Origin of the sequence: Mycobacterium sp. DL99, assembly GCF_004762045.1 — a bacterium.
Lineage (GTDB): Bacteria > Actinomycetota > Actinomycetes > Mycobacteriales > Mycobacteriaceae > Mycobacterium.
The window spans coordinates 3,118,023-3,175,693 of record NZ_SJOM01000007.1 but is presented as its reverse complement, the minus strand read 5'-3'; the positions used below and the strand labels follow the sequence as shown (position 1 = coordinate 3,175,693).

The 57,671-nt window shown below is 65.7% G+C and carries 49 protein-coding genes (2 of these 49 cut by a window edge); 12 read left to right on the top strand and 37 right to left on the bottom strand.

Annotated elements, in window-relative coordinates:
* On the top strand, positions 1–123 hold the end of the coding sequence (locus tag EYZ64_RS15715) for a GAP family protein (RefSeq protein ID WP_135454561.1). It extends 666 nt beyond the left edge of the window; only the last 123 of its 789 coding nucleotides appear in the window; its start codon lies beyond the left edge, outside the window; the stop codon is at positions 121–123.
* 38 nt (positions 124–161) lie between these two features.
* Here the strand turns inward: EYZ64_RS15715 and EYZ64_RS15710 are convergent, their stop codons facing one another.
* On the bottom strand, positions 162–929 hold the full coding sequence (locus EYZ64_RS15710; protein WP_135454559.1) for a class I SAM-dependent methyltransferase: 768 nt from the start codon (positions 927–929) through the stop codon (positions 162–164).
* 155 nt (positions 930–1,084) lie between these two features.
* The gene (locus EYZ64_RS15705) at positions 1,085–2,365 is read right to left on the bottom strand and encodes a glycosyltransferase (RefSeq protein WP_135460039.1); all 1,281 of its coding nucleotides are present in this window, start codon (positions 2,363–2,365) and stop codon (positions 1,085–1,087) included.
* Positions 2,366–2,807: 442 nt separating this feature from the next.
* Here EYZ64_RS15705 and EYZ64_RS15700 point away from each other — a divergent pair, with 442 nt between their 5' ends.
* Positions 2,808–3,563 (top strand): GAP family protein, encoded by a 756-nt coding sequence (locus EYZ64_RS15700; protein ID WP_286174958.1) that lies wholly within the window; start codon positions 2,808–2,810, stop codon positions 3,561–3,563.
* Between the two features lie 70 nt (positions 3,564–3,633).
* Here EYZ64_RS15700 and EYZ64_RS15695 read toward each other — a convergent pair whose 3' ends face one another.
* From EYZ64_RS15695 to EYZ64_RS15660, 8 genes are all read right to left on the bottom strand, one after another.
* The gene (locus EYZ64_RS15695) at positions 3,634–4,920 is read right to left on the bottom strand and encodes a glycosyltransferase (RefSeq protein ID WP_135454556.1); all 1,287 of its coding nucleotides are present in this window, start codon (positions 4,918–4,920) and stop codon (positions 3,634–3,636) included.
* 105 nt (positions 4,921–5,025) lie between these two features.
* Positions 5,026–6,411 (bottom strand): hypothetical protein, encoded by a 1,386-nt coding sequence (locus EYZ64_RS15690; protein ID WP_135454554.1) that lies wholly within the window; start codon positions 6,409–6,411, stop codon positions 5,026–5,028.
* Positions 6,411–7,379, bottom strand: a complete 969-nt coding sequence (locus tag EYZ64_RS15685) for a sulfotransferase family protein (RefSeq protein ID WP_135454552.1) — start codon at positions 7,377–7,379, stop codon at positions 6,411–6,413. Before EYZ64_RS15685 ends, EYZ64_RS15690 begins: the two co-directional genes overlap by 1 nt.
* Positions 7,380–7,704: 325 nt before the next feature.
* On the bottom strand, positions 7,705–8,043 hold the full coding sequence (locus tag EYZ64_RS15680; RefSeq protein ID WP_135460038.1) for a hemophore-related protein: 339 nt from the start codon (positions 8,041–8,043) through the stop codon (positions 7,705–7,707).
* A gap of 98 nt (positions 8,044–8,141) precedes the next feature.
* On the bottom strand, positions 8,142–11,009 hold the full coding sequence (locus EYZ64_RS15675) for an MMPL/RND family transporter (RefSeq protein ID WP_135454550.1): 2,868 nt from the start codon (positions 11,007–11,009) through the stop codon (positions 8,142–8,144).
* Positions 11,010–11,049: 40 nt separating this feature from the next.
* On the bottom strand, positions 11,050–13,950 hold the full coding sequence (locus tag EYZ64_RS15670) for an MMPL/RND family transporter (protein ID WP_135454548.1): 2,901 nt from the start codon (positions 13,948–13,950) through the stop codon (positions 11,050–11,052).
* Entirely contained in the window at positions 13,947–14,357 is a 411-nt protein-coding gene (locus EYZ64_RS15665; RefSeq protein WP_135460037.1) for an MmpS family transport accessory protein, read from the bottom strand. The genes EYZ64_RS15670 and EYZ64_RS15665 overlap by 4 nt, the downstream gene beginning before the upstream one ends.
* Positions 14,358–14,892: 535 nt before the next feature.
* Positions 14,893–15,879 (bottom strand): hypothetical protein, encoded by a 987-nt coding sequence (locus tag EYZ64_RS15660; RefSeq protein WP_135454546.1) that lies wholly within the window; start codon positions 15,877–15,879, stop codon positions 14,893–14,895.
* Positions 15,880–16,077: 198 nt separating this feature from the next.
* Between EYZ64_RS15660 and EYZ64_RS15655 the strand changes: the two genes are divergently transcribed.
* Entirely contained in the window at positions 16,078–17,373 is a 1,296-nt protein-coding gene (locus EYZ64_RS15655; protein WP_135460036.1) for an adenylate/guanylate cyclase domain-containing protein, read from the top strand.
* On the opposite strand, the gene EYZ64_RS15650 is transcribed toward EYZ64_RS15655, so the two are convergent.
* From EYZ64_RS15650 to EYZ64_RS15615, 8 genes are read right to left on the bottom strand one after another with little or no spacing between them, the layout of a single operon-like run.
* A complete protein-coding gene (locus tag EYZ64_RS15650; RefSeq protein ID WP_135454544.1) occupies positions 17,370–17,855 on the bottom strand; it encodes a Dps family protein in 486 nt (161 codons plus the stop codon). The genes EYZ64_RS15655 and EYZ64_RS15650 overlap by 4 nt on opposite strands.
* 59 nt (positions 17,856–17,914) lie before the next feature.
* Complete coding sequence (locus EYZ64_RS15645; RefSeq protein ID WP_135454542.1) at positions 17,915–19,690, bottom strand: DUF2339 domain-containing protein; 1,776 nt, start codon at positions 19,688–19,690, stop codon at positions 17,915–17,917.
* 43 nt (positions 19,691–19,733) lie between these two features.
* Positions 19,734–20,387 carry a response regulator gene (locus EYZ64_RS15640; protein ID WP_135454540.1) on the bottom strand — a complete coding sequence of 218 codons (654 nt, stop codon included), beginning with the start codon at positions 20,385–20,387 and terminating at the stop codon, positions 19,734–19,736.
* Positions 20,384–21,538 (bottom strand): MacS family sensor histidine kinase, encoded by a 1,155-nt coding sequence (gene macS, locus EYZ64_RS15635; protein WP_135454538.1) that lies wholly within the window; start codon positions 21,536–21,538, stop codon positions 20,384–20,386. The genes EYZ64_RS15640 and macS overlap by 4 nt, the downstream gene beginning before the upstream one ends.
* 58 nt (positions 21,539–21,596) lie before the next feature.
* Positions 21,597–22,454 carry a sulfurtransferase gene (locus EYZ64_RS15630; protein ID WP_135454536.1) on the bottom strand — a complete coding sequence of 286 codons (858 nt, stop codon included), beginning with the start codon at positions 22,452–22,454 and terminating at the stop codon, positions 21,597–21,599.
* Between the two features lie 10 nt (positions 22,455–22,464).
* Positions 22,465–23,217, bottom strand: a complete 753-nt coding sequence (locus EYZ64_RS15625; protein ID WP_135460035.1) for an amino acid ABC transporter ATP-binding protein — start codon at positions 23,215–23,217, stop codon at positions 22,465–22,467.
* A gap of 17 nt (positions 23,218–23,234) precedes the next feature.
* Positions 23,235–24,137, bottom strand: a complete 903-nt coding sequence (locus EYZ64_RS15620) for an amino acid ABC transporter permease (protein ID WP_135454534.1) — start codon at positions 24,135–24,137, stop codon at positions 23,235–23,237.
* 7 nt (positions 24,138–24,144) lie between these two features.
* Positions 24,145–25,032, bottom strand: a complete 888-nt coding sequence (locus EYZ64_RS15615) for an ABC transporter substrate-binding protein (protein ID WP_135454532.1) — start codon at positions 25,030–25,032, stop codon at positions 24,145–24,147.
* Positions 25,033–25,239: 207 nt separating this feature from the next.
* On the opposite strand from EYZ64_RS15615, the gene EYZ64_RS15610 reads away from it, so the two are divergent.
* From EYZ64_RS15610 to EYZ64_RS15585, 6 genes are all read left to right on the top strand, one after another.
* A complete protein-coding gene (locus EYZ64_RS15610) occupies positions 25,240–25,839 on the top strand; it encodes an HdeD family acid-resistance protein (protein ID WP_135454530.1) in 600 nt (199 codons plus the stop codon).
* 90 nt (positions 25,840–25,929) lie between these two features.
* Positions 25,930–27,393 carry a cytochrome ubiquinol oxidase subunit I gene (locus EYZ64_RS15605; RefSeq protein ID WP_135454528.1) on the top strand — a complete coding sequence of 488 codons (1,464 nt, stop codon included), beginning with the start codon at positions 25,930–25,932 and terminating at the stop codon, positions 27,391–27,393.
* 11 nt (positions 27,394–27,404) lie between these two features.
* Positions 27,405–28,454, top strand: coding sequence for a cytochrome d ubiquinol oxidase subunit II (gene cydB / locus EYZ64_RS15600; protein WP_135454526.1), 1,050 nt, complete (start codon positions 27,405–27,407; stop codon positions 28,452–28,454).
* The gene (gene cydD, locus EYZ64_RS15595) at positions 28,451–30,058 is read left to right on the top strand and encodes a thiol reductant ABC exporter subunit CydD (RefSeq protein ID WP_502703015.1); all 1,608 of its coding nucleotides are present in this window, start codon (positions 28,451–28,453) and stop codon (positions 30,056–30,058) included. Before cydB ends, cydD begins: the two co-directional genes overlap by 4 nt.
* Entirely contained in the window at positions 30,045–31,577 is a 1,533-nt protein-coding gene (locus EYZ64_RS15590; protein ID WP_135454524.1) for an ATP-binding cassette domain-containing protein, read from the top strand. The genes cydD and EYZ64_RS15590 overlap by 14 nt, the downstream gene beginning before the upstream one ends.
* A 10-nt stretch (positions 31,578–31,587) precedes the next feature.
* On the top strand, positions 31,588–32,148 hold the full coding sequence (locus tag EYZ64_RS15585) for a DUF4190 domain-containing protein (RefSeq protein ID WP_135454522.1): 561 nt from the start codon (positions 31,588–31,590) through the stop codon (positions 32,146–32,148).
* A gap of 6 nt (positions 32,149–32,154) precedes the next feature.
* On the opposite strand, the gene EYZ64_RS15580 is transcribed toward EYZ64_RS15585, so the two are convergent.
* From EYZ64_RS15580 to EYZ64_RS15525, 12 genes are all read right to left on the bottom strand, one after another.
* Positions 32,155–33,027 carry an acyl-CoA thioesterase II gene (locus EYZ64_RS15580; RefSeq protein ID WP_135454520.1) on the bottom strand — a complete coding sequence of 291 codons (873 nt, stop codon included), beginning with the start codon at positions 33,025–33,027 and terminating at the stop codon, positions 32,155–32,157.
* A gap of 50 nt (positions 33,028–33,077) precedes the next feature.
* A complete protein-coding gene (gene pyk / locus EYZ64_RS15575) occupies positions 33,078–34,496 on the bottom strand; it encodes a pyruvate kinase (protein ID WP_135454518.1) in 1,419 nt (472 codons plus the stop codon).
* A gap of 27 nt (positions 34,497–34,523) precedes the next feature.
* The gene (locus tag EYZ64_RS15570) at positions 34,524–36,026 is read right to left on the bottom strand and encodes a glutamate synthase subunit beta (RefSeq protein WP_135454515.1); all 1,503 of its coding nucleotides are present in this window, start codon (positions 36,024–36,026) and stop codon (positions 34,524–34,526) included.
* A complete protein-coding gene (gltB, locus tag EYZ64_RS15565; RefSeq protein WP_135454513.1) occupies positions 36,019–40,587 on the bottom strand; it encodes a glutamate synthase large subunit in 4,569 nt (1,522 codons plus the stop codon). The genes EYZ64_RS15570 and gltB overlap by 8 nt, the downstream gene beginning before the upstream one ends.
* A gap of 85 nt (positions 40,588–40,672) precedes the next feature.
* Positions 40,673–41,086, bottom strand: coding sequence for a DUF2752 domain-containing protein (locus EYZ64_RS15560; protein WP_135460033.1), 414 nt, complete (start codon positions 41,084–41,086; stop codon positions 40,673–40,675).
* The gene (locus tag EYZ64_RS15555) at positions 41,076–41,474 is read right to left on the bottom strand and encodes a TM2 domain-containing protein (protein WP_135454511.1); all 399 of its coding nucleotides are present in this window, start codon (positions 41,472–41,474) and stop codon (positions 41,076–41,078) included. The genes EYZ64_RS15560 and EYZ64_RS15555 overlap by 11 nt, the downstream gene beginning before the upstream one ends.
* 27 nt (positions 41,475–41,501) lie before the next feature.
* Positions 41,502–43,757, bottom strand: a complete 2,256-nt coding sequence (gene lgt, locus EYZ64_RS15550; RefSeq protein WP_135454509.1) for a prolipoprotein diacylglyceryl transferase — start codon at positions 43,755–43,757, stop codon at positions 41,502–41,504.
* Positions 43,754–44,542, bottom strand: a complete 789-nt coding sequence (gene trpA / locus EYZ64_RS15545; RefSeq protein WP_135454507.1) for a tryptophan synthase subunit alpha — start codon at positions 44,540–44,542, stop codon at positions 43,754–43,756. The genes lgt and trpA overlap by 4 nt, the downstream gene beginning before the upstream one ends.
* Positions 44,539–45,804 carry a tryptophan synthase subunit beta gene (gene trpB / locus EYZ64_RS15540; RefSeq protein ID WP_135454504.1) on the bottom strand — a complete coding sequence of 422 codons (1,266 nt, stop codon included), beginning with the start codon at positions 45,802–45,804 and terminating at the stop codon, positions 44,539–44,541. The genes trpA and trpB overlap by 4 nt, the downstream gene beginning before the upstream one ends.
* A gap of 37 nt (positions 45,805–45,841) precedes the next feature.
* Positions 45,842–46,660 (bottom strand): indole-3-glycerol phosphate synthase TrpC, encoded by an 819-nt coding sequence (trpC, locus tag EYZ64_RS15535; RefSeq protein ID WP_135454502.1) that lies wholly within the window; start codon positions 46,658–46,660, stop codon positions 45,842–45,844.
* 83 nt (positions 46,661–46,743) lie between these two features.
* Positions 46,744–47,352, bottom strand: coding sequence for a TIGR02234 family membrane protein (locus EYZ64_RS15530; RefSeq protein WP_135454500.1), 609 nt, complete (start codon positions 47,350–47,352; stop codon positions 46,744–46,746).
* Positions 47,349–48,908, bottom strand: coding sequence for an anthranilate synthase component I (locus EYZ64_RS15525; protein WP_135454498.1), 1,560 nt, complete (start codon positions 48,906–48,908; stop codon positions 47,349–47,351). Before EYZ64_RS15525 ends, EYZ64_RS15530 begins: the two co-directional genes overlap by 4 nt.
* A gap of 72 nt (positions 48,909–48,980) precedes the next feature.
* Here EYZ64_RS15525 and EYZ64_RS15520 point away from each other — a divergent pair, with 72 nt between their 5' ends.
* A complete protein-coding gene (locus tag EYZ64_RS15520; RefSeq protein ID WP_167858120.1) occupies positions 48,981–49,436 on the top strand; it encodes a peroxiredoxin in 456 nt (151 codons plus the stop codon).
* On the opposite strand, the gene EYZ64_RS15515 is transcribed toward EYZ64_RS15520, so the two are convergent.
* The gene (locus EYZ64_RS15515) at positions 49,423–51,171 is read right to left on the bottom strand and encodes a 2-isopropylmalate synthase (protein WP_135454494.1); all 1,749 of its coding nucleotides are present in this window, start codon (positions 51,169–51,171) and stop codon (positions 49,423–49,425) included. The two genes, EYZ64_RS15520 and EYZ64_RS15515, sit on opposite strands and share 14 nt — an antisense overlap.
* 157 nt (positions 51,172–51,328) lie before the next feature.
* Here EYZ64_RS15515 and EYZ64_RS15510 point away from each other — a divergent pair, with 157 nt between their 5' ends.
* Positions 51,329–52,000 carry a FadR/GntR family transcriptional regulator gene (locus EYZ64_RS15510; RefSeq protein ID WP_135454492.1) on the top strand — a complete coding sequence of 224 codons (672 nt, stop codon included), beginning with the start codon at positions 51,329–51,331 and terminating at the stop codon, positions 51,998–52,000.
* Positions 51,997–52,794 (top strand): ABC transporter ATP-binding protein, encoded by a 798-nt coding sequence (locus EYZ64_RS15505; RefSeq protein ID WP_135454490.1) that lies wholly within the window; start codon positions 51,997–51,999, stop codon positions 52,792–52,794. The genes EYZ64_RS15510 and EYZ64_RS15505 overlap by 4 nt, the downstream gene beginning before the upstream one ends.
* Before the next feature lie 73 nt (positions 52,795–52,867).
* On the opposite strand, the gene EYZ64_RS15500 is transcribed toward EYZ64_RS15505, so the two are convergent.
* The 6 genes from EYZ64_RS15500 to priA all read right to left on the bottom strand — a co-directional run.
* A complete protein-coding gene (locus tag EYZ64_RS15500) occupies positions 52,868–53,863 on the bottom strand; it encodes a hypothetical protein (RefSeq protein ID WP_135454488.1) in 996 nt (331 codons plus the stop codon).
* The gene (locus EYZ64_RS15495; protein ID WP_135454487.1) at positions 53,853–55,499 is read right to left on the bottom strand and encodes an HsdM family class I SAM-dependent methyltransferase; all 1,647 of its coding nucleotides are present in this window, start codon (positions 55,497–55,499) and stop codon (positions 53,853–53,855) included. The genes EYZ64_RS15500 and EYZ64_RS15495 overlap by 11 nt, the downstream gene beginning before the upstream one ends.
* A gap of 132 nt (positions 55,500–55,631) precedes the next feature.
* A complete protein-coding gene (gene hisI / locus EYZ64_RS15490; RefSeq protein WP_135454484.1) occupies positions 55,632–55,982 on the bottom strand; it encodes a phosphoribosyl-AMP cyclohydrolase in 351 nt (116 codons plus the stop codon).
* On the bottom strand, positions 55,979–56,764 hold the full coding sequence (gene hisF / locus EYZ64_RS15485) for an imidazole glycerol phosphate synthase subunit HisF (RefSeq protein ID WP_135454483.1): 786 nt from the start codon (positions 56,762–56,764) through the stop codon (positions 55,979–55,981). The genes hisI and hisF overlap by 4 nt, the downstream gene beginning before the upstream one ends.
* Complete coding sequence (locus EYZ64_RS15480) at positions 56,761–57,582, bottom strand: inositol monophosphatase family protein (protein WP_286174949.1); 822 nt, start codon at positions 57,580–57,582, stop codon at positions 56,761–56,763. Before EYZ64_RS15480 ends, hisF begins: the two co-directional genes overlap by 4 nt.
* 4 nt (positions 57,583–57,586) lie before the next feature.
* On the bottom strand, positions 57,587–57,671 hold the 3' end of the coding sequence (gene priA, locus EYZ64_RS15475; RefSeq protein WP_135454481.1) for a bifunctional 1-(5-phosphoribosyl)-5-((5-phosphoribosylamino)methylideneamino)imidazole-4-carboxamide isomerase/phosphoribosylanthranilate isomerase PriA. It continues 650 nt past the right edge of the window; the window shows 85 of its 735 coding nt (coding positions 651–735); the start codon falls outside the window, past its right edge; its stop codon occupies positions 57,587–57,589.

The window sequence follows — 57,671 nt, the reverse complement described above, 5'->3', positions numbered from 1 at the left end:
AAAACTGAAGCTATCGTGCAACGGCTGCACGATTGGGCGTGGGCTCATCATCGAAAGATCCTGGTGGCCATGTGCGTACTCGCCGGCGCGATGCTGATCGCCAAGGGTTTGAACAGCGTCTGACCTGCAGGTGATAGCCAATTCCTCCGACGACCACCCGGTCAGGAGCGACTGGCGACCGCTACCGTCGGGCCCAGCCCGCGCCGGGTTCGAAACTCGACCTTGATGGATGGGTCGGCATGCCGACCCAGCGCAGTCAGCGCCGATGGGCTGTATGCGCGGAGCGAGCTTATGAATCCGTCGTGTTGCAACGGCGAGATGCTGATCAGCGGCAGCACCACCGCCAACAACGCAATGTGCAGGGGTGCGGGCGGCCTGGGAAGGTCGACTATCAGCAGCTTCTTCGCTGCCCGGGTACCCGCCGCGAACACGCGGGCGGCGAGCTCAGGGGGCAGGTGGTGCAACGACAACGCGAACACCGCGAGGTCGTAATAGCCTTCCGGCGCGTCGATCTCGGTCGCATCCATTTCCCGCACCGTGGCGCGTGGGTGTCTACCGAGGTCACCGTCCGCCATGCCCGCGACAAACGCGGGCTCGATGTCGGTGACCGTCACCTGAGCGGTCGGATGCCTGTCCAGTAGCTTGCGCGACAACCCGCCGAGGCCGGCGCCGAGTTCGAGGATCTTCGGCGAGGGCACGTCAGCCACCTCGCGAAGCACCATCCGGGCGCACTTGTCGTGAATACCGATCCCCCGCCGTCGTCCGGCGCGGTCGAGTGAATCCATGACCTTGCGTTTCAGATCGTCGACGTCGTCGCGATCCAGGTACTCCAGCCGATTGGTCTGCAATCGCCGGTCCAGCCAGGAAGCGTCTGGTCCGCCCCGGGGCATGTTCGCAATGTCGCGGGTTCTGCTATCCACGCAGACCATCATGGATCATCGCGGTCGTGATCTGAACAGAAGTCCCAAAGTCATGGCTACAGCAGCCGAATTGGGTTGCGGCCAACGCGCTGTCACTCAGAGATCCAAGAGTTTGGGCGTGGCGAGCCGTCTCGTTGTTGACGCTGAGGTGCGCCGAGAGGCGATCAACCCACGCGCCTGAGGTGAGCGAACTTTTCCAGCAGGTCGGCGGTGGCCGCAACGCTTTCGGTCGGTCTGGTCATCTGCTTTGCGACTTCGCGGGCACGAGTCGCATATTCCGGCTCAAGAATCGTGCGCAGGTCGGCGACCAGCGACTTTTGGGTAGTGGCCGAAAGTCGGCGGGCCGTACCCACTTTCAGTTGTTTGATCCGAGCTCCCCAAAGCGTCTGGTCCAGATCGGTCGAAAGGATCAATGTGGGGACGCCGGCGCGCAACCCCGCGGCAGTGGTACCCGCGCCGCCGTGGTGCACGACCGCGCGGCAAGCGGGAAAGGCCGCTGCGTAGTTCATGGTGTCCACCACCTTGACGTGGTCGAGATGTGGAACGTTGCTGAAGTCACTCGCGCCGGCGCACACCACTGCCCGCACACCCAACTCCAGACAAGCGTCGCTGATCATCGCCAGCGTGTCAGCGCCCGAATCGACCGGCATGCTGCCGAACCCGAAGCAGATCGGCGGTGTCCCGGCGGCAATCCAGGTGGCGACTTCGTCATCGGTGGCCGTGGGCAACTCCATTGCCAGTGCACCGACAAAGGGCCTTTGGCCGTCCCATTTGGCCCATTCGGCGGCCAGTCCGGGAAAGTAGATCTCGTCGTAGGCCTGGATCTCCAGCGAGCCGCGCTCGGCCACTCTCCACGCGGAGGGGCCGGTGGCCTTTGGCAGGCCAAGTTCCTTCCGCTGCGGATCCTCGAGCCGCTTCATCATGGGCCAACTCAGCCACTCCGACACCCTCATCATCGTGCGAGCCAACCGCGGCGGTAGGGCGGGAACGAGCTGGCCGTTGGGCCGTAGGGGGAACACATGCAGCATGGCGAACGGAACGTCGCAGGCCTCCGCGACGTTGCCGGCGGCCTCCTCACCGATCACACCGGTGAACAGCAGATCCGCCCCATCCGCCAACGTCATCAGCGTCTTGCTGACCTCCTGCCAGTACTGGTCAAAGAGATGCCATTCCTCGCGCAACAACCCAGCCAGGTCCCGGACCCTCCAGAAGTTCTTCCAGAATTTCCGCAAGAAGCGTGCCCAGAAGTCGCGGTTCAGGTCTTGCCATACCCGCACATCGGGCCCGCAAGCTATGGCTGTCGGACCGGCCGTCTCGACGAACTCAACCAGATCGGGCGAGACGGCCATGCGTACGTCGTGTCCGCGGCGCAACAACTCACGGCCTACCGCGAGGCCCGGCTCGACGTCACCTCGAGTCCCGTAGAAAGCCAGCACAAATTTCATCGCGGAGACCTCGAGCCTTTCAGTTGTCGCACCCTCGGGGTGCCCAGAGACATCGGTCATTATCCCGATCCCCTGCCGGTTCCGGTACAAAACTGAGCAGGTGCTCGAGACGAACCTGCGCAAGGCCGGACGGGGACCAAATGGATCCATCAGCCGGTGGGCATCAACACCCTATGCCCAGCCAGGACGGCAGCCCGCTGCCGAACTGTCGGAGGACGCATCGGTGCCGGCTCATCGGTCTCACCGTCAGACACACCTGCACGACGATCAAACCGAAACGACGGCAAGTACTCTCGCCGCACCCCGGGAAGCGCCCCCAGAGCGTACTTCACCCCCATCTTCGCTGAGCAACGCCAGATCAAGATCGCCAGGGTTGCGAAATCCGCAAAATACAAACAGGTAGCAGGTAGTGTCCCGGGCCGTGTGGGGCTCACTTCTCGGGATGGCGATCGTGATGGCGTTCAATCCCGCCCTGCTGGCCCTCATCCTCCTCGTGATCTCCCGTCCACGCCCGGTGCAGAACCTGCTCGTCTGCTGGATCGGCGCCCTCACGACGAACATTCCGGCCCTGGTGATCCCGGTGGTGTTGCTGCACCGCGCGCCCATGTTCAGCCCCGAAGCTCCGGATGCGAGCGCCGCGACTCGGCACGTACAACTCGGCATGGGTGTGCTCGTGCTGACGATCGCCGCATTCATTGCCGTACGTATCCGGATGCGTCGCCGAGCGCAAGTGCCGATACCGAGCGGCAACGCTTCAACCCAGGTGCTGGAAGCCGAAGGTCCGAGTCCAATCTCGTCGCCATTTGCCGCGGTGGCCGATACCGCGGACAGCAAATCTGCAATTCGACGGCTGTTCGGGCGCCTTCAAAGAGCCTGGGACAGTGGCGCTTTGTGGGTCGCATTGGTGTGCGGCATGGGATTCCTGCCAGGTTTTCCGTTGGTCCTTTTTGTGGCAACCACCGTGGTCTCCTCCGGGGCCACCACAGGCGTGCAGATCATCGCCGTCATCTTGTTTGTCGTCGCGATGTTCGCGGTGTTCGAGGTAGCCGTCGTCAGCCATCTGATCGCCCCGGTGCGAACCCAAGCGGTACTGCAACCGGTGCACGACTGGGCGCTTGCCAACCGCCGTCAGGTGATGATCGGCATCTTCGTGATGATCGGGGTACTGCAGGTGGTGAAGGGCTTGGGCATCCTCTGAGCTGGAAGCTCGGATGCCCAAGCGGTGCCGTGTACCCATCCGCCTCATGGGGACGAAGGAACTGCGATGGCTACCCGACGTCAGTGAGGAAGCCTTGATTGGCGAAACGTTCCAGAAGATCTGCGGTGTTGACAACGCTTTCGTCCGGTTGAGTCATCTGAGTAGCCACCTCACGGGCCCGCGCGACATATTCCGGATCGAGAATCGTGCGCAGGTCCGCAACGAGTGAGCCGCTGGTGACAGACGAGATTCGACGACCTAGACCAACTTTCAGCTGTTTGACACGAGCCGCCCAGAGCGCCTGATCGAGCGCCGTCCAGAAAACCAGCATGGGGACTCCGGCCCGCAGCCCCGCGGACATGGTGCCCATGCCACCGTGGTGGACAAGCGCGCGACAGGCTGGAAATACGGCCGCGAAATTCATCGTGTCCACGACCTTGACTCGGCCGGAATCAGAGGTCTGGCCGAAGTCACTCGATGCGGCGCACACCAACGCCCGCTCGCCCAATTCGGCGCAAGCGGCCTCGATCATGGCGAGCGTGTCAGCGGGAGACTTGACCGGAGTGCTGCCGAAGCTGAAGAAAATTGGCGGCGTGCCTGTGGCAATCCACGTGGCGACCTCGTCATCGGCCTCCGTTGTCAACTCCATGGTGAGCGCACCGACAAAGGGCCTTTGGTTCTCCCATTTCGCCCATTCGGTGGCCAGTCCGGGAAAGCAAACCTGATCGTAGGCCTGTATCTCCAGTGATCCGCGTTCGGTGATCCGTCGTGGCGAGGAACCGCTGGCCTTCGGCAGCCCCAGTGTGCGGCGCTGGGCGTCGTCGAACTTCTTCACCCCACGCCAATTCGCCCACTCGTACACCTTCAACGCGTAGCGCCCCAACGAGGGCGGCAGGAAGGCCAGCATCCGACCGTTGGGCCGCACCGGTGAGACGTGCACGGTGGCCATCGGAATACCGTAATACTCTGCAACATTCGCGGCAGGCGGCTCGAAATTGAGAAATGTGACGAGCAGGTCGGCCCCGTCCGCCAGCGACTTCAGCGTGGTGGAGATTTCCTCCCAGAACTGGACGACGGACTCCCCGATCTCGCGCATCTCGCGCATCAGTTTGGCCAGTTCCTGGACCTTCCAGAAGTTACCGAAGAACCGGATCCAGAAGTCCCGGTGCGCATCCGACCACACCGCGGTGTCCGGCCCGTAAGGGACCGTTGGAAGGCCGGCCGCCTCAGCGAAGCCCACCAGGTCCGGCGAGACCGCCAGACGCACGTCGTGCCCGCGGCGCAGCAACTCGCAACCGACCGCGACGCAAGGCTCCACATCGCCGCGAGTTCCATAGCTTGCCAGCACCAACTTCATTGCGCTTCTTTCGACGTGAGATTCCATTCGACCTGTTGCCAGCAACGCTGTAGCACCGAATGTTCGGGGTCGAACCGCAAAGGCTACCCAGGGTTTACGCGTGCGTCAGTGAATTTCCCCGGTAAGGCCGAAATCGGTCAGCGTTTTCGCGGCCAGTTCACGCAAAGCGCACGTGGTGTTCTCCGCGCCGGGCTGGTAGGCGCCCACGCTGATGAAGATCTTGCCGCTTATGCGTCCCGAGAGGATGACGGTGCGGCCACCTGTTCGTTCGAGAAGCTGTCGCGATTCCTGTTGCCCAGTCGTTCGCGCGTTGGCGAAAGGCGCTGCGGTGCCGTCGGCCTGGCTGATCAATGAGCTCAAATCGCCGAGGTGAGAAGCAAACACCGGCTGGTCGGGATCGGCGGGCGCCCTGGCCACCATCTGTTTCAGCATTCGCTTCGGCACAAATGACGGCAGCCACAGGAGTTGCTTGGACTCGTCTGGTGTCTCTTTCAACGTCCGCAGCGTCTGCTTGATGGCAGCCCGGATTTCGCGCAGATCGGTTGTGGACTGCGTCGGGTCGACGGTGACGCGCGCGTACGAGAGTGCCATCGCGCGTGTGTCGTCCTCGTCCGTGCGGTCGCTGATCGGAATCTGAAGGGTGACGGCGCCGTCCGTCGCGCGTACGCGCCCGATACGTTCCCCGAACTTGGCGGCGAAGGCCGCGGCCAGTGTATGACTCGCTCCGCCGAGAGCCTCTGCTCGCGCGTCCCAGTCATCCAGGTCGACGAAGATCGTGAGGGCCGGCACGAGGACAACCTCATCGGCGCCGACCGCCTTGGCGGGCGCGGGCCGTGGTGCCGATGACCGGTCACCCTCAGCCGCGGTGCGAGTCTGTTTTCGAGCGGATTTCACTGCACTGACAAGCGCCCTGGCGGCATTCGGCACGTCCCGGGCCGTCTGTCGGGCATCCTGTCCCAAGGCACGCAGTCGAGGGCGCGATAGTGGCGGGGGGTACCCGAGATCGCGCGTCTTGCCCACGGCCCCTTCGACGATGACGAGCGCGAGCCCTAGGCCGTCGATCAAGTTGTGCGAAAGTACCAGGCTGACCCCGGTCGTGCCGTCGTCGAGGGGAAGGACACCGATGTGCCAGCCCGGACCCGATTCCGCATTTACCGGAAGTTGCGAACGTTCATCGACCCAGTCACTGAATTCAGCGCGCGGGCGGGTCGACTCGGCGACGTCGACGTCTGAGGGCCCGCGATCTACGACCCACCGATGCCGGGCGATCGGTAACGCCGGGCGTTCGATGCGGCGACCCAACAACCCCTGACCGAGAAAATGATGGAAACGACGTAACCCGTCGAGATCGACAGCACGGTCATATAGCCACGTGACCTGGATGACCACGTTCATGCCCGCGGCGTGATGCTCCGTCAGCAGTGCTTCGTCTGCCAATGCGAGCCGATTGTCCGGCCGTACAGACCCTTTGGATGCGCGGCGCGTTTTCATCAAGCCCAGGTTCCACGGCGCCGGTGAGCCAGAGCAACGACCTCGTAACGGAACTTCAGGATTGATGGCCGGATGAATCGGTTGAGCTTGTGCAAGCGACCGGAATTCTCGAACACCTTCCGGAAACCCTGTTCGCTCGCACGATATTCGGCATAGACCCGATCCAGCGCAGACTGATCCCAGGGTTCGTCCCGCGCCGCCGCGTGCAGCGCCTCGTAGACGACAGAGATCCAGTCAGTGCCGAAGGTTTCCGTCACCGGGCCGGTGTGTCGCTGACGGTGGAGATCCGGTGTGAGGAACTCGTCGATGGCGGCCTCATCCCGCGTCTCGAGATCGATCCCGAGTGCTACGGAAATCCGTTTCACCTCCCGACGCCAATCATCGAGCAGGTTGGCGTACTCGACGAACACCCGCGGCACATCGCGGGTGTCGCTCTCGGCCAACAAATTGAACTTCAGCCACAGCGCACTCCCGAGCTCCGGCAGTGTCAGGAAGTCCGCCGCACCCGATGCGATGACCTCCTGAGGGGGGCGCACCATGTTCACGACCGCGATGTCGAAGCCGGCCTGCCGCGCGGCCTCGAACCACAAACTGGTCAGCAGGGTTATCTGCAGATCCTTGATGAGCACGACCGGCGCAGACGGCAACGTAGAGAGATACTGTCCAATTTTGTTGACGCAGGCGGCCTTCTGGTCGGCATCGAATCCGCCGTCCTCTTGCAGGCGGAGTGACGGGTCGAACACGGCGCTGCCGTGGCTGCGCAGAATCGTGTTGTTCAGATGAAGGGAAGCGCGCGGCTCCCAGTAGCCACGCGGGTTGCGCGGGTCGGCGCCCGACAACCCAGCCGGGAGCGTCGCACCGCACAGAGACAGGACCCGGGTAACCGCCGACGTTCCAGATCGAGGCACACCCAAGACGAACAAGGCGACCGGGCGGGCCGCAGACCCGCTGTGTCCGGCCGGGTTCACAAGCCCAACTCCGTCAACGCTGCCACGGACAGCCCAGGACCGCGATGGTCCGCCGTTACGTCCAATTGGTCGATGTTCGCAGTCGCTGGACCCCCGGAAGGAGATCCTGCGGTGTGCTGCGCGGCGTTGCATGGGGTCTGACTCATGACGGCAGAATATTCGGAGATGCCGTGCCGCCGCCGCGAATTGCCATATGCCGCAAAACCTCCGGGCCGCCCGGCGCACCCAACTGGCGAAACCCAGGCACCGGACAACCCTTGCGAACGGCTAGGCCCTGCGGGCCTCTCCCCAGCTGGAACCCGAGATGGTGGCGCCCATCTCGGGATCAGAAGTTGCTGCAGGTATTGAAAGCCTGCTCGATAGTGCCGAGGTACGGCTGAAACATCGGAGCATTGGCCACATCCTGGGCCGTCCTCGCCCGCTTCTCCGGTGGGTCGGCTATGAATTGGCGTAAGCCACGCTGCAGTATCGGCGATTGATCGAATGCCTGCCGGACTTGGGGATCTTGCGCATCGAGCGCCGACACCAACTGCGGGTAACTGCACGTCGTGTTGATGGCCGAATCCAGATTTGGCCCCGCGGACGCAATCCCGGCTCCGGCGGTCAACGACAAAGCCAGGCCGCCAAGCCCGACGGCCAGTCTGGTCAACGACAGACGGAACATATTCAAACTTCCTCCCTAGCACTGCTCCCGACCTTCCGACTGTAATCGGCCTGGGCCGATCTCACCCATACTTTGTCCAGCTCGACAACAGCGCGAAATCAGGCTTCCTGCTTGACCAGTGGATCAGCGGGCACCGTCACCGGGCCCAGAACCGCACTGGAGGGCCGCTGACGGACCCGCAGCGGCCACCAGAACCACCGCCCGAGCAGCGCGGCGATCGCCGGTGTCATGAATGCACGCACCACCAAGGTGTCGAACATCAAGCCCAAACCGATGGTGGAACCCACCTGCCCGATGATCCGCAGATCACTGACCACCATCGACAACATGGTGAACGCGAACACCAGGCCCGCGGTCGTCACCACCTTGCCCGTGCCGCCCATCGCCCGGATGATGCCCGTATTGATCCCGGCGCCGACCTCTTCTTTCATCCGAGACACCAGCAGCAGGTTGTAATCAGAACCCACCGCCAATAGAACGATCACCGACATCGCCAAGACGAGCCAGTGCAATTCGATGCCGAGGATGTACTGCCACACCAGGACCGAAAGGCCGAACGCCGCACCGAGCGAAAGCGCCACCGTGCCCACGATGACCAGGGCGGCGACGAAACTACGCGTTACAACCAGCATGATGCCGAAGATCAGACAGAGCGCCGCGACGCCCGCGATCAAGAGGTCGTATTTTGACCCGTCTCGCAGATCCTTATATGTCGCAGCGGTTCCGGCGAGGTGGATGGAAGCGTTCTGCAGCGGCGTCACCTTGATCGCCTCCTCGGCCGCCGTCCGCACCGCATCGACCCGAGAGATGCCCTCGGGCGTTCCAGGATCACCCCGGTGCGTGAGGATCAGCCGGACTGCCTTCCCGTCGGGCGAAAAGAACAGGCTCATCGCCTTTTGGAAGTCCTTGTTCTCGAACACTTCCGGCGGCAGATAAAAGGAGTCGTCGTTCTGGGAGGCGTCGTAGATCTTTCCCATCGAGCTGGCGTTCGACGTCGTCTCCTCCATGATGGCGATCATTCCGGACATGGTGCTGTGCATTGTCAGCATCATGGTGCGCATCGACTTCATGATCTCGATCATCGGCGGCAACTGAGTGACGAGCTGCGCCTGCAACCCATCCATTTTTACCAAGTTGTCAAGAAGTTTGTGCATCTGAAGGCTGAGCTGGTCGGTGCTATCAAGCGCGTCGAACACCGATCGAATGGCGAAGCAAATGGGAATGTCGTAGCAGTGGCCTTCCCAATACAAGTAATTGCGAATCGGCCGGAAGAAGTCGTCGAAATTTGAAACGGTGGCCATCAGATCATCAGTAAGTTCGGCAGTCTCCCCGGTCACCTCGACGGTGTTGTGAGTGATCGAGCCGATCAACTTCATCAGATTGTGAGTGCCCTCCATCTGGGTGATCATTCTCTGCATGTCGTCCGCCTGCTTCAACATGCCTTCCATGCGATCTTTCGCGAACGGCACGATCTGACGGAGTCCGGCGCTTTGCAGGCTGATTTGAAACGGTATCGAAGTGCGCTCGATCGGGCTGCCCTCAGGCCGGGTAATGCTCTGCACCGTGGCAATCCCGGGCACCGCGAAGATCCGCTTGGCCAGCTTGTGCAGCACCAAGAAATCTGTCGGATTGCGCATATCATGGTCGGCTTCGAGCATGAGGATATCGGGCGTCATACGTGACTCGGGAAAATGGCGCTCGGCAGCCGTATAGCCGACGTTGGCCGGGATATCTTTGGGCACATACAGCCGGTCGTCGTAGCTGGTTTGGTATCCGGGCAGCGCCAACAGTCCGACAAACGCCACCGCACACGCGCCGGCGAGAATGGGCACCGGCCACCGCACCACGGCCGTACCGACCCCCCGCCACCGGCGGACCATGAGCTTCCGCTTCGGTTCGAACAGCCCGAAACGCCCGCCGACGGCGATGACGGCCGGAACCAGTGTGACGGCCACTGCGACAGCAACCGCCATCCCCACAGCGGACGGAATACCCATCGTTTCGAAATACGGCAGCCGCGTGAAGCTCAGACAGTAAATGGCTCCGGCAATCGTCAAACCTGAAGCCACAACCACCTTGGCGACACTGCGATAGGTGGTGTAGAACGCGGTTTCGCGATCCTCGCCGGCTTGACGGGCCTCGTGATACCGCCCGATGAAGAATATTCCGTAATCCGTTCCGACCGCGATTCCGAGCGATACCAGCAGATTCACCGCAAAAGTGGATAGTCCGAGAACCTGGTGATCGCCGAGGAACGCGACCACTCCCCGGGCCGCCTGTACCTGTATTCCGACCATGGCCAGCAAAAGGACGACAGTGATGATCGAGCGATACACAAAGAGCAGCACCGTGAAGATGACCACCAGAGTCACCAGCGTGATCTTCATGATCGACGTATCGCCGGCGTGGTTCATGTCCGTGATCAGAGGCGCAGGACCCGTGACATACGCCTTGACCCCGGGCGGCGGTGGGGTCTTTTCCACGATGCCACGGACCGCTTCCACAGATTCGTTGGCCAGGGCTTGACCTTGGTTGCCCGCGAGATTCAGCTGGACATAGACACTCAGGTCATCGGCACTCTGAACACCCGACGCGGTGAGTGAGTCCCCCCAGTAATCCTGAACGTGCTGCACGTGCGTCGTGTCGGCTCGCAACTGACGAACCAAATCGTCGTAGTAGCGGCGCGCGTCCTCACCGAGGGGTTTGTCGCCCTCCAAGACGATCATCGCCACGCTGTCGGAATCGGATTCCTTGAACACCTCGCCCATGCGCTGCATCGCCCGAAACGACGGCGCATCCTTGGGAACCAGCGATACGGAGCTTTCCCGCCCGACTTGTTCCAGTGACGGAACTGCGAACGTGACGACGGCGATGATCGCCAGCCAGCCGAGAATGATCGGCACCGACAGCCGATAGATCGCCCGAGCGATCAACGGTGGCCGGTCGCTTGTGTGCCGATTGCTCATGCGGCCTTCACCGCACAGAAGGAGGACGCGTTCATGACAGTCAGCGCTCTTCCCTCTGCAGGATGGAACGCACAAGCTGGCCGCGACCGGACGGGCGCCCTGCAGCACTGAGCGGACGTGGGTGCACCCGCTGCGGCCACCAGAACCACCGCCCCAGCAGCGCGGCGATCGCCGGTGTCATGAATGCGCGTACCACCAGGGTGTCGAACAACAGACCGACGCCGATGGTGGCACCAAGCTGCCCGATCGTGACGAGGTCACTGACGACCATCGCCAACATGGTGAATGCGAACACCAGGCCGGCGGCCGTCACCACCTTGCCGCTGCCGCCCATGGCCCGGATGATGCCGGTGTTGATGCCGGCGCCGATCTCCTCTTTCATCCGAGACACCAGTAGCAGGTTGTAATCGGAGCCCACCGCCAACAGGACGATCACCGACATCGCCAGCACGACCCAGTTCAATGGCATGCCGAGGATGTGCTGCCAGATGAGCACGGAAAGCCCGAAGGCCGCGCCGAGCGAGAGCGCCACCGTGCCCACGATCACCAGGGCGGCGACGAAGCTCCGCGTCACCACGAGCATGATGCCGAAAATGAGGCAGAGCGCGGCGACGGCCGCGATCAGAAGATCGTATTTGGACGCTTCGACCAGGTCTTTCACGGACGCTGCGGTGCCTGTGAGATAGATGGTGGCATTTTGCAGCGGCGTGCCCTTGAGCGCTTCTTCGGCCGCGGTTTCGATCGGGTCGACCAGCGACATGCCCTCGGTCGTTGCCGGGTCGCCTCGTTGGGTGATGAGCATGCGGGCCGCCTTCCCGTCCGGTGACAGGAAGATATCCATGACGCGCTGGAAGTCTTTGTTCTCGAAGACTTCCGGAGGCAGGTAGAAGGAGTCGTCGTTCTGCGCTGCGTCGAATGCCTTGCCCATCGCGGTGGCGTTGTCGGCTGTCGCCTCCATTTGATCCATGATCCCGGACATGGTGCTGTGCATCGTGAGCATCATGGTTCGGGTGGATTCCATGGTCGAGATCATCACCGGAAACTGAGCGGCCAATTGCGGCAGAATTGCGTCGAGTTTATCGAGATTGTCGACCAGGCTGACCATCTTGACGGTAATTTGGTCGATACCGTCGAGCGTGTCGAAAACCCCTCTGATCGACGAGCAGATCGGAATCGTGTAGCAGTGCGGTTCCCAGTAGAAGTAGTTCCGGATCGGTCGGAAGAAATCGTCGAAGTTCGCAACATGGTCGCGCAGTTGATTGGTCACCGTTTGCAGCTCGTGGGTATCGGCGACCATTTTATGCGTGGTGCTGACCATCTCTTCCGTCAGTGCCTGCATGCGCTTGACGATGGCAATCGTTTTCGTCATGTCGTCGGCCTGCACCAGCAGGTCTTCCATTCGATCCTGCTGGAACGGCATCAAATGGGTCTGAGACGCGTTGCTCATGCTGAGCATGAACGGAATCGTCGAGTGTTTCAGTGGCTCGCCGGCGGGACGGGTCGGCGCCTGAACCATGGAAACTCCCGGCACGGATTGCACGCCCTTGGCCAGCTTGTTCAGGGTCAGGAAATCGATCGGATTCCGCATGTCGTGGTCGGCCTCGATCAACAGAATATCGGGCGCCATCATCAATGACTGGGGAAAGTGTCGCGTCGCCGCCGCATAACCCACATTGGCCGGGATGTCCTGCGGGATGTAATTCTGGTCGTTGAAGCTCGGCTTGTACGCGGGAAGCGCCAACAGGCCGATGAGCGAGACCGCGCACGTCGCAACGAGAATGGGCCCCGGCCACCGAACGACCGCCGTGCCCACCTTCCGCCACCGACGGGTGGTGAGCTTCCGCTTGGGTTCGAACAGCCCGAAGCGGCTACCCACCGCGATGACCGCCGGAACGAGTGTGACGGCCACCAACACGGCGGCGGCCATGCCCACAGCAGTGGGAACGCCAAGAGTTTGATAGACCGGCAGGCGGGTGAAGTGCAGACAGAGAATCGCCCCGGCGATCGTCATGCCGGAACCCACGACCACCTTCGCGACGCTGTGGAACGTCGTATAGAACGCCTCTTCTTTATCCTCGCCGGCCTGGCGCGCCTCCTGGTAGCGCCCCGTGAAGAAGATGCCGTAGTCGGTTCCCGCCGCGATCGCGAGCGCTACCAGCAGATTGACGACAAATGTGGTGATACCGATAACCCCGAGGCTGCCGAGTAACGCCACCACCCCTCGGGCCACCGTCAATTCGATGCCGACGACCACCAGCATCAGAATGACGGAGATGATCGATCGATAGACGAGCAGCAACATCACGAAGATGACCGTGAGGCTCAAGGAGGTGACCAGTCCCACCGTCCGGTTGCCGGCCGGGCCCAGATCCGCGGCGAATGCAGCCGGTCCCGTCACATAGGTCTTGACTCCCGGCGGCGCCGGTATCCGGTCCACGATCGCGCGCATCGCCTCAACGGACTTGACCGCCGATATCTCCTGGTTGCTGGTGAGAGTCACCTGTACGTAAGTGGCCTTGCCATCGACACTCTGCGCGGCGCCCTGGGTCATCGGGTCGCCCCAGAAATCCTGGACGTGCACCACATGCGTGGTGTCGGCCTTCAACTGCCGAACCATCTCGTCGTAATAGCCGTGCGCAGCATCGCCGAGGGGTTGCTCACCCTCCAGGACGATCATCGCGACAGCGCCCGAACCGGCTTCGCCGAACAGTTGCCCCATGCGCTGCATCGCCTCGAAGGACGGTGCAGCGATGGGATCCATCGCTACCGCATGCTCTTTCTCCACCTGCTCCAGCGAGGGCACGGCAACACTCAGGATGACGGTGACCGCCAGCCATCCGAGGATGATCGGCACCGACAGCAGCCGAACCATCCGCGCGACGAACGGCCGGCGCTTACTTATCGGCAACGGCTCCGTGATGGGTTCACTTTCGGTGCTCATGCGGCCTTCAGCTGACAGAAGGTGAATGCGCTCACGCCGGTTCGAACCTTCTCGTCCTTCACCTCATCGCCGACGAGGATGCGGCAACCGATGCTGTCAGTGTTGCCCTGCGCGGAGATGTTTCCCATCGCCGTCGCATCCGAGATCGGGAAGTCCATCGACCATGGCAGGGGCGCATCCCTGATGAGTTGCGGCTCGGCATCGGCATCGAAATAGCTGATGGTCGCAAGTGTCCCCGGGGGGCCGAACACCTCGTAAACCAGGTGCTTGGGATCGTGGGGCCGCTTCTCCTCACGTTCGGTGCTCGTGTACGCGGGGCGACTCTGGCTGCCGAATACGCCGTGCAATCGCGACACAGTAAACCCGCCCGCGACTCCCACCACTACCAGCACCAGCGGAATCCACAGCCGCTTCAGCATCCTGAAAATCGCGAGTTCCTCCGCCTGTCTCCGTGCCGGCACCATGGCAGGTGCTCAAACATGCATTTGCAGATCGGATACGACCACAGCGGACGATCGAGCCTCGGATGCGGGTGCATCCCAGGCTCGACGGCGCACGGAGCTGACGCAACGTGCTGCGCGCCCAGTGAGCGCACCCGATCCCGAAGAGTAAACCATGTCGATGCGTCAATATGGCGCAAACGAGTCAGTTCACCGGAATCGGTTCAACGCCTTGACAATCGCCCCCAAGCCTCACCTCGCTGGCACACCAACCTACACCGCGGGTGACTACCACTGTCCGGGCACCGCCGGGCCGATGCCACACCGCTGGAGAAATAGGAACTACCTATGAAGTTTCTATGAAAGGACCACGAAGTGCGCCATTGCTGCCGGCGGGTCCACGGATGCGACCTCGAGGCGATGAATCCATCCAGCGCACGCGCCGGCACCGCTCACTCGCCCCTGACGGCCAGGTTCCGGAGCTACCAGAATTCTGAATGCCTTACGGCAGGAACCGCGCGATCTGTGGCGACGGCAGCGTCTGCGCGGCCCGGGCCTGACGGAAACCGACCACACCGCCGGCCGCCGTCATCAACACCATCCCGCCAAGGCCGGGCAACACTGCCAACAGAAGGTCGGAAGTGCTGGCTGTGCGCAGGTAGTCGGCATACCCGAGCCTGAAGGACTCCGGCACTGACGGCACCGAAAGTGGCTGTGCTGACGGCGGTTCGGACCGGGGTGCGGGACTGCTCGGTGCACTCGGGGCTGCGGGCGGCACACCCGCGGGTGGCGCCGAGGGCACCGGGGCCGGGATCACCGGGACGGGAGGCACGACGACTGGCGCCGGGGCGACGGGAACGACCGGGGCCGCAGGTACCGCCGGAGCCGGTGCGGCCGGGGCCTTGGGCGGGGCTGACCGGATGACGATTTGCCGGCTGCTCGGGGCGGTAGGCACGGGAGCCAGGTTCGGGGCCCTGCCGATGTTGCCGGTGGCAGGCATCCCTCCACCACTGCCGCCGCCGGACACCACTGCCGAGGGCGCCTGAGCGGTCCCAATGGTCACGGCCGCAGACGGAGCCTGCGCGGCCCCACCACCGACGGTCGCGGAAGGAACCTGCCCGGTGACCCCGACGCCCGTCGACTGCGGAGCCTCGGCGGTCGAAGCGGATCGGGCGGCGGACGGGGCCGATGAATCGCTCACGCCGACTTTGACCTTCGGCCCGGTCGACACCTTGGGTCCGTTCGACGCGTTCGACCCACCGAGGCTGCCATTTGATTTACGCGGCCCGGCGTTGCGCTGGTTGCCCACCTTGGCGCTGTGGTCGGACTTCTTCTTTTGCTTGTGATCGAAGATGTGCAGGACGTCGATGTCGATCCCGAACAGGTCGGCCGAGGCCACCGCGGTACCCAGCATCCCCGGCCCGGCCACCATGGCACCACAAGCGATTGCACAGCCGGCTGCGGTGTTGCGCATCCATGACCGATCCACGAAAAGGTCCCCCCCAGAAGTGATCGGCGGCAGAATTGCCGCGCTCACTGGAACAAGTTCCCATTGTGACATACCGGCGTTCAGTCGGGTTTGCTGGACCGTGACGCCAAGAGCGGCCTACCCAATGTCGACCGGCCGGGTGGCCGGCGGCGATACGCTGTGTTCGTGGTGGTCAGCGAGTTCCGCCGCCCGGTGTGCATGCCCGAGGTCGCGTTGAACAACCGCGTGTCGGCCCGCACTCGGCATTACGCCGAGTGCATATCGAGCCGCCTTCGTGTGTTGACCATCGCGACATGGATCGCTGCCGCGGTGTCGGGAGGGTTCGGAATCTTCCAGCTCACCCTCGGTGGCCCCATGTGGCGGCTGGCCTTCGTCAACCTCGTTTCCGCTGCTCTGTTCCTTTTGGTGCCAGTCCTCTACCGGTTCGGCGAACTGATCGCGCCGCTCGCGTTCTTCGTGTTCGCCTACGTGTCGGTGTCCGTGATGTGTTTCGCGATAGGGACCGGCTCAGGCTTGCAGTTCTACTTCCTGGTCGCGGCGTCGCTGGCGGTCCTGGTGTTGGGAATCGAGCGCATCGTGCTGGCGGCGACACTGGCGGCCTTGGGTGTGGCCGCCACCATCGCGCTGGAAGTCCTCGTTCCCGATGATCGGGGCCTTGGGCCGCCCTGGGCACTGACCGCCGGTTTCGTGAGCTCGGCCGTTTCTGCCGCGGTGATGATGTTTGCCACGGTCTGGTTGTCGCTCCGCGAGATGGCCCGGGCCGAGCAGGCGATGGAAGCCGAATATCAGCGGTCCGAGCAATTGCTGGGCAACATTCTGCCCAGTACCATCGCGCAGCGACTCAAGGAACCGTCACGCACGATCATCGCCGACAAGTACGACGATGCCTCGATCCTGTTCGCCGATATCGCCGGTTACACGGAACGGGCCAGCGATATCACCCCGACAGACCTGGTGAGTTTTCTAGACCGGCTCTACACCGATCTCGATGCGCTGGTAGATCGTCACGGCCTGGAGAAGGTCAAGACCAGCGGTGACTCCTACATGGTGGTGGCCGGGGTGCCCAAGCCGCGTACCGATCACATCGAGGCGCTGGCCTGCCTGGCTCTCGACCTGGCCGACGCCGTCGCCGACCTCAAGGATCCGCGAGGGCGTGCGGTGCCGCTGCGGATCGGTCTCGCCGCCGGGCCCGTGGTGGCCGGGGTGGTCGGGGCCCGCAAGTTCTTCTACGACGTCTGGGGCGACGCGGTCAACGTCGCCTCACGGATGGAGACCACCGATGTGGCCGGTCGAATTCAGGTGCCGCACAACGTCTATGAGCGAATCAGCCATGCGTTTGTGCTCGAGGAGCGCGGCGATGTGGAAGTCAAGGGCAAGGGTCTGATGCACACCTGGTATCTGGTCGGGCGTCGCGACGATCAGGCGGTACGCACCCGACTGGAAAACTCGGGCCCGATGCGTACCGCCTCGGTCGTGCCGCCTGCCGGCGTTTAGACCTTGCGGTTCTCCGACTTGATCAGCCAGGCCAGCTTCTCCAGACCATCGATCAACTGGTGCAGGATGTCGGCGGTGGTGGGGTCGTGCGCGTCCACGGAATCGTGCACCCCACGCAAGGTGCCCACCGTTGCGTAGATCCGCGTAGAGACGAGGTCGACCACCTCGTCGGTACTGTGCTCGTAAGCCGGGAACTCCGGAAGCGTCGTGCTCGACACGACGGTGTCCGACCGCCCGTCGGGGACGGCGTCCAACGCGCGCATCCGTTCAGCGATCGTGTCGCTGCCCTCCCTGGCGAAATCGACGACCTCATCGAGTTGCAGATGCAGATCCCGGAAGTTCGTGCCGACGACGTTCCAGTGCGCCTGCTTGCCTTGCAGCCCGAGCTCGATCAGATCGACGAGCACCTGCTGCAGATAACCGCCGAGCTCCGGTGCGGCCTGATAACCCTGGATATCGGATTCGTTTCGACGTGTACTCATGTCATAGGCAACGTTGTTTAAACTGGAATCACTCCAGATTAGAGAATCTGTGGCCACGCTCACATCGGCGGCTTGCCGGCCACCTGGTCCTGTTGATTGAGCAGCCGGGCATAGCCGGCACCCATACCCAGTAGCGCCAGCCCGACGACGATGAACACTGCGACTCGGAACATCCCATCCAGGGTTCCCAGGTCGAACAGGAACAGTTTCACCATGGCGGCGACGACGAGTGCCATCCCGCCGCCGATCGGTAGCGATCGCTGCGCCTTGGGACGTCGTGCCGCGTAACCGAGCAACCCGGCCGCCACCGCGATCCAGCAGATGGTGGCCGCCATGTGGCCACCGAAGAACCCGGCGCCGGTGCCACCGACGACAACGCCGGCGCTGACGGTGAACACCGTCACCGCATACCCGGCCGCCACTGCCGCGGCCACCCACACCAGCCGGACCACCTCCTGATCCGCCTCACCGTCGGCCGACCACGCCCAGGAGATGGCGGCGGCCGCAGCGATCGCCAGAACGCTGCCGATCAGAACCGAAATAGTAAGTCCTGCAGATAGTTTCGTGGCATGCACCAGGCTGTCGAGGCCGGCGAATTCGAGGTAGATGGCGCCACCCACGGCCGCCAGGCCGACGGCTATCCACCGCGTCACGCCACGGCGGCGCCCGGCCACGGCGACCACGGTGGCCATCGCGAGCAGCAGCGGCCCGGCCACCGGCCCGTCGAAGGCAACCAGCACGGAGATCAGCGCGGCGACCGCCGCCAGCACAGACCAGACCTGACGGACCACGACGCTCACCCCGGGTACGCCGTCGCCGAGGGCCACGATCGCAACCAAGGCCGCAGCCAGCGCCGCAGCCATGGGGGATGCGATGACGCGATCGACGGCAGCCGCCACACAGAGCACCGGCAGGACGCCGACCGCCGTCAGTACCGCCGTCGCCGCCGGTCTGGTGGTCCAACGCAGCACCAGCACGCCACCCGCGAGCGCCAGTACTGCCGCGAGCCCACAGGTCAGTGCGAGCACGAGGTCGTGCCGACCGTCGATCGAGGTGGCTGCCAGCGCGATCAACAGCGGCAACGTGGGCGCCGCGATGCGCGCGGCATACAACCAGATCCAGTCCCGACCGAACTGGACCGGCAGCGCGGCGGCCGAGAGGGCCAGCATGAACCCGATCAGCAACAGGGTCACGCCGTCGGTGACGACAGGTGCCAGTGCGATCAGTGGCACCAGGACCAACAAGCCCAGCTGTTCGGAGTTCCACCGCCGCGCCAGCGTCAGGCCGCCACCACCGATTGCCGCAGCCAACGCCAGACCGACCGGTGCCGACACCCAGTCATAGATCGTGGTCACGGCGATCACGTCGATGTATGCGGCGGCGACGCCGGTCGCAGCCAACGCGATCGCCCCGGTCCGGCCGCCCGGCCGCCGATGGAGCCACGACCCGACGCCGACCAGTCCTGCAGCCAGCACGGCGCCCGCCGCAACCCGGAACTCCGGTCGCAGGATTCCCGCCTGTGCCGCCAGCACCAGCAGCAGCACCACCCCGGTGAGCGTCACTGTCACCCCGGCCACCGCGAGCGCCTTGCCGATCCAGCCTTCTGACCGTTCTGCGCGAAGCGCGGGGGCGGGCCGCGGCGGTACGGCGGCGGCGACAGCCGCGGGCGATGGTGAGACCACAGGAAGTAGAGGCAACGGAGGCACGGGCACCGGTGCCTGATCGAGCATCCGGTGCAGCTCCCCCAGATCCGCCGACACCCGGTTCATGTACGCCGAAATCGCGGCAAGGTCCGACGACATCCGCGCGATCACAGCGCGATGAGGTTCGCTCATGCCCTCATCGTGGCAACAAAACCGGCTGCGGTGATGAGTAGGACTACTCGTCGAGCCCGTGTTCGATCGCGTAGCGGGCCAATTCGACGCGGTTGGCGACCTGCAACTTGCGGAATGTCGCCTGGACGTGGTTCTCCACCGTGCGGTGGCTCAACGACAGACGCGTGGCGATCTGCTTGGCCGTCAACCCTTTTGCCACGTAGCGCAACACCTCGGTCTCCCGCTCGGTCAGGCTCGGAGTGGCCGGGCCGTCGTCGGGCCGTTGAGCGATCCGGCGGTATTCACCGAGTACCAGCCCGGCCAGCCCCGGGGTGAACACCGCACGCCCCTCGGCGGTCGCCCGCACCGCCGCGGTCAGCTCGGCTTTGGACGCGCTCTTCACCAGATACCCGGTGGCCCCGGCCTTCACCGCCTCCAGGACGTCGTCGCGCTCGTCGGAGGCCGAGAGCACCAGCACCCGCGACGACGGCGACACTATGAGCACCTCCGCGGTGGCCGTGGCACCACTGCCGTCGGACAAGCTCATGTCCATCACCACCACATCGGGCAGCACCACGCCGGCCCGTCTGCGCGCGGAAGCCACGCCGTCGGCGGTGGCCACCACATCGAATCCCTCGTCGGCCAGGTCGCGAGCCACCGCGTCGCGCCAGATCGGATGATCATCGACGACCATCACGGTCAGTGCGGCCTCGGTCATGACTGTCCCTTCTCGCTCGCGGCACGGCCCGGGCGGGGCAGCGTCAGTTCCCACTCCGTGCCACATCCCGGCGCGGTGTGCAGATGTGCTTGCCCGCCCAGCCAATCCATCCGGCCCACAATCGATTTCGCGATTCCCACGTGGCCTTCGCGAGCCGCCTCGGCCAGGCGCCCGTCGCCGATGCCCACGCCGTCGTCTCGGATACTCACCGTCACCGAATCCCCCAGGTCTTCGAGCAGCACGAAAACCCGGGCGTCCGGTCCGGCGTGCGCGGCCGCGTTGTCCAGGGCGTTGCTCGCCGCGGCGAAGAACTCATGGGCTGGCTCGTTTTCGAGCAGCACCGGCTCAGCCGGCAAGCTGACCGATACGCGATCCGACGCGCGAGCCCGCAGCAACGCGCCGATGTCAGTGGCCCCACCGGTGTGCAGTTCCGGGTCGGGTGCACTGACCAACCTGCGCAGGGCGCGTTCCTGCTCCCCCGCGAGTTCGGCCAATTGAGCTGTCTCGCCGCCGATCTCACGTCCGCGCCGCGATACCAGGGCCAGCACCTGAATGGCGCCGTCGTGTACCCGGCGTGACAACCGCTCCCTTTCCTCCAGTGAGGCGGCCAACCGCACTGCGCGCTCCAACTCGGCATGGGCGCGACGCGCAGTCTGGGCGGCCATCCCCACCGCCAATCCCACCGCCAGTTCGATGACGATGGTGGCGTTGCGGCCCAGATTGATGCTGACGTAGCCCTTCAACGCGGCCGCCGCAGCCATCACCCCCAACCCGGCGGCCATCCCCCCGACCGGGCCGAATTGCAGGGCCGCCGAAATGGTGGCATTCGTCGCCCACAATGTGGTCGGCCACGACTGATTGTCGGCGATCCAGTGGTCGGATGCCACCAACTCGGTCGACAGCATCAGAGCCAGGACCACGACAATCTCGGCGATCACCCACGACGGACGACGACCGAAACCCTGCAGGTAGGCGATCGCGCAGGCGATGCTCCAGGCGATCAGTAGCGCACACAGCACACCGGCGAGTACCGGACGCGCCAGATCGTCGTTGATCGCGATCTGGAACCCCAGCGCGTACAGGCAGCTCAGCAGCCGAAAGATCTGCGCGGCACGCCACAACGGTGTGACCGGGTCGGGGCGGCGCTGCATTGGCCCAGCATAAAGTTGCCGACCGGCACCAGGGAGCACCGAATCTCACGCGTCGGGGCTATTGCTCGCCCCGGGCCACGGGCCGGTCGGGGTTCGACGCCCACTCCGACCACGACCCGGGGTACAGCGCCGCATCCACGCCGGCGGCAGCCAGCCCCGCCACCGCGAGCGCCGCCGTCACCCCCGACCCGCAGTAGGCGCCGACGTCAGCACCGCCGGCCACGCCTCTATCGGCGAGCAGCGCGTGAAGCCGGGCCTCCGGCAGCAGCGTTCCGTCCGCGGAAAGCAGCTGGGTGCTGGGCAGATTGACCGCCCCCGGGATGTGGCCCGCCACCGGATCGACGGGTTCGACGTCTCCGCGGAACCGTTCCGGTGCCCGCGCATCCAGCAACACGTCCACCTCGGACTGCGTCTGTTCGGCGGTCAGGGTACGCAGGGCGCCCCGGTACAGGTCGTCTTGGACGGCGTCGACGTCGCCGGGCTCGGGCGTGACCGGGCCCTCCTCCAGGGCCTCACCGGCCGCGGACCAGGCAGCCAGACCGCCGTCGAGAATGCGGACGCCGCCGATCCCGGCCGCCGTCATCACCCACCAGGCGCGGGCTGATCCGGCGCGATTCCAGTCGTCGTAGACGACGGTCGGCACGCCCCTGCGGACACCCCAACGACGGGCCGCCGCCTGCAGGTCCACCCCGGAGGGCAACGGATGACGACCCCGGCCGTCGATACCGTGGTCGGTCAGTTCGTCGTCCAGCGAGACGTAGACGGCGCCAGGCAGATGACCGGCCAGATAGGCCTGTTCACCGTCGGGCTCGGCCAACGACCAACGCACGTCCAGCACGGTCAGCGGATCCCTGGAGGCGATCCGCTCTCGAAGCTCGCCGACGGTGATGAACACGTCATCTCGTGCGGTAACCACGCAATCGAAGCTACATCACCTTCGACAGAAACTCCTTTGTACGTTCGTGTTTGGGGTTGGCCATCACCTCGCGAGGAGGGCCAGTCTCCACTATCACACCGCCGTCCATGAACACCAGCTTGTCGGCGACCTCACGGGCGAAACCCATCTCGTGGGTGACCACCACCATCGTCATGCCCTCGCCCGCGAGTTTCTTGATCACCGCCAGCACCTCACCGACGAGCTCGGGATCCAGCGCCGAGGTCGGCTCGTCGAACAGCATCAGCTTCGGATTCATCGCCAGCGCCCGGGCGATGGCGACCCGCTGCTGCTGCCCGCCCGACAGTTGTGCGGGATACGCGTCGGCCTTGGCGGACAACCCCACCTGATCCAGCAGATCCTTGGCCCGGGCCAGCGCGGCATCCTTCTTCACCCGCTTGACGTGGATGGGTGCCTCGATGACGTTCTCCAGCGCCGTACGGTGCGGGAACAGGTTGAAATGCTGGAACACCATGCCGATGTCCCGGCGCTGCCGGGCGGCGTCCCGCGGAGCCATCTCATGCAGCTTGCCGCCGCGTTCGCGATAGCCGATCAGGTCCCCGTCGACATAAAGGCGGCCCGCGTTGACCTGCTCAAGATGGTTGATGCACCGCAAGAACGTCGACTTGCCCGAGCCGGACGGGCCGACCATGCACAACACCTCGCCCCGGCCGACGTCCAATGTCACGCCCTTGAGGACGTTCAGGGCGCCGAAGTTCTTGCACACACTCTCGGCCCGAACCATCGGTTCGGCGGCGGCGGTCAACTCGTCACTCCCATCTGGGCTTTGGCCAAGGCCTCAAGTTGTTTGGAGGTGAGCTTGCGCGAGGCACCCCGCGAGAAGTGCCGCTCGAGGTAGTACTGCCCGACCATCAGCACGCTGGTGATCGCCAGGTACCAGGTGGACGCCACCAGTAGCAGCGGAACCGGTTCGAACAGCGCAACCCCGATATCTTTTGAGCGACCGTACAACTCGAAGCTGTACGGAACGGCGGTGACCAGCGACGTGGTCTTCAGCATGCTGATGAACTCATTGCCGGTCGGCGGGATGATGACGCGCATCGCCTGGGGAAGAACGGTGCGGCGCATGGTCATTCCCCACGACATGCCGAGCGCGACCGAGGCCTCTGTCTGTCCCTCGGGCACCGAGATCAGGCCGCCGCGGATGATCTCGGCCATGTAGGCGGCCTCGTTGAGACCCAGGCCGAGAACCGCCAGCCAGAACACATTCGGATCGGACAGGCTGAACTCGAAAAGCCGCGGACCGAACGGCACGCCGATCTGAATGTTCCTGTAGATCACCGGGACGAGCCCCCACAGCACCAACTGCACATAGATCGGTGTGCCGCGGAAGATCCACAGATACGTCCAGGACACGGCCTTGAGGACCGGGTTTGGCGACAGCCGCATCACGGCGAGCAGCACGCCGAGAACGAGCGCCAGGATCATCGAATAGATGGTCAGTTGCAGCGTGTTCCAGGCCGCTTCCGAAATGCGTTGGTCGAAGAGGTACTTGGCGTACGTCCCCCAGCCGTAGGCCTCGTTGGTCGCCGCACCATAGACGAACAACCCGAGCAGGACGAGGATGACGATCGCCGCCACCCACCGCCACGGATGCCTCAGCGGTACAGCGTCGATGGCGGGAGGCGGCGATGCATCAGTCATCGGCGGCTCAGTTGATCGCACCGTTGACGACCGGCTTGTCGATCATCCCGTTCTCCGCGCCCCAATTCGCGGCCACCTGCTTGTAGACACCATTGTCGATCAGGTGCTGCAGTGCCTGCTGCAGCGACGCCGCCAGCGGCGAATCCTTCTGCACCGCCCAGCCGTACGGAGCGGAATCGAAGATCTCCCCTGCCGCCTCAAGCTTTCCGTTGCTCTGTTTGATCGCGTATGCCGTCACCGGTGAATCCGCCGACATGGCGTCGGCCTGCCCGAGCATGACCGCACTGGTGGCTGCAGTCTGGTCGTCGAACTTCACGACCTGGATGGCAGGCTTACCCGCCTTGACGCATTTCTCGCTGCGCGCCGGCAGTTCGTCGGTGTCCTGCACCGTCGCCGTCTGCACCGCGATCTTCTTGCCGCATGCGTCCTCGGGGTTGATCCCCGCACCGACCTTCTGCGCCCACGCCGAACCGGCACTGAAGTAGGTCACGAAGTCCACCTGCTCTTCGCGCTTCTTCGAGTCGGTGAACGAGGACATGCCGACGTTGTAGTTCCCGCCCTGGACCGACGGGATGATCTTGTCGAACAATGACGCCCGGTACTCCGGGGTCAGGCCCAGGGTGGCGGCGATCGCATTCATCAAATCGACGTCGAAGCCGATGATCTGCCCGGCGGGATCCTTGAATTCGTTGGGCGGGTAGGACGGGTCGGTACCGACGATGAGCTTGCCGCTCGACTTGATGGGCTCCGGCAGGGTATTGGCGATCGCGTCGACCTTCTCGACCTTTGCCGCGGTCGTCGTCTTGGTTTCGGATCCACCGGATTCGGTATTGTTCGCGCAACCCGACAGCACGAGTGCGCCGCTCGCGGCAACTACCACCGCGAAACTCCACATCTTGCTTCGTCGGGGACGACATCCAACAGTCACGGTTGCCTCTTCTCTCTGTTTACGGCTGTGGTCGGGCTATCCCAAGTCGGACACGTTAACGGGCTCCGGTCGGGGATGCAGCGCCGGTAACGGAACCTTAACGAGCATGCTTCAGCGCCACAGCCTTACCGCAAAAACCGCGATCTACATCTGCTTTTGTGTCAAACTGCCAGCATGGAAACCACTGCTTCGCCAAACTTGTTGCCGCATCTGTGGAAATCGACGCTGGTTTCCGGGATTCTCGCTGTCATCCTCGGGATCCTGGTGCTGGTGTGGCCCGGCATAACGATTCTGGTCGCCGCAATCTTTCTCGGTATCTATCTGTTGATCAGCGGCATCTCGCAACTCGTCCTGGCATTCAGCCTGCGCTCATCGGTCGGGGGACGCATATTGCTGTTCATCGGCGGTGCCGCGGCCCTGGTGCTGGCTGTGCTCTGCTTCATCAGCTTCACCAATGACCTGCAATCCGCAGTCGAACTGCTGGCGATCTGGATCGGTGTCGGGTTCATCTTCCGCGGTGTCGCGACGGCGATGTCGTCGATCGGAGATCCCTCACTGCCGGGGCGCATCTGGGAGATCATCGTCGGCATCATCAGTGTCATCGCCGGCATCATCATGTTCGTCGCCCCACTGCAGGGTCTGGTCGCGCTGGCTCAGGTCACCGGCATCATCCTGATCGTCGTCGGGGTTATCGAGGTGATCTCGGCCTTCGCAATCCGCAGCGACGCCAAGAAGCTCAAAGCCGCAATCTCGCCGCAGGCGCCGACGGCGTGACGTAAGACACCGGTCAGGGTAAGCGGCTTGTTCCCGAGCATCTACTACACTCCGTCGTAGATTGGTCTGAGACCTCGGAAGTAGGGCCAGATGGACGCTTTGGACGTATCCCGGTGGCAGTTCGGAATCACCACCGTTTATCACTTCATATTCGTTCCGCTGACCATCGGGTTGGCACCGCTGATCGCCGTCATGCAGACGGTGTGGGTGGTCACCGGGAACGACAGCTGGTACCGGTTGACCCGGTTCTTCGGCAAGCTGTTCCTGATCAACTTCGCGATCGGTGTCGCCACCGGCATCGTGCAGGAGTTCCAGTTCGGCATGAACTGGAGCGAGTACTCGCGTTTCGTCGGCGACATCTTCGGCGCTCCGCTGGCCATGGAAGGCCTGGTCGCGTTCTTCTTCGAGTCCACATTCATCGGACTGTGGATCTTCGGTTGGACCCGGCTGCCGAGGCTCGTTCATCTGGCCTGCATCTGGATCGTGGCGCTGGCGGTGAACATGTCGGCCTTCTTCATCATCGCCGCGAACTCGTTCATGCAGCATCCGGTCGGTGCGCGATTCAATCCGGACACCGGTCGTGCCGAACTGACCAGCATCGTCGCCCTGTTCACCAACAACACGGCGATCGCAGCGTTCAGCCACGCCGTCGCCGGCGCATTCCTGACCGCAGGCACCTTCGTGGCGTGCGTGTGCGCGTGGTGGATGGTGCGCTCGCACCGACGTGGCGAGGACGGCGCCGCCGACGCGGTCACGATGTACCGCCCCGCCACCATCCTGGGCTGCTGGGTCACGCTGGTCGCCGCGGTCGCGCTGTTCTTCACCGGCGATGCGCAGGGCAAGCTGATGTTCCAACAGCAGCCGATGAAGATGGCCTCGGCGGAATCGTTGTGCAACAGCAAGACCGACCCCAACTTCTCGGTGCTGACCGTCGGCACCCACAACAACTGTGACAGCGTCGTACACCTCATCGAAGTGCCCTACGTCCTGCCGTTCCTGGCCGAAGGCAAGTTCACCGGGGTGCACCTCGAGGGCGTGACGGATCTGCAGGCACGCTTCGAGGAGCAGTTCGGGCCCGGCGACTACCGTCCCAATCTCTTTGTGACGTACTGGTCATTCCGGGCGATGATCGGATTCTTGGCGGTGCCAGGGCTGTTCGCGCTCGCGGCGCTGTGGCTGACCCGGGGCGGCAGGATCCCGCAGCAACGCTGGTTCAGCTGGTTCGCGCTGCTGACGATCCCCACCCCGTTCCTGGCCAACAGTGCCGGTTGGGTATTCACCGAGATGGGCCGCCAGCCTTGGGTTGTGGTACCGAATCCGACCGGCGATCAGGACATCCGGCTGACCGTCGCCCAGGGCGTCTCCGGCCACGGGGCGGGCATGGTGTGGCTGTCGCTGATCACGTTCACCCTGGTGTACGCCGTGCTGGCCGTCGTGTGGTTCTTCCTCCTCCGCCGTTACATCGTCGAGGGACCCCTGGAGCACGACTCCGAACCTGCCCCGCCGACACCGCCGAACGATGACGCCGTCGCACCGTTGTCGTTCGCCTACTGAGGAGCGGATCGATGGGATTACAAGAACTCTGGTTCATCCTGCTGACCGTCTTGTTCCTGGGATTCTTCATCCTCGAGGGATTCGACTTCGGCGTCGGCATGCTGATGTCATTCTTCGGGCGGACCGCCGCGGGCCGGGGCGAAGACCCCGAGCCGTATCGTCGAGCCGCGCTCAACACCATCGGCCCGGTGTGGGATGGCAACGAAGTCTGGTTGATCACCGCGGGCGGGGCGATGTTCGCCGCCTTCCCCGAGATGTACGCCACGATCTTCTCCGGGCTGTACATACCGCTGCTGGCCATCTTGTTCGCCATGATCGTGCGCGTCGTGGCGATCGAATGGCGCGGCAAGATCGATGATCCCGGGTGGCGGCGGTGGGCTGATCTCGCCATCGCGATCGGTTCCTGGGGGCCGGCGATCCTGTGGGGTGTCGCCTTCGCCGGCATCGTGCGCGGCCTCCCGGTCGATGCCGACCACCAGATGCACCTGTCGTTCGGTGACATCATCAACGTCTACACGTTGCTCGGCGGGCTGGCGACCGGTGCCCTGTTCGCGTTCCACGGCGCGGTGTTCATGGCCTTGAAGACCAGCGGCCAGATCCGCACCGACGCCTTCCAGTTCGCCACGCGGCTGGCCATTCCGGCCACCGTCCTGGTTGCCGGATTCGGCATCTGGACCCAACTGGCCCACGGCAAGGGCTGGACCTGGTTCCTGCTCGCCGCCGCCGTGGTCGCACAGTTGGCGGCGGTCGGCCTGGTCTACCGCGGCAGCGGCGAGGGCTGGGCCTTCGTCTGCACCACCATTGTGGTTGCGGCAGTGGTACTTCTGCTGTTCGGTTCGTTGTTCCCGAACCTGGTGCCCTCGTCGTTGAACCCGGACTGGAGCCTGACGATCCACAACGCATCGTCCTCGCCCTACACACTCAAGATCATGACGTGGGCGGGCCTGGTGTTCGCACCGCTCGTCGTGATCTACCAGGCCTGGACCTATTGGGTGTTCAGGCAGCGGATTTCGGCCGATCGGATACCGGCTCCGGTCGGATTGTCGCGGCGGTCGGCCTGAACCTCTGGCGCGCACTCGGCGTCCGCGGCGCCACCGGGTCAACGGCGGCACTGCGGCGCCACCTCCTGGCGACAGTGGCCTGCGGCGTAACCATCAGCGCCAGCACCATAGCCGCAGCCGTCGTGCTGGCACACGTCGTCGCCGGCATCATCACCGAACCGGCCTCGGCGACCCACCACGGTGCAGCCCTCGTCACGCTGGCTGCGCTCTGGGTTCTGCGCGCGGCCGCACACTGGCTCCAAGGCCGACTCTCACAGCGCGGCGCCACTGCGATCATCGGAGAGTTGTCCAGCCAGGTGCTGCGCTCGGTGACCTCCTTGCCGCCAAGGCGATTGGCGACGGACCGCGATGCCGCCGCGGCAGTGGTAACCCGGGGCCTGGACGGGCTGCGCCCCTACTTCACCGGTTATCTGCCCGCGGTGGTGCAGGCCGCGGTCCTGACCCCGGTGGCGGTGGTGGTGATCGCCTGCTACGACCTGCAGGCCGCAGCGATCGTGGTGATCGCGCTCCCCCTGATCCCGGTGTTCATGGTGCTGATCGGTCTGCTCACCGCCGAGCGGTCGGCGGCATCGCTGGCCGCGATGACCACACTGCAGGCCCGTCTGCTCGATCTGGTGGCGGGCATCCCGACACTGCGAGCGGTCGGTCGAGCCGCCGGATCGGTGCAGCGGATCACCGAACTGGCTGCCGCGCATCGCCGCTCGGCGATGGCAACGCTACGGATCGCATTCCTGTCCTCGTTGGTGCTGGAGCTTCTGGCCACCCTGGGCGTGGCGCTGGTGGCGGTCAGTGTCGGCCTGCGGCTGGTCTACGGAGAGATGACCCTGACCGCCGGGTTGACGGTCCTGTTGCTCGCCCCCGAGGTGTTCTGGCCGCTGCGCCGGGTAGGCGCGGCCTTTCATGCCGCGCAAGACGGGAAAACGGCTGCAGAACAGGCTTTTCGGTTATGTGAGAATCAGGCGCCGGCCACGGGTGGCGTCCGGGTACCGAATTCCGCACCGACAATCGAGTTGGACGGTCTGTCCCCAGCTGTCGAACCAGGCCGGGTCACCGTGCTGACGGGACCCAACGGCGCCGGTAAATCCACTGCACTGCAAGCCATTCTCGGATTGACCACACTGCCATCAGGACCGGTGCGGATCGACGGGATAGATGTCGACGACCTGGATCTGACTGCGTGGTGGCACACCATCGCCTGGCTTCCGCACCGCCCGGTTCTCATCCCCGGCACCGTCCGCGAGAACCTGGAGTTGCTGGGACCACTGGACGACCTGGACCGAGCCTGCCGCGACACCGGATTCGACGACGTTCTCGATGATCTTCCCGACGGTCTGGACACCCGGATCGGTCGTACCGGCGTCGGCTTGTCCCTGGGCCAACGACAACGGCTGGGGCTCACCCGTGCCCTCGGATCGTCCGCGCGGGTGCTGCTGCTCGACGAACCCACCGCTCACCTGGACGCCGCGTTGGAGCAGCGGGTGCTCCAGGCCGTCGTCGCGCGAGCCCGGGCGGGCGCCACAGTGGTGGTGGTCGGGCACCGCGATCCGGTACTGGCCATTGGCGATCAGGTGATCACGATTGGTGCCGTACATGTTTCGCCGTGATCCACTGCTGCAGCTGACACTGGAGCTGCTACGGCCCCGGTTGAGCCGGCTGATTCTGGCCAGCGTTCTCGGTGTGTTGTCACTGGGCAGCGCGCTGGCGCTGGCGGGTGTCTCGGCATGGTTGATCACCCGCGCCTGGCAGATGCCCCCGATCCTGGACCTGTCGGTGGCCGTGGTTGCGGTACGTGCGCTGGGCATCTCGCGCGGGGTCCTCGGCTACTGCCAGCGGCTGGCCTCCCACGACACGGCGCTGCGGGCGGCGGCCAATGCCCGTACCGGCCTGTACCGCAAGCTCGCCACAGGACCGGACGACGACGCGACGCGCCTGCCCAGTGGCGAATTGGTGGCCCGGGTCGGCAGCTCCGTCGATGAACTGGCCGACGTGGTGGTGCGCTCGGTGCTGCCGATCGTGGTCGCCGCGGTGCTCGGCTGCGTATCTGTCGGCGTCATCGCACTCATCTCACCAAGCGCCGCAGCGGTATTGGGATTGTGCCTGCTGATCGCCGGAGCGGTGGCCCCGGCGCTGACGGCGCGTGCCGTGGCTGCCGCGGAATCCGTTGCGGTCCGACACCGTAGTGACCGCGACTCCGCGACGATGCTGGCACTGGAGTACGCCCCGGAGTTGCGGGTCAGCGGCCGTCTCGACGAGGTGATCGCCACTGCGGAACGCAGCCATCGTGACTGGGGACAAGCCGCCGACCGCGCTGCGGCCCCTGCGGCGTTCGCCGCCGCCATGCCCAGCATCGCCATCGGCGCCAGCGTCCTGGGTGCCGTCGTCGCAGGCATCGCACTGCCTCCCACGACCGCGCCGACCACCCTGGCCATCCTGATGTTGTTGCCGTTGTCGGCCTTCGAGGCCACCACGGCCCTTCCCGACGCTGCCGTCGGGCTCACCAAGGCCCGCATCGCCGCTCGGCGTCTCCGCGAACTCACCGAGAGCGACCCTGCGGCCCGCCGGCGGCCCGCGGCTCCCCCGGTCAATCTGCCCGCCGCGGGCCGGCTCGCCGTAGTCGGCCCCAGCGGTTCGGGCAAGACCACGCTGCTGATGGCGATGGCCGACAAGCTCAACGGAGAATCTAGGCGTGCAGCATTTTTCGCCGAGGACGCGCATATCTTCGAGACCACGGTGCGGGACAATCTACTGGTGGTCCGCGGGGACGCCACCGATGCTGAACTGATCTCCGCGATCGAGCGTGTCGGCCTCACCGGTTGGCTGTCCGGCCTGCCCGAGGGTTTGTCGACCGTACTCGAAGGCGGCCACACAGCGGTGTCGGCCGGGCAGCGACGCCGGCTGCTGCTGGCCAGGGTGCTGCTGTCAGATTTCTCGGTCGTCCTGCTCGATGAGCCCACCGAGAACCTCGACGCCGCCGACGGCAGGCGAATCCTCACCGAAATCCTCACTCCCGGTGATTGGTTCGCCGCCGAGCGGGCCGTCGTCGTGGCCACCCACCATCTGCCGGACGCACTCGACTGCCCCGTCATCCGTTGCCCACAACCCGGCACCGCCATCGGCGGGTAGCCTCACAGGCATGACCGACGAGCGACCCAACCCGCCCGGGTCTGACGAGCCGCAGCCGACCGGACCTCCCCCGCCACCGGCGTACCCCTACGGACCGGCTCCGGGGACATACCCCGGGGCCTATCCACCGGCCCCGCCACCGTACGGCGGGTACCCGATGCAACCCGTCGTGCCGCGTTCCCCCGCCAACGGTCTGGGCATCGCAGCACTCGTGATCGCGATCTTCGCCCTCCTGTTGACCTGGTCGGTGATCGGCGGGCTGATATTCGGCGCCACCGCACTGATCCTCGGATTCCTCGCCCACGGGCGCTACCGACGCGGCGAGGCCACCAACGGCGGCGTCGCCGTCGCCGGAATCACGCTCGGCGCCATCGCCTGCGTGTTGTCCCTGGTGTTCGTCGCGATCTGGGTGCACTTCGGCGCACGGTGGTTCAATGACGTCGGCGGCCCCGACTACATGCACTGCCTGCAACAGGCCGGCGACGACACCGCGGCCCAGCAGCGGTGCGAGAAGGAGTTCGAGCGCCGGGTCGAGGATTCGTTCGGCGTGACGCCAACCCCTACCCGCTGAGCGGGCTCACGGCTTGGCCGCACCGGGGAAATACTTGACGATGCCTTCTTGCACCACCGTCGCCAACAACTGACCCGACGCGTCGAAAAAGTGTCCCGTGCCCAACCCCCGGGATTCGGCCGCCACCGGCGAAGTGGTGGAGTACAGCACCCACTCGTCGAACTTGATCGGCCGGTGAAACCACACCGAATGGTTCATCGTCACCGCGAAGATCCGGTCGAAACCCCAGGACAACCCGTGCGTGGTGATGATCGAATCGAGCACGGTGGTATCCGAGGAGTACACCAGGGCCGCACCGTGCAGCACCGGATCGTCGGGCATCACGCCCTCGGTTTTGAGCCACACCCGGTTGTGGTCGAGCTTGCCGCCCTTGTCCCGCATCACCCAGGACGGATCGTTGGTGTACCGCCATTCGATCGGGCGCAACGCCTCCACGAACAACGGCACCGTCTTCTCGTAACCACGTAGCAGTTCATCGATCTTGGGCAACGTGTCCGGATGCGGAACCTCGGGCGCGGGCACGCTGTGCTCCAGCCCGCGGCCGGCGTTCATATAGGACAGCATCACGGTGGTCAGCAGGTTGCCGTCCTGCATGACATCCACCCGGCGGTTGGCGAACCGGCGCTCGTCGCGCAGTCGCACGACGTGGAACTCCAGGTCCTTCTCCGGATCGCCACCGGCGATGAAATGCGCATTCAACGCACTCGGCGCCAGCTTGTGCTCCAATGTGCGGCCGCCGGCGACGAACGCCTGCGCGACCATCTGCCCACCGAAAGTACGCACCGGGTTCTTACTCGGATGCGAACCGATGAACAGATCGTCGCCGACGCGGTTGAGATCGAGAACAGCCAGCAGCTCCTCGAAATCCGGGTGTGTCAAGGAATGCCTTTCGAGATCTTTGCAGGCGCTCTTTGGCAGACGACCGCTCGCTAGACGTCGTCCTCCCCGATGCGGTGCACATGGATCAGATTCGTGGAGCCTACTGTGCCGGGCGGAGCGCCCGCGACGATGACCACCAGCTCACCGCGCTTGTAGCGGCCGAGATCAAGCAGCGATTTGTCGACCTGGCGGATCATGTCGTCGGTGTTCGACATCTGCGGCACGATGAACGTCTCGGTGCCCCAGGTCAGCGCCAGCTGGCTGCGCACCTCGGGCAGGGCTGTGAACGCGAGCACCGGCAGCGGGGTGTGTAGCCGGGCCAGGCGGCGCACCGTGTCCCCGGACTGGGTGAAGGCGACCAGGGCCTTGGCGTCCAGCCGCTCGCCGATGTCGCGGGCCGCATACGAGATCACACCGCGCTTGGTGCGCGGAGTGTGGGTCAGCGGCGGCACCTTCACCGAGTTGTCCTCGACCGCCTTGATGATGCGGGCCATCGTCTTGACGGCCTCCAGCGGATACTTGCCGACCGAGGTCTCGCCGGAGAGCATCACGGCGTCGGCACCGTCGAGCACGGCGTTGGCGACGTCTGAGGCCTCGGCCCGGGTGGGCCGGGAACTCTCGATCATCGACTCCAGCATCTGGGTGGCGACGATGACGGGTTTGGCGTTCTCCCTTGCCATCTGGATGGCACGCTTCTGCACGAGCGGCACTTCTTCCAGCGGCAGTTCAACGCCGAGGTCACCGCGCGCCACCATGATGGCGTCGAACGCCAGCACGATGGCCTCGAGGTTCTCAACCGCCTCAGGCTTCTCCAGCTTGGCGATCACCGGGACCCGTCGACCGACGCGGTCCATCACCTCATGGACCAATTCGACGTCGGCGGGTGACCGGACGAACGACAGCGCGACCAGATCCACGCCGAGCCGCAGCGCGAACTCGAGATCTTCGATGTCCTTTTCGGACAGCGCCGGCGCCGTCACGTTCATGCCGGGCAGCGACATGCCCTTGTTGTTGCTGACCGGACCGCCCTCGGTGACCGTGCACACCACGTCGTTGCCGGAGATCTCCTCGACCGTCAGACCGACGTTGCCGTCGTCGACGAGTACCCGATCCCCGGGTCGGGCATCCTCGGCCAACCGCTTGTAGGTGGTCGACACCCGGTCGTGGGTCCCCTCACAGTCATCGATGGTGATCCGCACCGATTCGCCGGTCGCCCAGTAGGTCGGTCCCTCGGCAAAGCGGCCCAGACGGATCTTGGGCCCCTGCAGGTCAGCGAGCACACCCACCGCGTGGCCGGTGGCATCCGATGCCGCCCGTACCCGCTTGTAGGCAGCCTCATGGTCGGTGTAGTCGCCGTGGCTGAAATTCAGCCGGGCGACATCCATACCCGCCTCGACCAGGGCCCGTACGGACTCATCCGTGCTGGTAGCCGGGCCAAGCGTACAAACGATCTTTCCGCGTCTGCTCACGTCACGTCAGCATAGTCGTTAATCGATTCAGATGACGGCCAGAGGCAGTGTGCCGGGCCGCACCGGCGACGGCAGATCCGACTCGCCCATCAGGTAGGCGTCCACCGCATGCGCCGCGCTGCGGCCCTCGGCGATCGCCCACACCACCAGCGAGGCACCCCGGTGCGCGTCGCCGCAGACGAACACCCCGGGGGCGTCGGTCTGCCAGTCCGAACCACAGGACACGGTGCCGCGCCGGGTCAGTTTCAGGTTCAACCCGTCGAGCAAGGCCATGTGTTCGACACCCTCGAACCCGATCGCCAGCAGCGCCAGATCGCACGGAATCTGCAACGAATCGCCCACCGGCGTGATCTCACGCCGGCCCTCGGCATCCCGGGTGACCCGAACCTCGGCGATCTCGATGGCCCGGACATGACCGGTGTCGTCCCCGATGAATCTCTGCACGGCCACCTCGAAGCGGCGTGCGCCGCCTTCGGCATGCGCCGGCGAGGTCCGCAGCACCAATGGCCATGTCGGCCACGGCGAGAGCTCGTCGTCACGGGTCTCGGGCGGCTCGACGTTGTAGTCGAGCTGAGTCACCGAGGCGGCCCCCTGACGGTGCGCGGTACCCAAGCAGTCGGCGCCGGTGTCACCACCACCGATGATCACCACGTGCTTGCCCGCCGCCGAGATCGGTGTAGATGAGTCACCCTCACATTCCCGATTCGCCGGCACCAGATGCTCCATCGCCAGATGAACGCCATCGAGTTCACGACCGGGCACGTCGTTGTCGCGGCCGCGCAGCGCACCGACCGCCAGCACCACCGCCTGATGGCGCTGATGCAACTGCTCGATGGTCAGGTCGACACCGACCTCGCATTCGGTGACGAATCGGGTGCCCTCGGCGCGCATCTGAGCCAGGCGCTGATTGAGCACCGACTTCTCGAGCTTGTACTCGGGGATGCCGTAGCGCAGCAGCCCACCCACCCGGTCGTCGCGTTCGTAGACCGTCACCTCATGACCGGCGCGGGTGAGTTGTTGTGCGGCAGCCAAACCCGCCGGACCGGAGCCGACGACCGCGACGCTCTTGCCGGTCGAGATCGCGGCCGGCTGGGGTTCGACGGTGCCGTTCATCCAGGCATGGTCGGCGATCGTCTGCTCGATCCGTTTGATCGTCACGCTGCCGCCGGTCTGCTCCTCGGAGATCGACAGCACGCAGGCCGCCTCGCATGGCGCCGGGCACAGCCGCCCGGTGAACTCCGGGAAGTTGTTGGTGGCGTGCAGACGATCACTGGCCGCATCCCAACGGCCGCGCCGCACCAGGTCGTTCCATTCCGGGATCAGGTTGCCCAGCGGGCAGCCTGCCTTACCCGAGTGACAGAACGGGATCCCGCAATCCATGCAGCGACGCGCCTGTTGCGACACCTCGCCCGCGCGTTCGTTGGGATCCTCGCGCTCGTACACCTCGCGCCAGTCCCCCACCCGTTCCTCGACGGGCCGCTTGGCGGCCTCGATCTTGGGTACCCGAAGAAATCCGGTCGGATCAGCCACGGCTGGCCTCCATGATCGCACTGTCCACATCGCGACCCTCGGCCTTCGCCATCCGGGTCGCCTGCAGCACACGCTCGTAGTCGGTGGGCATTATTTTGGTGAATTGGGCACTGCGCCTTGGCCAGTCGTCCAGTATCGAGCTGGCCAGCGTGCTTCCGGTGTGACGGGCATGGCGGGACACCACATCATGCAGCCAGGTCAGGTCCTCGGCTTCGAGTCGCTGCAACTCGACCATCTCGGTGTTGACCCTGGCCGGGTCCAGGCCGAGCACGAACGCGATGCCGCCCGACATGCCGGCGGCCATGTTGCGGCCGGTCTTGCCCAGGATCACCACCCGGCCACCCGTCATGTACTCGCACGCGTGGTCGCCCACTCCCTCGACGACCGCCAGCGCCCCGGAATTGCGGGCGCAGAACCGCTCACCGGCCCGGCCTCGCAAAAACACCTCACCCGAGGTGGCGCCGTAGAGCAGGGTGTTGCCCGCGATGACGTTGTCCTCAGGCAGGAACAGCACGTCGTCGGGCGGCCGAACGATCACCCGGCCACCGGAAAGTCCCTTGCCCACATAGTCGTTGGCATCGCCGATGAGGTCCAGGGTGATGCCGGGCGGCAGGAAGGCGCCGACGGACTGCCCGGCCGACCCGGTCAGGGTGACGTGAATGGTGTTGTCGGGCAGGCCGGCCGCGCCGTAGCGGCGGGTGACCTCCGCCCCCAGCAGGGTGCCCACCGTGCGGTTCACGTTGCGGACGGGAAGCTCCAGACGAACCGGGAGGGCATCTTCCAACGCCCCCTCGGCGAGTTGGATCAGGGTCCGGTCGAGGGCCTGGTCGAGTCCGTGGTCCTGCTCGCGCACCCGCCGCCGCTGAGTGAGCACGCCGCCATCGGCGTCGGTCGGCAACGCGAAGATCGGGCTGAGGTCCAGCCCGCGACTCTTCCAGTGCGCCACACCGGGATCTGTGTCGAGCACCTCGGCGTGCCCCACGGCCTCGTCGATGCTGCGGAACCCCAGTTCGGCGAGGTAGCGACGGATGTCCTCGGCGATGAACGTGAAGAAGTTCTCCACGAACTCGGGCTTACCGTTGAACCGTGCACGCAACTCGGGGTTCTGCGTGGCAACACCGACCGGGCAGGTATCCAGGTGACACACCCGCATCATGATGCAGCCCGCCACCACCAGCGGTGCCGTGGCGAAACCGAACTCCTCGGCGCCGAGCAGCGCAGCCACGATCACATCGCGGGCGCTACGCATACCGCCGTCGCACTGCACAGTGATGCGGTCGCGCAAACCGTTGAGCACCAACGTCTGCTGGGTGTCGGCCAAGCCGATCTCCCACGGCGCCCCCGCGTGCTTGAGCGAGGTCAACGGTGCTGCACCGGTGCCGCCGTCGTACCCGGAGATCAACACCACATCGGCGTGCGCCTTGGATACCCCGGCCGCGACCGTACCGACCCCGACGCTGCTGACCAGCTTCACGTGGATCCGGGCGTCGTCGTTGGCGTTCTTCAGATCGTGGATGAGTTGGGCGAGATCCTCGATCGAATAGATGTCATGGTGCGGAGGTGGCGAGATCAGTCCCACACCCGGCGTGGCATGTCGCGTCTTGGCAATGCTGGGGTACACCTTGTAACCCGGAAGCTGGCCGCCCTCACCGGGTTTGGCGCCCTGGGCCATCTTGATCTGGATGTCGGTGGCGTTCACCAGATAGTCGCTGGTGACGCCGAAGCGGCCGGAGGCAACCTGTTTGACGGCGCTGCGCCGGCGCGGATCGTAGAGCCGGTCGACATCCTCTCCGCCTTCGCCGCTGTTGGACCGCCCACCCAGATTGTTCATGGCGATCGCCATGGTCTCGTGGGCCTCCGCCGAGATGGAGCCGTAGCTCATCGCCCCGGTGTTGAACCTGGTCACGATCGAGTCGACCGGCTCGACCTCTTCCAACGGGACCGGGGGCCGCAACCCCTTCTTGAACTCGAAGAGGCCACGCAGCGTCCCCCCTTCCCGGGACAGCCGGTCGACCTCCTCGGAATACCTGGCGAAGATGTCGCGGCGCCCGGTGCGGGTCGAATGCTGCAGCAGGAAGACCACTTCCGGGGTGAACAGGTGCAGCTCGCCCTCCCGGCGGAACGCGTACTCACCGCCGACCTCGAGACGACGGTGCACCCGCTCGGTGGGGTTCTCGGGATAGGCGCGCCGGTGCCGGAGCTTGACCTCCTCGGCCAGCACATCCAGCCCGACGCCGCCGAGCTGGCTGGTGGTACCCGTGAAGTACTCGTCGACGACGTCGCGACTCAGCCCGATCGCCTCGAACACCTGCGCAGCGGTGTAGGACGCGACCGTCGAGATGCCCATCTTGCTCATCACCTTGACCACGCCCTTGCCCAGGGCCTTGACGTAATTGCGCACCGCCTCTGCGGTTTCGATGCCGGTCAGCTCACCTTCGCGGATGAGATCCTCGATCGACTCGAATGCGAGATAGGGGTTGACCGCGGCCGCACCGAACCCGATGAGCATCGCGATGTGATGGACCTCGCGGGCATCGCCACTTTCCACGACGAGCGCCACCTTGGTCCGTTCTTTGGTGCGTACCAAGTGGTGGTGCACCGCCGATACGGCCAGCAGCGACGGAATCGGAGCTCTGGTGTGATCGGAATCCCGATCTGAGATCACGAGTGTGCGAGCACCTTTGGCAATCGCCTCGGTGGCCCTCATCTGGAGGTCATCGAGCGCCTCGGCAAGTCCTTCGCCACCGCGTTCGACGTCATAGAGGGAGCGCAGCACCGTAGTGCGCAGACCCGGATGCTCGCCATCGTCGTTGATACGGACGATCTTGCCCAGCTCATCGTTGTCGAGAACCGGCCGACGCAGCACGATCTGGCGGCACGAGGCGGCCGAGGGCTCCAGCAGGTTCTCCTCGGGCCCCATCACCCGGGCCATCGAGGTGACCACCTCCTCGCGAATGGCGTCCAGCGGAGGGTTGGTCACCTGGGCGAACAGCTCGACGAAGTAGTCATACAGCAGCCGTGAGCGCTTCGACAGCACCGCGACGGGAGTATCGGTCCCCATCGAACCGAGCGGCTCACCGCCCGACGCCGCCATGGGCGTCAGCAGGATGCGCAATTCCTCTTCGGTGTACCCGAAGGCGATCTGCCGCCGGACCACCGACTCGTGATTCGGCTGGAACCGGGGCCGCGCGGGCAATGTGTTGAGATCCAGCAGACCGGCATGCAGCCACTCACCGTACGGTTCGGCCGCGGCCAACTGCTCCTTGATCTCGTCATCGGGAACGATACGTCCGGCGGCCGTGTCGACCAGGAACATCTTGCCGGGCTGCAGGCGGCCCTTGGCCACGATCTGGCCCGACGGCACGTCGAGCACACCACTTTCACTGGCCAAGATGACCCGGTCATCGACCGTGCGCCACCAGCGGCCCGGCCGTAAACCGTTGCGGTCCAACACCGCTCCGACCATGGTGCCGTCGGTGAAGGTGACGCAGGCCGGCCCGTCCCACGGCTCCATGAGAGAGGCGTGGAACTTCCAGAACGCACGCTCCGCGGCATCCATGGTGGTGGCGTTCTCCCACGCCTCCGGGATCATCATCAGCACTGCGTGCGGCAGACTGCGCCCGCCCAGATGCAAAAGCTCGAGCACCTCGTCGAAGGACGCCGAGTCCGAAGCGCCCGGCGTGCAGATCGGGGACAACCGGCCCAGGTCACCGGGAATCCGGGCGCTGGCGAGAAGCGCCTCACGCGCGTGCATGCGGTTGCGGTTGCCGCGCACGGTGTTGATCTCGCCGTTGTGGGCGACGAACCGAAACGGATGTGCCAGCGGCCAGGACGGGAAGGTATTCGTGGAGAAGCGGCTGTGCACGATCGCGATCGCACTCTTGCAGCGCTCGTCGCGCAGATCCGGAAAGTACTGCGGCAGCTGCATTGTCGTCAGCATGCCCTTGTACACGATGGTCCGGCTGGACAGCGACGCGAAGTACACCGCGTCAGCACCGGTGCCCTGCTCGGCCCGCTTGCGCAGCGGGTAGACCTTGCGGTCGAGCTCGATTCCGCCCACCCGGACGCCCTCGACCCCCGGTGTCGCGACGAACAGCTGCGCCATGTGAGGCATACACCCCAGCGCAGTCGAGCCGATCCCGGCCCCGTCCGGATCCACCGGCACCGCGCGCCAGCCCAGCACCTCAAGGCCTTCCTCGGCGGCCAACGCCTCGATGCGGGCGCGAGCGGCACTGCGCGCGTCCTCATCCTGCGGCAGGAAACAGATGCCGGCGGCGAAGGCGTTGCTGCCGTCGTCGGCCGGCCCGGGAAGGGCGAAGTCGACCACCTCACGCAGCAGTTCGACCGGCAGTTGCAGCAGGATGCCGGCACCGTCACCACTGTTGGGTTCGGCCCCGGCAGCGCCGCGATGTTCGAGGTGTTCGAGCGCGGTCAGACCGTCAGTGACGATGCCGTGTGAACGGCGGCCGCGAATATCGGTGATCATGGCGACGCCGCAGGAATCGGCCTCATTGGCAGGGTCATACAGCCCCTGCGCATCTGGCAATGCCGAGAACAGCACTTGATCGCACCTCCGCGAGTCCGGAACATCCTGGTCCCGGGACTGCACCGGCCCGAATTTTCAGTGTATCAGCGCAGGTGGGCCACTACTGAGCGGTCACGGTCGGGACCAGCGGGAAGCCCGGCAGGTTCCGCATCACCGTCCAGACCACCAGTGCCGCCACGATCGTCACCACCGCCGGCAGCGGGAACAGCGTCTTGCCCAGCCGCCACCGCACCAGCAGCCACACAACCAGCGCGGGAAGGCCGACCAGGGCGAATACGTTGTCGACGACAGCTGCGCCCACGTCACCGTGCAGCAGGTCGTGAGTCATCCGCAGGCCGCCGCAGGCCGGGCAGTTCCACCCGGTCAGAGCCTTGAACGGGCAGCCCGGGAACAAGAACCCCGGCCGGTGCGGATCGGCGACACCGATGTAGGCGAGGGCCCCGGCCCCGAGTACTCCCCCGGCCAGCAGCGAATACCGCCAAGCCTTCGTGCTGGTAGGCCCGCTAGGTTCCATCGCGCAGCGGACGTCCATACGGGTCGCGGACCTTGTCGGTGAGGATCAGGACGGCATCGACGATCCCCCAGATGATGGCGCCGACGGTGCAGGTGGCCAAGCCCACGATCAACTGAGCGATACCCAGGCCGGTCTGACCGAGGTAGATACGCCCCATCCCTACGAAGCCGAACAGCCCGACCAACTGCAGCAGACCGGCGATCACCTTGGACTTGTCCGAGAACGGCTCGCCGGTGATCGGATGACGACCGAACGGCGCGCTCGGATCCCCGTACGGCGACGGATACTGCGGGTAGCCGGGGGGTGGCGGCGGAAACCCCGCAGGCGGCGTAAAGCCGGCCGGCTGCGGGCCGTTCAGCGGGTCTGGGGACTGCGACGGACCAGTCATACAGACAGGATGCCAGAGCGCGGGTGGTTACCGGTTACGCCGGAACCAGCGCCGCACCCGGCCGCCTTGCGGGGCCGGCTCGGACTGCTCGGAAACAGCCGGTGTTTCGGTCTCGGTGTCGCCTGCCGCCTCGTCATCGTCAGCCTCGTCATCGTCAGCCTCGTCGGCGTCAGACTCAGTGTCATCCTCGGATTCGGACTCGACCTCAGCCTCGTCTGCCGCGGATTCAGCGGCCACATCATCGGTTTCGGGCTCGACGTCGACCTGCTCAGCAGGCTCGGCCTCCTCGTCGGCATCCGCCGCCTTGTCGCTCTCTTCGGCTTCGGCTTCGGCTTCGGGTTCGGCTTGATTCTCGCCTACCGCGGCCTCATCCGGCTCGGGCTCATCGGCGGTCGAGGACTCAACAGCTTCGTCACCGCCGTCGGCGTCGTCCGCCGTTTCAGCCTCGACCGGGGCCTCAACCTCGTCTAGGGCCTCTTCCGTGACGTCGGCCTCAGCTTCAACACCTTCGGGCTCATCGGCGGATTCCTCAGCGGCGACCTCGTCGGCAGCTTCCTCGGAATCTGCGGCAGCCTCGCCTTCGGCGTCCTCGGACTCGTCGCCGGTAGCCGACTCGGACTCCTCGACCACTTCTGCTTCGGCTTCCTCGTCGGCCTCGATTTCGGCCTCGGCCTCGGAGTCATCCGCTTCCAGTGCTTCAGCCTCGACTGCTTCACCGGCCTCCACCGACTCGACAGACTCGGCATCGTCACCACTGTCTGCCTCGTCCGCCGTTTCAGCCTCGATCGACTCGTCGTCGGATTCGGTCTCCGCCTCGGGCTCAGCCTCTTCTACGGCCTCTTCAGTGACGTCAGCTTCGGCTTCAGCATCCTCGGGCTCCTCGCCCACTTCTGCTTCAGCTTCCTCGTCGGCCTCGGCCTCGGCGTCATCCGCTACCAGTGCTTCAGCCTCGACTGCTTCACCGGCCTCCACCGACTCGACAGACTCAGCTTCCTCATCGGCGTCGGATTCAGTCTCCGCCTCGGGCTCAGCCTCCTCTACGGCCTCTTCAGTGACGTCAGCTTCGGCTTCGGCATCCTCGGGCTCCTCGCCCGTTTCTGCTTCAGCTTCCTCGTCGGCCTCCGCCGACTCGACAGACTCAGCGTCCTCAGCCTCACCGGCTTCCTCGGATTCGGCTTCGGCCTCGCCTTCGGTTTCCTCGGACTCGTCGTCCGGCTCGGTAGCGATCGCCTTCAGTTCGATTGCCGCGGCAGCTTCGGCTCCGTCGTCCTCGCTGGCGCCGACCTCGTCGGGATGCATGTGGTCGGCATCCTCGTCGTCGTCTTGTCCGGCCACCGCGGCGGCCGCAACAACACCGGAGGTCGCCGCTGCGGCGACAAGCTCCTTGCCGAGCTCATCGGCCGTCGACTCGTCCTCGTCGCTCTTGCCCGCCAAGGTCGCCGGGTCTTCTCGGCCCTTGCTCGCCAGCATGATGTAGACGACGGCGCCGATGAACACGAAGGTCGAGGTAAACGTGTTGACGCGAATACCGGCGAACTCGGTTGCCGGATCAGAGCGCATCAATTCGACCAGGAATCGGCCCGCACAGTAGCCGGCCACATAGAGCGCGAACAGCCGGCCGTGGCCGAGTTTGAACTTGCGGTCGGCCCAGATCAGCAGCGCGAAAATCAATAGGTTCCACAGCAACTCGTACAGGAATGTGGGATGTACGACCCGCTCCACCTCGCCGGTGGACACTCCGTTGAGATAGTCCGCCTCGCCGAGGGAATTCACCCGCTTGTAGATCTCCAGGCCCCACGGCAGCGTGGTATCGCCGCCGTACAGCTCCTGGTTGAAATAGTTTCCGAGCCGGCCGATGGCCTGGGCCAGGATGATCCCGGGCGCGATCGCGTCGCCGAAGGCCGGCAGCGGTATCCCGTGCGAACGGCACCCGATCCAGGCTCCGACACCACCCAGTGCGACGGCGCCCCAGATTCCCAGGCCGCCCTGCCACACCTGGAATGCGGCACCGAGCCCCTTGCCGGTGGGTCCGAAATACGTGGTCCAGTCCGTCATGACGTGGTACAGCCGACCACCGACGAGACCGAAAGGCACTGCCCACAAGGCGATGTCATAGATGACGCCGGCTTGCCCGCCCCGCGCCTGCCAACGCCGGTCGCCGATCATCAGCGCGGCGATGATGCCCACGATGATGCAGAGCGCGTAAGCGCGGATCGGCACCGGCCCCAGATGCCAGACGCCCTGTGACGGGCTGGGCAAATACGCGAGCACGGTAGTGGTCAAGCTGAAATCCTCTGCCTAACGCCGTTGGCCAGTTCTTCGGTGAGGCGCCGCAATGAATCCAGCCCCTCCTGCAGGGCCGACACCAATGCCGACCCGACGATGACGCCGTCGGCGTAGGCGCCGATCTCGGCGGCCTGAGCTCCCGAGCGCACGCCCAACCCCACCCCGACGGGAATGTCGGACACTTCCTTCACGCGACGCACCAACTCCGGCGCCGCGTTCGAGACGACATCACGCGCCCCGGTGACGCCCATCGTCGACGCGGCGTAGACAAAGCCGCGCGAGGCGTTCACCGTGGCCGCGAGCCGCTCCGGCGTCGAGGACGGGGCGACCAGGAAGATCCGGTCCAGATTGTGTTCCTCAGATGCGGCGATCCAGTCGACGGCTTCTTCGGGGATCAGGTCAGGGGTGATCAGACCGTAGCCACCAGCGGAAGCCAGGTCGCGGGCAAACGTGTCAACGCCCTTGCGCAGCACCGGATTCCAGTAGGTCATCACCACGGCGCGGCCGCCGGCGTTGCTGATCGCCTCGACTGCCGCCAGGGTGTCGCGCACCCGTACACCGCCCGCCAGTGCGGCCTCGGTGGCGGCGGCGATCGTCGGTCCGTCCATCCCGGGGTCCGAGTAGGGCACGCCGACTTCCACCAGATCGCAACCGGATTCGACCATCGCCGTCATCGCGGCGATGGATGCCTGCACATCGGGGAACCCGGTCGGCAGATAGCCGATGAGTGCGGCGCGACCCTCGGCGCGGCAGCCGTCGAACAACTCCGCCAGCCGGCTCATCCCGCGCTCCCCTCATCGAGCAGTCCGAACCACTTGGCCGCCGTCTCGACGTCCTTGTCACCGCGCCCGGACAAGTTCACCACGATGATCGCTCCGCTGCCCAGTTCAGGTCCGAGCTTGAGCGCACCGGCAACCGCGTGTGCCGATTCGATCGCCGGGATGATGCCCTCCTGGCGGCACAGCAGCGAGAACGCGTCCATCGCTTCGGTGTCGGTGACCGGCCGGTACTCGGCACGACCGCTGTCTTTGAGGAAGGCATGCTCTGGCCCGACACCCGGGTAGTCCAAACCGGCCGAGATGCTATGCGATTCGATCGTCTGACCGTCCTCGTCCTGCAGCAGGTAGGAGAACGATCCCTGGAATGCACCTGGCGAACCACCGGTGAACGTCGCAGCGTGCCGACCGGTTTCCACCCCGTCGCCCGCGGCTTCGAAACCGATCAGGCGCACCGCCGGGTCGTCGATGAAGGCGTGGAAGATCCCGATGGCGTTCGAGCCGCCACCGACGCACGCGGTCACCGCGTCGGGGAGGCGGCCGGCCTGGTCGAGGATCTGCGCCCGGGCCTCCAACCCGATGACCCGCTGGAAATCACGCACCATCAGCGGGAACGGATGCGGGCCCGCCGCCGTCCCGAAGCAGTAATAAGTGTTGTCGGCGTTGGTGACCCAGTCCCGGAACGCCTCGTTGATCGCGTCCTTGAGGGTTTTGGATCCGGCCTCGACCGACACCACGGTGGCGCCGAGGAGGCGCATCCGCGCGACGTTGAGGGCCTGGCGGGCGGTATCCACCGCGCCCATGTACACGACACATTCCAGACCGAGCAGCGCACACGCGGTGGCGGTGGCCACGCCGTGCTGGCCGGCCCCGGTCTCGGCGATGACGCGCGTCTTGCCCATCTGGCGCGCCAGCAGCGCCTGCCCCAGAACGTTGTTGATCTTGTGAGAACCGGTGTGGTTCAGGTCTTCTCGTTTGAGGAAGATGCGTGCGCCACCGGCATGCTCGGCCAGCCGGGTGGCCTCGTACAGCGGCGACGGCCGACCGCTGTAGTGCCGCTGCAACCGGTCGAGTTCGTCGAGGAAGGCTTGGTCACCACGGGCCTTCTCATAGGCCGCGGTGACCTCTTCGATCACCGCCATCAGTGCCTCGGGAACCAACCGGCCCCCGTACGAGCCGAAATGCCCCAGTACGTCAGGATCGTGAACGGTGGGTTCGGCAACGCCTGCGCTGGTACGGGGCAATTCGGGCCCCGCGAGATCCGCCATCAAAGTGTCTTTTCGTGCAAGCGGCTCATTGCCTGGTTCAGCGAGCCGGTTTCGGGCAGGACGGGTGCGTACCGGCGGTGACCAGATCGGCGACCGCGCTGCGGGGATCCCCGCTGGTCACCAAGCCCTCACCGACCAGCACGGCATCGGCACCCGCGCCGGCGTACGCCAGCAGGTCAGCGGTTCCGCGAATGCCGGACTCCGCGACACGGATGACATTGCTGGGCAACCCCGGCGCGATCCGGGCGAAGCAGTCGCGGTCGACTTCCAGCGTCTTGAGGTCGCGGGCGTTGACACCGATCAGCTTGGCCCCGGCCTGCAACGCCCGGTCGGCCTCTTCTTCGGTGTGCACCTCCACGAGTGCCGTCATCCCGAGCGATTCCGTGCGCTCCAACAGCGATTCCAGAACCGGCTGCTCGAGAGCCGCCACGATCAGCAGCAACAGGTCGGCGCCATGCGCCCGAGCCTCATGGATCTGGTACGGCTTGACAATAAAGTCCTTGCGCAGCACCGGGATTGACACCGCAGCACGCACCGCGTCCAGGTCGGCGAGTGAGCCGTTGAACCTGCGCTGCTCGGTGAGCACGCTGATAATCCGCGCACCGCCGGCCTCGTAAGCCTGCGCCAACTGCGCCGGGTCGGCGATGTTGGCCAACTCGCCCCGGGACGGGCTCGCACGCTTCACCTCGGCGATCACGGCAATTCCCGGTTCCCGCAACGCAGCCATCACGTTGAGCGGCGGAGGTGCATCCTGGGCCCGCGCCTTGATATCAGCCAGGCTGATAACGGCTTCGCGGGCGGCTACGTCGGCGCGGACTCCCTCGATAATGGAGTCGAGCACTGTGGCCGAACTCATCGCCCGTCGGTTCCTTTCTGGTGCCTCCGGGCCGGTCCCGGTTGCCCTCCCTCGAAGGGTAGCCGTCGCCACACCTTCACCATTCACCGGCCCTTATTGTCTGGATCGCCGCCGTCGCCGGTCGGATCCTGTCCTTCGTCCAGGGCATCCCAGAGCATCCGCTCGGACATCGGCTCACCACTGTCGTCGCTCTTGACCGCCTCACGCCGCGCTGCCGGCGCCGCGTACCGCCCTGCAATGCCGCGCTTCGTACGGTTGGCCGAGCGCATGAGCATCACCGCACCGACCAGCGCACACACCGCGGCGACCAGGGTCAGGACGGCGCCCCCATAGGAACGGCTGGTCGCGGTCAACTGCGCGAGCGGCACTTCTGCCAGGTCAGCGGCCCGCACAGCGACATCCTTGATCACCCACAGGCTGATCGCCAGGTAGCCCATGCCCGCACTGGCCACTGCGATCAGCAATGCCAGCAACCGCAGTGCCCAGCCGTGGACCGCCAGCGCGGCCACTGCGGCGGCCAGCACCAGCAACGCCAGCGGGATCAATGCGGTGGACCAGGACGCACCCGTCAGCGTCGTGGTTTTGGGCTGGCCCAGCCCGTCCGCCGAATTCACCTGGACCCAGGTCATCCGCGATGCCACCCACAGCGCCACCGCGGAGACGACGAACAGCGCCTGCGCCGCCCGCGTCACGGCTCGGCCAATGTGTCGGCGGCCGCGATGGCGTTGAGCACGGCTTTCGCCTTGTTTGCCGACTCGTTGTACTCGTAGAGACCGTTGGAATCGGCCACGACTCCCCCGCCGGCCTGCACATAAGCGGTGCCGTTGCGCATCAGAGCGGTACGGATGGCGATCGCGAAGTCGGCGTTGCCCGCGAAATCGAGATACCCCAGCACCCCGCCGTACAGGCCCCGTCGGGTCTTCTCGACCTCCTCGATCAACTCCATGGCCCGCACCTTGGGCGCCCCCGACAGCGTGCCGGCCGGGAAGCATGCCGTCACGGCGTCCAGCGCGGTCTTCCCCTCGGCCAGCTCGCCCGTCACCGTGGACACCAGGTGCATGACATGGCTGTAGCGCTCGATGTGGCTGTAGTCCTCGACCCGCACCGTGCCCGGGCGGCACACCCGCCCCAGATCGTTGCGGCCCAGATCGACCAGCATCAGGTGCTCGGCGCGCTCCTTCTCGTCGGCCAGCAGTTCCTTTTCCAGCAGCACGTCTTCTTCCTCGCTGCTGCCGCGCCACCGGGTTCCGGCGATCGGGTGGGTGGTGGCCCTGCCGTCCTTCACCGTGACCAGCGCCTCGGGGCTGGAGCCGACGACCGAGAAGTCCAGCCCGCCATCGGCATCGGGGACATTGAGCAGGTACATGTACGGACTGGGATTGGTCACCCGCAACATCCGGTACACGTCGATCGGGTCCGCGGCGGTATCCATCTCGAACCGCTGCGAGGGCACCACCTGGAAGGCTTCGCCGGCCTCGATGTCGCCGACCAGTTTCTCCACGATCGCGGTGTATTCCTCCACCGTGCGCTGCGCGCGGTGCTCGGGCACCGGCCGGCTGAACGTGGCGACCGTCGACGGCAGCGGCTGACCCAGGGCGGCGGTCATCACATCCAGCCGAGCCACCGCGTCGTCGTAGGCCTCGTCGACGCGCTCGTCCGTACCGTTCCAGTTCACCGCGTTGGCGATCAGGGTGATGGTGCCCTCGTGATGGTCGACGGCGGCGATGTCAGTGGCCAGCAGCAGCACCATGTCCGGCAGGCCGAGATCGTCGACCGCCAACTCCGGGAGCCGTTCCAGCCGGCGCACCATGTCGTAGGCGAAGTACCCCACCAACCCCGACGACAGCGGCGGCAGGTCCGGCATCGCCTCGGTCTGCAGCAGTTCCAGGGTGGCCCGCAATGCGGCCAACGGCTCACCGCCGCTGGGCGCATCCTTGGGGGCAGTCCCGAGCCACACCGCCTCGTTGCCGCGAACCGTCAGCGCCGACGGAGCGCCGGCACCGATGAACGACCAACGCGACCAGGAGCGACCGTTCTCGGCCGATTCCAGCAGGAACGTGCCCGGACGGTTGGCGGCGAGCTTGCGGTACGCCGACAACGGCGTCTCGCTATCGGCCAGCACCTTGCGGGTCACCGGGACGACCCGGTGCTCGGCGGCCAGCGCCCGGAAATCCTCGCGTGATGTGGTGACCGCAAGCGATGAGCCGGCGCCCGAGGATCCCGGCACGTGGGTGGCTGTGGTTTGCACGGGAACAATTCTCCCAGATCGGCGCCACGGTCCCGGCATGCAGACGGCGTAGCGTAGCCAGCCATGACACAGATCAGGACGGGTGACTCCGTTCCCGAGTTCGAACTGCCGGATCAGACCGGCACGATTCGCAGCCTGACGACCTTGCTCGCCGACGGCCCAGTGGTGCTGTTCTTCTATCCGGCGGCGATGACTCCGGGATGCACCAAGGAGGCCTGTCACTTCCGGGATCTGGCAGCGGAGTTCGCCTCTGCCGGGGCGACCCGGGTCGGTATCAGTACCGACCCGGTCGCCAAGCAGGCGAAGTTCGCCGACATCCAGAACTTCGACTACCCGTTGCTGTCGGACGCCGACGGCAAGGTGGCCGCCCAATTCGGGGTCAAACGGGGCCTGCTCGGCAAGCTCATGCCGGTCAAGCGGACCACATTCGTCATCGACACCGATCGCTCCGTGCTCGGGGTGATCTCCAGCGAGATCAGCATGGACACCCATGCCGACAAGGCGCTGGAGCTGCTCAAGGCGCGTTGACCGCCCGCAGCACCGCCGCCATCGACGCGGCCAGCACCGAATCGCTGCGACCGCACGCCCAGCCGGTACGACCGGCTGACCGGTACTCGAGGTAGCTGACGGCGGTACTGCCGATCGACTGCTGGGTCAGGCTCAGCACCTCGATTCGATGGCCGATCTCCTCGAGCGCGGCCCGCAGCGCGTCCACGGGGCCGATGCCGCGATGGCTGCTGGCCACGGTGCGCCCGTCGAACACCAACGTGAGGTCCGTGACCGCTGCGGCGCCGTCCCCACCGGTGTGCCAGTCCTTGAGCTGCACCGGCCCTGCCGGGTCGAGGTACGTGGCCTCGAACAGGTCGAACAGTTCGGCGGCGGTGACCTCGGCACCGCTTTCATCGGTGTGGGCCTGGACGTGGCGGGCGAAGTCGATCTGCAGCCGGCGCGGCAACTCCAACCCGTAGTCGGTGGTCAGCAGGTAGGCGATGCCGCCCTTGCCGGACTGCGAGTTCACCCGGATCACCGCATCGTAGGTGCGGCCGATGTCGGCCGGGTCGATCGGCAGATATGGGACACGCCAATCGATTTCGTTCTCGGGTTGTCCGGTTGCCGCGGCGCGCCGGCGATGTTCGGCGAAGCCCTTCTTGATCGCATCCTGGTGTGTTCCGGAGAACGCCGTGTGCACCATGTCCCCGACGTAGGGGTGACGCTCGTGAATCGGCATGCGCGTGCAGTGACTGACAGTGCGCGCGATCTCGTCGATGTCGGAGAAGTCGATCATCGGATCCACGCCCTGGGCATGCAGATTCAGCGCCAAGGTGGCGATGTCGACATTGCCGGTGCGTTCACCGTTGCCGAACACGCACCCCTCCACCCGCTGCGCACCGGCCAGCACCGCGAGCTCAGCGCAGGCGATGCCGGTTCCCCGGTCGTTGTGGGGATGCACTGACAGGATGACGCTGTTGCGACGAGACACATTGCGGTGCATGTACTCGATCTGGTCGGCGTATACGTTCGGGGTGGCGATCTCGACGGTGGCCGGCAGGTTCAGGATGACTGGGCGATCCGGGGTGGCCTGCCACAGCTCGGTCACCGCGTCGCACAGCTCCAGAACGAAATCCGGCTCGGTGAGGTTGAACACCTCCGGGGAGAATTCGAACCGGACGTTGGGCATGCCTTCGGTGAATTCGAGGACGTCACGGGCACCGGCCAGGATCAGGTCCCGCAGTTCGGTGCGGTCCTTGCCCAGCACCACGTCGCGCCAGGTGGGTGCGGTCGCGGTGTACATGTGGATCACGACGTCGTTGCCGATGCCGCGGACCGAGTCCACGGTCCGCTCGATGAGATCGCGGCGTGCCGGCACGAACACCACAATGGTGACGTCCGGCGGGGCGATGTCGGACTCCGCCAGCAGCCGGACGAAATCGAAGTCGGTCTGCGACGCCGATGGATAGCCGACCTCGATCTCCTTGTAGCCCATGGCCACCAGCAGCTCGAAGAAACGGCGCTTGCGGGCCGGGTCCATCGGCTCGGCCAGCGCCTGGTTGCCGTCGCGCAGGTCCACCGGCACCCACAGCGGCGCGGCGTGGATCCGTGCCGTGGGCCAATCTCGTTGAACCAGAGGGACTTCGACGCGGTCGTAGACGGAAGCGTAGCGGTGCGACGGCATCTGGGAGTGGCGCTGCCGGTTCCAGTCCGGTGCGTTCGCGGGGACGTCTCCGGCTGGGGTTTCGATGGTGGGAAATGCAGAAGTGGTCATGAGGGCGCTTTCGGTCGGGTTTGAGTTTCGACCGGCGCAACACAGCCCCACGGCAGGGGGCCGGTCGATTCAGGCCCCGCCGCGGCGGCTAAGGAGGAGGACGCGCGTCATGATGGCTAGACTATACATAACTCCTCAGACAAGTAGACAGGTTCAGATGACGTCCCAAGTTCAGCGTCACCCGCTGGCGACCCAGACCGCCCAGCTTCTCCTGACGCGCATCCGCCAGGGTGAATGGCCGCTGGGCCATCGACTTCCCGGTGAGACGACACTGGCCGCCCAGCTCGGCGTGGGCCGCTCCACCCTGCGCGAAGCGATCCGCGAACTGTCCGGCAAGGGCGTGCTGGAGAGCCGCCAGGGTGCGGGGGTGTTCGTCACCGCACTCGATGCGGCCGAAGACTGGGACACCGTGCTGCGCCGCGCCACCATCGTGTCGGTGATCGAGGCACGGATCGCCATCGAAGCCGAGGCCGCCGCGCTGGCCGCCACCCGGCGTACCCCCGCCGATCTGCGTGCGATACGTCGTACCCTGGCCGCTCGCGGTGTGGTGGGACAGTCGGTACCCGATCACGTCGACGCGGATATGGCGTTTCACCGCACGGTGATCGCCGCGGCCCACAACGAGGTGTTGATCCAGTTGTTCGACGCGTTCCTGCCCAGGCTGCGGCTGGCGATGATCGACATGCTCAAGATCCGCCCGATCGCGTCCGAACCCTGTGATCACGATCTGCACCAGCAGCTGGCCGACGCGATCGTCGCCCGCGATCCCGAGGCCGCCGCAGCGGCCAGCAGAACCCATTTGAGCTCATTGAAGGAGTCTTTCGCATGACCCCGGTCCTCGACATCACCGATGTGACCTTCCGCCGTGACGGCAAGCAGATCATCGACGGCATCTCACTGACCGTGCTGTCGGGTGAGCACTGGGCACTCTTGGGCCCCAATGGTGCCGGCAAGAGTACGCTGCTGGGTTTCTGTGCGGCCGTGACGTTTCCGACGACGGGGACCGTGCAGGTGCTCGGCGGCCAGATGGGCCGTACCGACCTGGCCGTGCTGCGCCGCTCCATCGGTCACGTGAATCCCCGGCATCGCCTGCAGTATCCGCTCACTGTGCGTGAGGTGGTGCTCACCGGCATCACCGCCACCATCGACATCGCAGCGCACTGGACGCCCACCGCCGAGCAGGTGCGCCGGGCCGAGGAGCTGATCGACACCGTGGGGTTGTCGGCCCGTGCCGACGCGATCTGGCCTACGTTGTCTCAGGGAGAGCGCGGCCGCACCCTGATCGCGCGCGCACTGATCGCTGATCCGCGGCTGTTGTTGCTGGACGAGCCGACCACCGGCCTGGATGTGGCGGCCCGCGAACAGCTGCTGGAAACCCTTGACACACTGGATGACTCACATCCCGACATGGCCTCGATCCTGGTCACCCATCACCTCGAGGAACTGCCCACCAGCACCACGCACGCCCTGCTGATCGCGCAGGGCCGCACGGTGGCCAGCGGTGCGGCTCGCGAGGTCGTCAACACCGAGCACGTCAGCGAGGCCTTCGCCCATCCGGTGGTGGTCGGGTATCACGACGGCCGCTGGAGTGCGCGGGCCAAGGCGAGCTCGCGGGTGTTGTGAGGTTCCGCGAGATCAACGCAAACGTCGTTCGCAGTGCGAATTTGCGACCTTTGCGTTGATTTCGGCGATTCCGTCAGGCGTCGGCCGGCGTGTTACGACGCCGGCGCGCCTCACGGTGCCGGGTCACCGGTGTGGTGTCGATGACGCGGTTGACCATGGTGGCCAGAAAACGCGAGGGCTGCAGCTCGGGCGGCACCGTGTCGTGCCGGATCGCGATGTCGGGCAGGGCCGCCAACGCCTCGTCGACGGCGGCCGTGGCGACGTCCACGATCTCGAACAGCGCGTCCGGCTCGGCCTTTTCGATGCTGTCGACTTCCTCGTCCGCGGACTCGGCGACCTCAGAGTCGTAGTCGATCATCACCAGCGCCACCGCGTGATAGGCGTCGTCCTCGGTACCGAGCTTGCCCAGCAGGTCGATGAGCCACTCGGCCTTGTCCGGTTCCGTGGTCAGGATCGTCGAGCGCAGGCCGTAGACGAATCCGAGCGCCGACAACGGGTGGCGTAAGCGCAGATTCTTGGCGTCGCCGTAGCTTTCCTCGACGCGGTTCGCCGCATTCTTGCCGAAGCTGGAATCCATCCGTTTGGTGCTGATCAGCAATTCCGGACCGGTGTCCCAGTCCGACATCACCACGTCGACCTGCTTCATGTAGTGCTTGCCCAGCACACTGGCGCTCGACGCGGCAACACCTTTCATCGACCGCTTCAGCCGCTGCTCGATCAGGTGCCGTTCTTTTTGCGGCAACGCCTCAAGCAGACTGGCGATGGCACTGGGCATGATCCGCGGATCTGTCGCTCTGGGCCACACCGCATCCGGATCAAATCCGGCGCGCCGCAGCTCGTAGGCCAGCCACACATCCAGTGCCAGCGCCGGAACGCCGGTGGTGGACGGCGCGTCCAGGAACAGCGGCACCCCGAGCAGCTTGCGCAGCACCCGGAAATCGGGGACGAAGCTCAACTCGCCGGCCACCCGCACCCAGGGGTTGGTGTGTACGCCCCCCGGTGCCGCATCGGCCACAATGCGGTCGAAGATGGCCCACGCGGTGGCTTTGGTCGACGGTTCAGCGGGCACGCCGAGACCTTACCGTCCGGCGGGTCGCCAATGAATCGCGCGCCGTCCGAACGGGTTCCAGGACGATTCGGTCCGCCAGCCCCAACGCGTCGTCGACGATGCGGGTCGCCTCGAGCAGCCGACCGCGCTCCAACAGCGCTGCGACGCGTCGGCGCACCGCCCGCAATTCGTCGGCGCGAGCAGCCACCAGGTCGGGCGAGGGAACCAGCCAACGGTCGGCTTCGCGGGGTTCGATCTTCAGGATGCCGCCGCCGTAGGAGCGCCCGACGATCTCGGCGTGCAGCACCGTCACCGAGTTCAGCGCGGCCATCCCGAGCAGGTCGCGGCCCAGCGTCCGCAGCCCGTCGCGCAGGTACACGCCGTGCACCGAGTTGAGGTGATGCGCCTTGGCCCGGTTGGTGACCAACCGCGGGGTATCGGCGTTCATGCAGGTCAGCAGCAGGTCAGCGGGATTCACCAGCGGCACCAGATACCAGGGCCGGCGCACCCGGCACTTGTAGGCCAGATGCACCCCGGCGGCGTGACCGGCGTCGATGTAGCGCTGGGCGGTGGCCGATGGTGTCCCGGTCGGACGGAACAGGTGCGTCGACCGCCCGTCCTCCCCCAGGTGGGCCAACTGCTCGGCCGACAACGTCAGGCCGCGGAGATGTGCGCTGCCCGGCGGCGACAACGGCAGCAGGTCGGTGCGCCGCAGGCCGAGTTCACGCACGCGTTCCGGGGACAGCGCGAAGAAGCTGTTGTTGCCGGTCACCATGCCCAGCGTGGTGTCACCCCAGGTCTCCAGCACACAGAACTGCCCTGCCTCGTGCAGGCCGTGGAGCGCATCCACCGGTGCGTTGCCGATCAGGCCGCTGACCCATTTGTCTGAGGGATCCCGAGGGGACCAACGCCGTTGTGCGAGTTCAGATGTCAGCGACGCCGCATTGCGGGCCCGATGGATGACGGCGTGACCGGTTGGCCCGCCCCCAAAGCCGTCGGCCAGGAGCAGGACCACGTCGGCCTCGGCCTCCGGGAACACCTGCTCGTCGAACATCACCAGCTCGACGCTGGCGAAGCGATCGAACAGGAACTTCCGCACCGCGGCCGCATAGTTGACACTGAGCAGCTCGGCGGGCAGCACCAGAGCCAGCCGCCCTCCCGGCCGCAGGAACAGGGCGGCATGCACGGTGAACGCTGCCCAACTCGATGCCAGCCCCGACAGCGTGACCCCGGCCTTGAGCGCGGCCCGCCGCGACTGCGCCCGCGTCGCACCCCGGAATTCCTGGTAGCGGATGTAGGGCGGGTTACCGATCACCGCGGTGTACTCGGCCCGCGGCTCGACGGCGAAGAAATCCGCGGTCCGGATGTGCGCCCGTCCCCCGGCCTCGGTAACCCGGCGGCGCGCGGTGGCCGCGCTGGACCGGTGGATCTCGATGCCGTGCAGCTCCGGGTGTTCGGCACCCAACTGCTGCAGCCGGCGGGTAGCGGCCACCAGGAAGGCCGCGTCCCCGGCCGAAGGCTCGAGGATCCGCTCATCGGCCGAGCGCACTGCCCACTGTGCGAGGTAATCAGTGATCTGGGCCGGGGTGAAGAATGCACCGCGCGCTTTGCGGGCTTCGGCGGAATCGCCGTCGGCGCGCGCTCCGGTGTCGGTCACCCCGCCATTGTCAACGACACCACCGACAAGCCCGGGGACCGCAACGCGGTTCGGGCGCTTCGACCATCAGCGAGACTGAAGCCAGGGACAAAAATCCGGCTGATCTCGTCCCTGAGTGCAGTCTCGATGTCCTTACGCCTCAGGTGCCAGCAACTGGTCGGCGTCGAAGCAGGTGTGGGCACCGGTGTGGCAGGCGGCACCGATCTGATCGACCTCCAGCAGCACCGTGTCGCCGTCACAGTCCAGCCGGACCGAATGCACGTACTGCGTGTGTCCCGACGTCAGACCCTTGACCCACTGCTCACCGCGCGAGCGCGAAAAATATGTCGCCTCACGGGTTTCCAGGGTGCGGGCCAGCGCGTCGTCGTCCATCCAGGCGACCATCAGCACCTGACCGGTGGACCGCTCCTGCGCCACCGCGCTGAACAGCCCTTCGGCGTTGCGTTTCAACCGCGCGGCGATTTTCGGATCCAGGACGCTCATCGGACCGTGATCCCTTCCGCCGCCATCGCAGCCTTCACCTGGGCGATGGTCAGTTCGCGGAAATGGAACACGCTGGCGGCCAGCACCGCATCCGCTCCGGCCTGCACAGCAGGGGCGAAATCGGCCACCGCACCGGCACCGCCGCTGGCGATCACCGGGACCCCGACCGCGGCACGCACCGCGCGCAGCATCGGCAGGTCGAACCCGGCCTTGGTGCCGTCGCGATCCATCGAGTTGAGCAGGATCTCGCCGACCCCGAGTTCGGCACCGCGCGCGGCCCACTCGATCGCGTCGAGTCCGGTGCCGCGGCGCCCGCCGTGGGTTGTGACCTCCCACCCCGACGGGGTGGGCTGATCGCCGGCAGGCACGGTGCGGGCGTCGACGCTGAGCACGATGCACTGAGAACCGAACTGGCGGGCCATCTCGGCCAGCAGTTCGGGCCGCGCGATCGCGGCGGTGTTGACCGACACCTTGTCGGCGCCGGCGCGCAGCAGCACATCGACATCTTCGACGGCGCGCACACCGCCACCGACGGTGAGCGGGATGAAGACCTGCTCGGCGGTGCGCTTGACCACCTCGAGCATGGTGGCCCGCCCCGACGACGACGCAGTCACGTCGAGGAAGGTCAGCTCGTCAGCACCCTCGGCGTCATAGGCGGCGGCGAGTTCGACGGGATCACCCGCATCACGCAAGTTCTCGAAGTTGACCCCCTTGACCACCCGGCCGGCGTCGACGTCGAGGCACGGGATGACCCTCGTTGCCACGTCACTGATGGTGCTCACAGGTAGTCCTCCGGATTGCCAGCGGATTTCACGATTTCCAGCATGCGTTCGTGCACGCCGGGCGCGGCGGCCAGCGCCGACTTGGACTCGGCCGTCCATGGATCGCCGGCCAGGTCCGTCACGATGCCCCCGGCGGCCCGGACCAGCGCCACCCCGGCGGCATGGTCCCAGATGTGGTGCCCGAAACTGATGGCCCCGCCCAGGATTCCGGCGGCGACGTAGGCCAGGTCCACTCCGGTGGCGCCGTGCATCCGAATCCGCGAGCACACCCGGCTCAGGTTGGACAGCACCTCGACCCGGTAGCGGCCGGGGAATCGGCCGCGGGAAGCGATGTTGAAGGTCTGGATGCCGACGATCGAATCGGTCAGGGTCGGTGATCCCAGTTGTGGCAGCGCGGTGCCGTTGTCCCGCACCGGACCTCCGGCCAGCGCCGAGTAGCGCTGTCCGGTGAACGGCAGCCAGGTCAGTCCGGCGACCGGCTCGCCATCGGCCAACAGGCCGAGCAGAATGGCCGCCATCGGGGATCCGGCCGCGTAGTTGAACGTGCCGTCGATCGGGTCGAGCACCCACACCAGCGGCGAATCGATGGGCTCGCCGCCGAATTCCTCGCCGTGGACTCCGATCCCGGTGGCCTCGGTCAGCGCCCGCACCACCTGCCGTTCGATCGCGAGATCGACCTCGGTGGCGAAGTCGTTGCCCTGCTTGCTCACCGCGGAATCGGCGCGGTGGCCGGCGATGAAGGGCACCGACGCCGCGTCGAGGATCTCGGTCGCCGCATCTACCAGTGCGGCCAACTTCGACGGATCCAGGGCTGCCACCCGCTTATCCGCTGACCGCGGCCAGCGCCTGCGGCAAGGTGAATCGTTCGGCGTAGAGCGCTTTCCCGACGATCGCGCCCTCGACTCCG

Coding starts and splice junctions, on each gene's coding strand:
- EYZ64_RS15710 (WP_135454559.1), bottom strand. CDS start 929: ATGGTCTGCGTGGATAGCAGAACCCGCGACATTGCGAACATGCCCCGG.
- EYZ64_RS15705 (WP_135460039.1), bottom strand. CDS start 2,365: ATGAAATTTGTGCTGGCTTTCTACGGGACTCGAGGTGACGTCGAGCCG.
- EYZ64_RS15700 (WP_286174958.1), top strand. CDS start 2,808: ATGGCGATCGTGATGGCGTTCAATCCCGCCCTGCTGGCCCTCATCCTC.
- EYZ64_RS15695 (WP_135454556.1), bottom strand. CDS start 4,920: ATGAAGTTGGTGCTGGCAAGCTATGGAACTCGCGGCGATGTGGAGCCT.
- EYZ64_RS15690 (WP_135454554.1), bottom strand. CDS start 6,411: ATGAAAACGCGCCGCGCATCCAAAGGGTCTGTACGGCCGGACAATCGG.
- EYZ64_RS15680 (WP_135460038.1), bottom strand. CDS start 8,043: ATGTTCCGTCTGTCGTTGACCAGACTGGCCGTCGGGCTTGGCGGCCTG.
- EYZ64_RS15675 (WP_135454550.1), bottom strand. CDS start 11,009: ATGAGCAATCGGCACACAAGCGACCGGCCACCGTTGATCGCTCGGGCG.
- EYZ64_RS15670 (WP_135454548.1), bottom strand. CDS start 13,950: ATGAGCACCGAAAGTGAACCCATCACGGAGCCGTTGCCGATAAGTAAG.
- EYZ64_RS15655 (WP_135460036.1), top strand. CDS start 16,078: ATGCCCGAGGTCGCGTTGAACAACCGCGTGTCGGCCCGCACTCGGCAT.
- EYZ64_RS15650 (WP_135454544.1), bottom strand. CDS start 17,855: ATGAGTACACGTCGAAACGAATCCGATATCCAGGGTTATCAGGCCGCA.
- EYZ64_RS15645 (WP_135454542.1), bottom strand. CDS start 19,690: ATGAGCGAACCTCATCGCGCTGTGATCGCGCGGATGTCGTCGGACCTT.
- EYZ64_RS15640 (WP_135454540.1), bottom strand. CDS start 20,387: ATGACCGAGGCCGCACTGACCGTGATGGTCGTCGATGATCATCCGATC.
- macS (WP_135454538.1), bottom strand. CDS start 21,538: ATGCAGCGCCGCCCCGACCCGGTCACACCGTTGTGGCGTGCCGCGCAG.
- EYZ64_RS15625 (WP_135460035.1), bottom strand. CDS start 23,217: ATGGTTCGGGCCGAGAGTGTGTGCAAGAACTTCGGCGCCCTGAACGTC.
- EYZ64_RS15620 (WP_135454534.1), bottom strand. CDS start 24,137: ATGACTGATGCATCGCCGCCTCCCGCCATCGACGCTGTACCGCTGAGG.
- EYZ64_RS15615 (WP_135454532.1), bottom strand. CDS start 25,032: ATGTGGAGTTTCGCGGTGGTAGTTGCCGCGAGCGGCGCACTCGTGCTG.
- EYZ64_RS15610 (WP_135454530.1), top strand. CDS start 25,240: ATGGAAACCACTGCTTCGCCAAACTTGTTGCCGCATCTGTGGAAATCG.
- EYZ64_RS15605 (WP_135454528.1), top strand. CDS start 25,930: ATGGACGCTTTGGACGTATCCCGGTGGCAGTTCGGAATCACCACCGTT.
- cydB (WP_135454526.1), top strand. CDS start 27,405: ATGGGATTACAAGAACTCTGGTTCATCCTGCTGACCGTCTTGTTCCTG.
- EYZ64_RS15590 (WP_135454524.1), top strand. CDS start 30,045: ATGTTTCGCCGTGATCCACTGCTGCAGCTGACACTGGAGCTGCTACGG.
- EYZ64_RS15585 (WP_135454522.1), top strand. CDS start 31,588: ATGACCGACGAGCGACCCAACCCGCCCGGGTCTGACGAGCCGCAGCCG.
- EYZ64_RS15560 (WP_135460033.1), bottom strand. CDS start 41,086: ATGGAACCTAGCGGGCCTACCAGCACGAAGGCTTGGCGGTATTCGCTG.
- EYZ64_RS15555 (WP_135454511.1), bottom strand. CDS start 41,474: ATGACTGGTCCGTCGCAGTCCCCAGACCCGCTGAACGGCCCGCAGCCG.
- trpA (WP_135454507.1), bottom strand. CDS start 44,542: ATGAGCCGGCTGGCGGAGTTGTTCGACGGCTGCCGCGCCGAGGGTCGC.
- trpB (WP_135454504.1), bottom strand. CDS start 45,804: ATGGCGGATCTCGCGGGGCCCGAATTGCCCCGTACCAGCGCAGGCGTT.
- trpC (WP_135454502.1), bottom strand. CDS start 46,660: ATGAGTTCGGCCACAGTGCTCGACTCCATTATCGAGGGAGTCCGCGCC.
- EYZ64_RS15515 (WP_135454494.1), bottom strand. CDS start 51,171: ATGACCACTTCTGCATTTCCCACCATCGAAACCCCAGCCGGAGACGTC.
- EYZ64_RS15510 (WP_135454492.1), top strand. CDS start 51,329: ATGACGTCCCAAGTTCAGCGTCACCCGCTGGCGACCCAGACCGCCCAG.
- EYZ64_RS15505 (WP_135454490.1), top strand. CDS start 51,997: ATGACCCCGGTCCTCGACATCACCGATGTGACCTTCCGCCGTGACGGC.
- hisI (WP_135454484.1), bottom strand. CDS start 55,982: ATGAGCGTCCTGGATCCGAAAATCGCCGCGCGGTTGAAACGCAACGCC.